Origin of the sequence: Shewanella sp. ZOR0012 (assembly GCF_000798835.1) — a bacterium.
In the GTDB taxonomy this organism is placed as follows: Bacteria; Pseudomonadota; Gammaproteobacteria; order Enterobacterales; family Shewanellaceae; genus Shewanella; species Shewanella xiamenensis.
This window is the reverse complement of sequence record NZ_JTLE01000094.1, coordinates 380,996-434,001: the sequence shown is the minus strand read 5'-3', so window position 1 is coordinate 434,001 and position 53,006 is coordinate 380,996. Positions and strand designations below refer to the sequence as shown.

51 protein-coding genes (1 of these 51 cut by a window edge) are annotated in these 53,006 nt (G+C 46.3%); 29 read left to right on the top strand and 22 right to left on the bottom strand.

Features of this window, described 5'->3' with window-relative positions:
• Positions 1-50: 50 nt before the first annotated feature.
• Complete coding sequence (locus L976_RS23465) at positions 51-890, bottom strand: O-antigen ligase family protein (RefSeq protein ID WP_173944719.1); 840 nt, start codon at positions 888-890, stop codon at positions 51-53.
• 916 nt (positions 891-1,806) lie between these two features.
• Between L976_RS23465 and pilB the strand changes: the two genes are divergently transcribed.
• The 8 genes from pilB (at position 1,807) to L976_RS03755 (ending at position 8,921) form a co-directional block, all read left to right on the top strand.
• Positions 1,807-3,516, top strand: coding sequence for a type IV-A pilus assembly ATPase PilB (gene pilB / locus L976_RS03790; protein WP_047534379.1), 1,710 nt, complete (start codon positions 1,807-1,809; stop codon positions 3,514-3,516).
• A 112-nt stretch (positions 3,517-3,628) separates the two neighbouring features.
• A complete protein-coding gene (locus L976_RS03785; protein WP_047534376.1) occupies positions 3,629-4,900 on the top strand; it encodes a type II secretion system F family protein in 1,272 nt (423 codons plus the stop codon).
• A gap of 129 nt (positions 4,901-5,029) precedes the next feature.
• Positions 5,030-5,956: a prepilin peptidase gene (locus tag L976_RS03780; protein ID WP_047534372.1), complete on the top strand. Its 927-nt coding sequence runs from the start codon at positions 5,030-5,032 to the stop codon at positions 5,954-5,956.
• Between the two features lie 149 nt (positions 5,957-6,105).
• Positions 6,106-6,723, top strand: coding sequence for a dephospho-CoA kinase (gene coaE, locus L976_RS03775; protein WP_047534370.1), 618 nt, complete (start codon positions 6,106-6,108; stop codon positions 6,721-6,723).
• Positions 6,716-7,450, top strand: a complete 735-nt coding sequence (zapD, locus tag L976_RS03770) for a cell division protein ZapD (RefSeq protein WP_037413632.1) — start codon at positions 6,716-6,718, stop codon at positions 7,448-7,450. The genes coaE and zapD overlap by 8 nt, the downstream gene beginning before the upstream one ends.
• A gap of 102 nt (positions 7,451-7,552) precedes the next feature.
• The gene (gene yacG / locus L976_RS03765) at positions 7,553-7,762 is read left to right on the top strand and encodes a DNA gyrase inhibitor YacG (protein ID WP_037413634.1); all 210 of its coding nucleotides are present in this window, start codon (positions 7,553-7,555) and stop codon (positions 7,760-7,762) included.
• A gap of 83 nt (positions 7,763-7,845) precedes the next feature.
• Positions 7,846-8,241, top strand: coding sequence for an 8-oxo-dGTP diphosphatase MutT (mutT, locus tag L976_RS03760; protein WP_037413635.1), 396 nt, complete (start codon positions 7,846-7,848; stop codon positions 8,239-8,241).
• A 143-nt stretch (positions 8,242-8,384) separates the two neighbouring features.
• Positions 8,385-8,921, top strand: a complete 537-nt coding sequence (locus L976_RS03755) for a thioredoxin family protein (RefSeq protein ID WP_011070769.1) — start codon at positions 8,385-8,387, stop codon at positions 8,919-8,921.
• 73 nt (positions 8,922-8,994) lie between these two features.
• Here the strand turns inward: L976_RS03755 and L976_RS03750 are convergent, their stop codons facing one another.
• Both L976_RS03750 and rhlB read right to left on the bottom strand, forming a co-directional pair.
• Complete coding sequence (locus L976_RS03750; RefSeq protein WP_037413637.1) at positions 8,995-9,921, bottom strand: Ppx/GppA phosphatase family protein; 927 nt, start codon at positions 9,919-9,921, stop codon at positions 8,995-8,997.
• A complete protein-coding gene (gene rhlB, locus L976_RS03745; RefSeq protein ID WP_037413639.1) occupies positions 9,922-11,241 on the bottom strand; it encodes an ATP-dependent RNA helicase RhlB in 1,320 nt (439 codons plus the stop codon).
• Positions 11,242-11,392: 151 nt separating this feature from the next.
• Here rhlB and trxA point away from each other — a divergent pair, with 151 nt between their 5' ends.
• Together trxA and rho are read left to right on the top strand one after the other, a co-directional pair.
• Complete coding sequence (gene trxA / locus L976_RS03740; protein WP_011070766.1) at positions 11,393-11,719, top strand: thioredoxin TrxA; 327 nt, start codon at positions 11,393-11,395, stop codon at positions 11,717-11,719.
• Between the two features lie 212 nt (positions 11,720-11,931).
• Positions 11,932-13,197, top strand: coding sequence for a transcription termination factor Rho (gene rho, locus L976_RS03735; RefSeq protein ID WP_037413641.1), 1,266 nt, complete (start codon positions 11,932-11,934; stop codon positions 13,195-13,197).
• 112 nt (positions 13,198-13,309) lie between these two features.
• On the opposite strand, the gene L976_RS03730 is transcribed toward rho, so the two are convergent.
• The 4 genes from L976_RS03730 to L976_RS03715 form a co-directional block, all read right to left on the bottom strand.
• Positions 13,310-16,768, bottom strand: coding sequence for a zinc-dependent metalloprotease (locus L976_RS03730; protein ID WP_037426369.1), 3,459 nt, complete (start codon positions 16,766-16,768; stop codon positions 13,310-13,312).
• Between the two features lie 22 nt (positions 16,769-16,790).
• Positions 16,791-17,660, bottom strand: coding sequence for a hypothetical protein (locus L976_RS03725; RefSeq protein ID WP_047534358.1), 870 nt, complete (start codon positions 17,658-17,660; stop codon positions 16,791-16,793).
• A 62-nt stretch (positions 17,661-17,722) separates the two neighbouring features.
• Positions 17,723-18,142 carry a hypothetical protein gene (locus L976_RS03720; protein WP_047534356.1) on the bottom strand — a complete coding sequence of 140 codons (420 nt, stop codon included), beginning with the start codon at positions 18,140-18,142 and terminating at the stop codon, positions 17,723-17,725.
• A 301-nt stretch (positions 18,143-18,443) separates the two neighbouring features.
• Complete coding sequence (locus tag L976_RS03715; RefSeq protein ID WP_037426378.1) at positions 18,444-19,373, bottom strand: LysR family transcriptional regulator; 930 nt, start codon at positions 19,371-19,373, stop codon at positions 18,444-18,446.
• Between the two features lie 119 nt (positions 19,374-19,492).
• Here L976_RS03715 and L976_RS03710 point away from each other — a divergent pair, with 119 nt between their 5' ends.
• Both L976_RS03710 and L976_RS03705 read left to right on the top strand, forming a co-directional pair.
• Positions 19,493-20,515 carry a zinc-binding alcohol dehydrogenase family protein gene (locus L976_RS03710; RefSeq protein WP_037426381.1) on the top strand — a complete coding sequence of 341 codons (1,023 nt, stop codon included), beginning with the start codon at positions 19,493-19,495 and terminating at the stop codon, positions 20,513-20,515.
• Complete coding sequence (locus L976_RS03705) at positions 20,512-20,796, top strand: putative quinol monooxygenase (RefSeq protein WP_047534353.1); 285 nt, start codon at positions 20,512-20,514, stop codon at positions 20,794-20,796. Before L976_RS03710 ends, L976_RS03705 begins: the two co-directional genes overlap by 4 nt.
• Positions 20,797-20,860: 64 nt before the next feature.
• Here L976_RS03705 and L976_RS03700 read toward each other — a convergent pair whose 3' ends face one another.
• The 4 genes from L976_RS03700 to L976_RS03685 form a co-directional block, all read right to left on the bottom strand.
• Positions 20,861-21,592 carry a fumarate reductase iron-sulfur subunit gene (locus L976_RS03700; RefSeq protein ID WP_047534351.1) on the bottom strand — a complete coding sequence of 244 codons (732 nt, stop codon included), beginning with the start codon at positions 21,590-21,592 and terminating at the stop codon, positions 20,861-20,863.
• On the bottom strand, positions 21,592-23,598 hold the full coding sequence (locus L976_RS03695) for a fumarate reductase flavoprotein subunit (protein WP_047534350.1): 2,007 nt from the start codon (positions 23,596-23,598) through the stop codon (positions 21,592-21,594). The genes L976_RS03700 and L976_RS03695 overlap by 1 nt, the downstream gene beginning before the upstream one ends.
• 63 nt (positions 23,599-23,661) lie before the next feature.
• Positions 23,662-24,333, bottom strand: a complete 672-nt coding sequence (locus L976_RS03690; protein WP_047534347.1) for a fumarate reductase cytochrome b subunit — start codon at positions 24,331-24,333, stop codon at positions 23,662-23,664.
• A 233-nt stretch (positions 24,334-24,566) separates the two neighbouring features.
• Positions 24,567-25,292, bottom strand: a complete 726-nt coding sequence (locus L976_RS03685) for a fumarate reductase cytochrome b subunit (protein ID WP_047534338.1) — start codon at positions 25,290-25,292, stop codon at positions 24,567-24,569.
• Between the two features lie 440 nt (positions 25,293-25,732).
• Here L976_RS03685 and prmA point away from each other — a divergent pair, with 440 nt between their 5' ends.
• From prmA to L976_RS22665, 5 genes are all read left to right on the top strand, one after another.
• Complete coding sequence (gene prmA / locus L976_RS03680; RefSeq protein ID WP_047534330.1) at positions 25,733-26,614, top strand: 50S ribosomal protein L11 methyltransferase; 882 nt, start codon at positions 25,733-25,735, stop codon at positions 26,612-26,614.
• Between the two features lie 174 nt (positions 26,615-26,788).
• Entirely contained in the window at positions 26,789-27,757 is a 969-nt protein-coding gene (dusB, locus tag L976_RS03675) for a tRNA dihydrouridine synthase DusB (protein WP_047534321.1), read from the top strand.
• Positions 27,758-27,773: 16 nt separating this feature from the next.
• Positions 27,774-28,079 carry a DNA-binding transcriptional regulator Fis gene (fis, locus tag L976_RS03670; RefSeq protein WP_006083371.1) on the top strand — a complete coding sequence of 102 codons (306 nt, stop codon included), beginning with the start codon at positions 27,774-27,776 and terminating at the stop codon, positions 28,077-28,079.
• 455 nt (positions 28,080-28,534) lie between these two features.
• Complete coding sequence (gene fic / locus L976_RS03665; protein WP_047534293.1) at positions 28,535-29,680, top strand: protein adenylyltransferase Fic; 1,146 nt, start codon at positions 28,535-28,537, stop codon at positions 29,678-29,680.
• Complete coding sequence (locus tag L976_RS22665; protein ID WP_156143228.1) at positions 29,670-29,870, top strand: helix-hairpin-helix domain-containing protein; 201 nt, start codon at positions 29,670-29,672, stop codon at positions 29,868-29,870. The genes fic and L976_RS22665 overlap by 11 nt, the downstream gene beginning before the upstream one ends.
• Before the next feature lie 17 nt (positions 29,871-29,887).
• On the opposite strand, the gene yjjG is transcribed toward L976_RS22665, so the two are convergent.
• The 3 genes from yjjG to L976_RS03650 form a co-directional block, all read right to left on the bottom strand.
• Complete coding sequence (gene yjjG / locus L976_RS03660) at positions 29,888-30,592, bottom strand: pyrimidine 5'-nucleotidase (protein ID WP_047534290.1); 705 nt, start codon at positions 30,590-30,592, stop codon at positions 29,888-29,890.
• Between the two features lie 179 nt (positions 30,593-30,771).
• Entirely contained in the window at positions 30,772-31,233 is a 462-nt protein-coding gene (locus L976_RS03655; RefSeq protein WP_047534287.1) for a DMT family transporter, read from the bottom strand.
• A gap of 22 nt (positions 31,234-31,255) precedes the next feature.
• Positions 31,256-31,747 (bottom strand): DMT family transporter, encoded by a 492-nt coding sequence (locus L976_RS03650; RefSeq protein WP_052183961.1) that lies wholly within the window; start codon positions 31,745-31,747, stop codon positions 31,256-31,258.
• Between the two features lie 283 nt (positions 31,748-32,030).
• Between L976_RS03650 and L976_RS03645 the strand changes: the two genes are divergently transcribed.
• Entirely contained in the window at positions 32,031-32,927 is an 897-nt protein-coding gene (locus L976_RS03645; RefSeq protein ID WP_047534284.1) for a LysR family transcriptional regulator, read from the top strand.
• 103 nt (positions 32,928-33,030) lie between these two features.
• Positions 33,031-33,507: a PD-(D/E)XK nuclease superfamily protein gene (locus L976_RS03640; RefSeq protein WP_047534281.1), complete on the top strand. Its 477-nt coding sequence runs from the start codon at positions 33,031-33,033 to the stop codon at positions 33,505-33,507.
• Positions 33,508-33,542: 35 nt separating this feature from the next.
• On the opposite strand, the gene L976_RS03635 is transcribed toward L976_RS03640, so the two are convergent.
• The 3 genes from L976_RS03635 to L976_RS03625 all read right to left on the bottom strand — a co-directional run bounded on the left by L976_RS03635 (position 33,543) and on the right by L976_RS03625 (position 37,001).
• Complete coding sequence (locus tag L976_RS03635; protein ID WP_047534279.1) at positions 33,543-35,498, bottom strand: DUF2075 domain-containing protein; 1,956 nt, start codon at positions 35,496-35,498, stop codon at positions 33,543-33,545.
• A complete protein-coding gene (locus tag L976_RS03630; protein ID WP_011624886.1) occupies positions 35,495-35,725 on the bottom strand; it encodes a helix-turn-helix domain-containing protein in 231 nt (76 codons plus the stop codon). The genes L976_RS03635 and L976_RS03630 overlap by 4 nt, the downstream gene beginning before the upstream one ends.
• 160 nt (positions 35,726-35,885) lie before the next feature.
• Positions 35,886-37,001 (bottom strand): Fic family protein, encoded by a 1,116-nt coding sequence (locus tag L976_RS03625; RefSeq protein WP_047534267.1) that lies wholly within the window; start codon positions 36,999-37,001, stop codon positions 35,886-35,888.
• A 304-nt stretch (positions 37,002-37,305) separates the two neighbouring features.
• On the opposite strand from L976_RS03625, the gene L976_RS03620 reads away from it, so the two are divergent.
• A complete protein-coding gene (locus tag L976_RS03620) occupies positions 37,306-38,124 on the top strand; it encodes a sulfotransferase family protein (RefSeq protein WP_047534264.1) in 819 nt (272 codons plus the stop codon).
• A gap of 15 nt (positions 38,125-38,139) precedes the next feature.
• Here the strand turns inward: L976_RS03620 and L976_RS03615 are convergent, their stop codons facing one another.
• From L976_RS03615 to L976_RS03600, 4 genes are all read right to left on the bottom strand, one after another.
• Complete coding sequence (locus L976_RS03615; protein ID WP_047534263.1) at positions 38,140-39,564, bottom strand: MFS transporter; 1,425 nt, start codon at positions 39,562-39,564, stop codon at positions 38,140-38,142.
• Between the two features lie 105 nt (positions 39,565-39,669).
• Entirely contained in the window at positions 39,670-40,734 is a 1,065-nt protein-coding gene (locus L976_RS03610) for a phosphotransferase enzyme family protein (RefSeq protein ID WP_047534261.1), read from the bottom strand.
• Positions 40,718-41,599, bottom strand: coding sequence for a nucleotidyltransferase family protein (locus L976_RS03605; RefSeq protein ID WP_047534259.1), 882 nt, complete (start codon positions 41,597-41,599; stop codon positions 40,718-40,720). Before L976_RS03605 ends, L976_RS03610 begins: the two co-directional genes overlap by 17 nt.
• Positions 41,600-41,757: 158 nt before the next feature.
• Complete coding sequence (locus L976_RS03600) at positions 41,758-43,248, bottom strand: hypothetical protein (RefSeq protein WP_047534257.1); 1,491 nt, start codon at positions 43,246-43,248, stop codon at positions 41,758-41,760.
• A gap of 364 nt (positions 43,249-43,612) precedes the next feature.
• On the opposite strand from L976_RS03600, the gene gmk reads away from it, so the two are divergent.
• The 9 genes from gmk (at position 43,613) to L976_RS03555 (ending at position 52,783) form a co-directional block, all read left to right on the top strand.
• Positions 43,613-44,236 carry a guanylate kinase gene (gene gmk, locus L976_RS03595; RefSeq protein ID WP_047534254.1) on the top strand — a complete coding sequence of 208 codons (624 nt, stop codon included), beginning with the start codon at positions 43,613-43,615 and terminating at the stop codon, positions 44,234-44,236.
• Between the two features lie 58 nt (positions 44,237-44,294).
• On the top strand, positions 44,295-44,573 hold the full coding sequence (gene rpoZ / locus L976_RS03590) for a DNA-directed RNA polymerase subunit omega (RefSeq protein WP_007651394.1): 279 nt from the start codon (positions 44,295-44,297) through the stop codon (positions 44,571-44,573).
• Positions 44,574-44,616: 43 nt separating this feature from the next.
• Positions 44,617-46,719, top strand: a complete 2,103-nt coding sequence (spoT, locus tag L976_RS03585; protein ID WP_047534247.1) for a bifunctional GTP diphosphokinase/guanosine-3',5'-bis pyrophosphate 3'-pyrophosphohydrolase — start codon at positions 44,617-44,619, stop codon at positions 46,717-46,719.
• Positions 46,720-46,743: 24 nt separating this feature from the next.
• Entirely contained in the window at positions 46,744-47,127 is a 384-nt protein-coding gene (locus L976_RS03580; protein ID WP_047534241.1) for a RidA family protein, read from the top strand.
• A 232-nt stretch (positions 47,128-47,359) separates the two neighbouring features.
• Positions 47,360-49,024 carry an AMP-binding protein gene (locus L976_RS03575; RefSeq protein ID WP_047534239.1) on the top strand — a complete coding sequence of 555 codons (1,665 nt, stop codon included), beginning with the start codon at positions 47,360-47,362 and terminating at the stop codon, positions 49,022-49,024.
• A 158-nt stretch (positions 49,025-49,182) separates the two neighbouring features.
• On the top strand, positions 49,183-50,133 hold the full coding sequence (locus L976_RS03570) for a calcium/sodium antiporter (protein ID WP_037426425.1): 951 nt from the start codon (positions 49,183-49,185) through the stop codon (positions 50,131-50,133).
• A gap of 185 nt (positions 50,134-50,318) precedes the next feature.
• Positions 50,319-51,023: a hypothetical protein gene (locus L976_RS03565; RefSeq protein WP_047534236.1), complete on the top strand. Its 705-nt coding sequence runs from the start codon at positions 50,319-50,321 to the stop codon at positions 51,021-51,023.
• Positions 51,024-51,107: 84 nt separating this feature from the next.
• Entirely contained in the window at positions 51,108-52,187 is a 1,080-nt protein-coding gene (locus tag L976_RS03560) for a sensor histidine kinase (RefSeq protein ID WP_047540113.1), read from the top strand.
• Positions 52,187-52,783, top strand: a complete 597-nt coding sequence (locus L976_RS03555; RefSeq protein WP_037413708.1) for a response regulator transcription factor — start codon at positions 52,187-52,189, stop codon at positions 52,781-52,783. Before L976_RS03560 ends, L976_RS03555 begins: the two co-directional genes overlap by 1 nt.
• A gap of 5 nt (positions 52,784-52,788) precedes the next feature.
• Here L976_RS03555 and L976_RS03550 read toward each other — a convergent pair whose 3' ends face one another.
• Positions 52,789-53,006, bottom strand: the end of a protein-coding gene (locus tag L976_RS03550; RefSeq protein WP_047534233.1) for a DUF1963 domain-containing protein. The gene runs 898 nt beyond the window's last position; the window shows 218 of its 1,116 coding nt (coding positions 899-1,116); its start codon lies beyond the right edge, outside the window; its stop codon occupies positions 52,789-52,791.

The window sequence follows — 53,006 nt, the reverse complement described above, 5'->3', positions numbered from 1 at the left end:
TAATAACCAAAATTTTTCTAAAGCCCCTTTTCGGGGCTTTTTTATTTTTATCAATTTATTATCCCGGTTAACCATAATCTTGGATACATTTGCGGATTAAGCGCGGTATCACCAAGGCTAGCGATTAACAATGCACCACAGGTTATTAATATTGCCACTAACGCAACTTTTAATGACAATGTTATTACTCGCGGTTGATAGTGGCGGCAATTAACTGCCAATAATGCTACCAATAATGCTTGGGATAATGGCATCACAATCACCCCGTCAAACATGGCATAAATCCATAGTGCACATAGGGCAAATGCCAGCACAATATCGGTTGTGTCCGTCTCTATGCCTTTATGCGAGTCTGTGTCGAGGCTACTTTGTGGTTTTTTAGCTAAATGCTCACTCGGTTTTTCCCCTAATGTTTCCCCTAATAAAGTCAGCCGCTTTAATTTTGACCATAATATTATCAGCGACCAACTTGCCAGTAAGATAAACGCAACCACACCAAACTCATATAAAAACTGTAGTAGGGCATTATGCGGGTGAGCATTAGGTAAAGGTCTTGCCTCTGCCCAAGCAAAACTCATTGGCCCGTAACCTAAACCAATACGCTCGGGGATCATCTGTAATATATAAATCCACATATCAATGCGGCCTGAGCTATTGGTTCTTAATTGCCAAATTGGGCTATCAAAAATAAACAGTGGAATAATAATGATCAGCACTAGCCATAAAAGCGTGCCAAAAACTACAGCCTTCAGCATTGGGAGAACAAATGTTTTACCCAAGTTGGCGGGCAAAAATCGATACACCACAACAGCCGCTAAAACTATTGCCAATAATGCGCCGCGAGCCTCTGATTGCAGCAGGATTAACCACTGCACACTAAAAGCCAACATAGCTGTCCGTTTATATTTTTTAAGTGGTTCGATATAAAATGATAAACACAAAAACGGTAGCAGCATAACTTGCAATTGATTGAAAAACCTTACATTCATAAAGCCTGCCACTAAAGAATGCACATCAGGCCGATTAGCATCGAGTGCATGAAAAAACAGCAGCAAAAAAAACTTAACCGCAATACAAATCGAGAAAAATAATGCAAATCCAAAAAAATATTGCAGCGTCAGATTTCTGCCAATGTCAGTTATGAGTACACCTAAGATATAAAACAAACAGAGCAGCAAAAAAAAGTTGGCTAATTCAAGTAATGACCAAAATGGATGCTGGCTAAAAAAGGTTGATAACAAACCGAGTATAAATAGGCTTACCACCACCCAAAGTGTCAAAGGCGATGGTAGGATTATTGGAATACTCGAGCGCCACAAAAGGCCAACCGCTGAACACACGATAAATATAATTACTAGGATTCGCTTAAGATCGTAAGCGTTATCCACCCCCAGATATCCTGTGATATAACCTGATAATACCGAGCCAAGGAAAAATAGCGCGAAGAAAGTGAGCAGGAAAATCCGGCTAAAAATCGGGATTGATTGCAATATATGTTTCCTTAATTGAGCATTCCATCACGTATTTATCCCACAATATTGGCGTTAAAGTGCCTCACCAAATCACCGATTATTTACGCGTTTTAGTCAAGTAAATCAAAGTGACTTGATTATAAGGCATTGTTATTTATCGACCATTAATCCACAGTACAGTTTATGGTAAAATATAGCCACTTTTGAAAGCTGTACATAAATTCGCATCCTTATGATGATACTCATTTTTTTGTGATTATTTGAGCTTTTTTATATATGACAAATAACCATTTTGCCGCTATGATGGAAAAACTAATGGAGATAGGAGTTTTTCATGCCATCCGCTGGCCTTCACCTGGGATTATCCACCCTTTTCATCCGTAAAGGTCTGCTTAATGAAGAGCAGATGGCGAGTGCCATCACCAAATCCCGCCAAAACAAACAAACCTTAGTCACCACCTTAGTGCAAACTAAGCTCGTGTCGGCCCGCAGTATTGCCGAGCTTTGCTATGAGGAATATGGCACCCCGCTGTTGGATTTAGCCGAATTTGATGTTAGCGCCATCCCTGAAGAGTTTCTTAATAAAAAACTGATTGAAAAACACCGCTGCTTACCGCTATTTAAGCGCGGCAATCGCCTCTATATCGCCACTTCAGATCCTACCAATATTGCCGCCCTTGAGGAATTCCAATTTAGTGCTGGCCTACATGCCGAAGCTATTTTGGTGGAAGAAGATAAGCTCGCTAAGGCCCTTGAGAAGGTACTAGAAGAAGATATTACTGGCCTTGATTTAAGCGGTATGGATGAAGCAGCGCTTGCTGGTATTGAAGTTACCGATACCGATAAGCGCAATGAAGACAATGCAGGCGAAGCCAGCGACGATGCCCCTATCGTCATATATATCAATAAGATATTAACCGATGCTATTCGTAAGGGCGCTTCAGACTTACATTTTGAGCCCTATGAAAAACGCTACCGTATCCGTTTTCGTATCGATGGTATTTTGCATGAAGTCTCCGAGCCGCCCATTAGCTTAGCAGGACGACTCTCTGCGCGCTTAAAGGTAATGTCAAAACTCGATATTGCCGAGCGCCGCGTCCCCCAGGATGGCCGGATTAAAATGAAGCTATCCCGCACTAAGTCTATCGACTTTCGGGTAAGTACCCTGCCGACCCTGTGGGGCGAAAAAATTGTAATGCGGATATTGGATTCCTCCTCCGCACAGCTCGGTATCGAAAAGCTCGGTTACGAACCGGATCAAGAAAAGCTCTACCTTGAGATGCTAGCCAAACCTCAAGGCATGATATTAGTGACCGGCCCAACGGGTTCGGGTAAAACAGTTTCGCTCTACACAGGCTTAAATATCCTCAATACCGCCGAGCGTAATATCTCCACCGCCGAAGACCCGGTGGAAATTAACCTTGAGGGCGTAAACCAAGTTCATATTAATTTAAAAGCGGGTTTAACCTTCGCCTCGGCACTGCGCTCCTTTTTGCGCCAAGACCCCGATGTGGTGATGGTGGGCGAAATACGTGACCTTGAAACCGCCGAAATTGCCATTAAAGCCGCGCAAACTGGCCACTTAGTTCTATCAACCCTGCATACCAACTCTGCGGCAGAAACGCTCACCCGTTTAATTAATATGGGCGTACCCGGCTATAATATTGCCAGCTCAGTCAATTTAATTATTGCTCAGCGACTTGCACGGCGACTTTGCCCTGAATGCAAGCAACCCGAACAAATACCTGAACATGAGCTACAACGCTTAGGCTTTAGTGATGCACAAATCGCCCAAGGGTTTATCACCTATAAACCCGTGGGTTGTGAGCATTGTTCTGGTGGCTATAAAGGACGGGTAGGTATTTACGAAGTGATGAAGATGTCAGATGAAATTGCCCGTACTATTATGGAAGGGGGCAATTCATTACAGATAGCAGATCAAGCCAAGGCTCAAGGGATGCGCGATCTGCGTCAATCAGGGCTACTAAAAGTGCTCCAAGGCGTGACCAGTATCGCCGAAGTGAATCGGGTAACCAGTTTTTAATAGTAGGACGGGCTGCGCACTTTTAGGTGCTAGATTCTAGAGCGAGCATGTGAGCGTTCTAACAGTTGTGCAGCAGCGGCCTTCTTAGCTTTACAACCAACAGGGATAATTTATGGCTACGGCAACCACAGTAAAAAAGCCTCGCCCAAAAAAGATTGAGCAAAAAAGCCAACCTAAAATTTATACCTTTGAATGGAAAGGAGTTAACCGCGACGGCCAAAAAACCAGTGGCGAACTGAGGGGGGCCTCTGCTGCTGAGGTTCGTAGCAAGTTAAAATCTCAAGGGGTAAATCCTAAAACCGTTCGCAAACAATCGGCCGCCTTATTTAAATTAGGCGATGCCAAAATTACCCCTATGGATATTGCTATGGTGACTCGGCAAATTGCCACCATGCTTGCCGCTGGGGTGCCATTAGTGACTACCATTGAATTACTGGGTCGCGGCCATGAAAAAGCAAAAATGCGTGAACTGTTAGCGACAATTCTATCGGAGATCCAATCAGGTATTCCGTTATCTGATGCTTTGCGTCCCCACCGACGCTATTTTGATGATCTTTATGTCGATTTAGTTGCTGCGGGTGAACATTCAGGCTCACTCGATGTAGTGTTTGATCGTATTGCGACCTACCGTGAAAAATCTGAAGCATTAAAATCTAAGATTAAAAAAGCCATGTTTTATCCGGCAGCAGTAGTAATAGTCGCTATTTTAGTAACAGCACTATTATTACTGTTTGTGGTGCCACAATTTGAAGATATTTTTAAGGGCTTTGGCGCCGAGTTGCCTGCTTTTACCCAATTAGTGCTGCAAATCTCCCGGGGCTTACAATCCTCTTGGTATATCTTTTTGGGCGCCATAGTGGCTGGCGTATTTTTATTTGTCCGCGCCCACCGAAACTCGCAAATAGTGAGGGATAGAGTGGACGAAGTCATCTTAAAAATTCCAGCTATTGGTCCCATTCTACACAAAGGCGCTATGGCGCGTTTTGCCCGTACCTTAGCCACCACCTTTGCCGCTGGTGTCCCCTTAATCGACGGCTTAGAATCCGCGGCCGGAGCATCGGGCAATGCGGTATACCGTAAAGCCATCTTAAAAATCCGCCAGGAAGTGATGGCGGGGATGCAAATGAACGTGGCAATGCGAACCACAGGGCTGTTCCCCGATATGCTGATCCAAATGGTGATGATTGGCGAAGAATCAGGCTCACTTGATAATATGCTTAATAAAGTTTCAACTATCTATGAGATGCAAGTCGATGATGCTGTTGATGGTTTATCCAGCCTAATTGAACCTATCATGATGGTGGTCATTGGCACTGTTGTTGGTGGTCTTATTGTCGCTATGTATTTACCCATCTTCCAAATGGGTAAAGTGGTTGGCGGTTAAAACGCTGCAAAAACTGCAGCAGCTAGAAAAAGCGGGCTGCCCCCTTATAAATTCTAGGTTCTAGAGCAGCGAAGCGTCCTAGAGGCCTAAAATCCGTTTTACATTGAACAATATAATTAAGTAAGAATAATGACTGAATTTTTCACTTTATTGGGTCACACTTTTGACCAAGCACCATGGCTTTTTATCTGCTTAAGTTTTGTGTTTGCCGCAACTATTGGCAGTTTTTTAAATGTGGTTATCCATCGTTTTCCGGTGATGATGAAGCGCGAATGGCAACAGGAATGTAATCAGTATCTGCAGGAATATCATGCAGATGTAGTCAAACAAGTCGGTTTAGAAAAGCTTAACAAGCCTATAGATAACTATCCTGAAAAATACAATCTAGTGGTACCAGGTTCTGCCTGCCCTAAATGCAAAACCGCCATCCAGCCTTGGCATAATTTACCCGTTTTAGGTTGGTTAATGTTGAGGGGAAAATGCGCTGCCTGTCATGCCCCCATTTCCTCACGCTATCCGATTATTGAGCTAATAACAGGGTTACTCGTTGCAACACTCGCCTGGCATTTTGGGCCAAGCTGGCAATTTGTGTTTGCTGCAATACTCACTTTTGTGTTGATTGCGCTCACCGGAATCGATCTGGATGAAATGCTGCTTCCCGATCAAATGACCCTTCCCCTGCTATGGTTAGGACTACTGATTAACCTCAACCATACCTTTACCAACCCAACCGATGCGATTATTGGTGCCGCTGTAGGCTATTTAAGTTTATGGTCGATTTTTTGGCTATTTAAGCTGTTAACCGGTAAAGAAGGTATGGGCTATGGTGACTTTAAACTGCTTGCCGTATTTGGGGCTTGGCTTGGTTGGCAAATGTTGCCACTGGTGATTTTACTTTCATCCTTAGTGGGTGCCCTCGTTGGCATCACGCTGATCGTGACCAAACGTAATCAACTGGCAAATCCGATTCCCTTTGGTCCTTACATTGCCGCCGCAGGTTGGATCGCCCTAATATGGGGTCAACCTATAGTGGATTGGTATTTAAGTACGTTATAGAACTGGCTTCGGCCTTATAGATTCTAGGCTTTAGGTTCTAGGCTTTAGGTTCTAGAAGGAGCGCAGCGACGCCCTAGTAGGACGAAGTCCAGTCCGTTCTAGGTCCTAGGTCCTATAAGCACGTCCTTCATCGCTTTTAAGAGAGTTTTATGTCCAAATTTGTTGTCGGTTTAACGGGCGGGATTGGCAGTGGTAAAACGACCGTGGCGAATCTGTTTGCGGCAGAAGGTGTTTGCCTAGTCGATGCCGATGTCGTTGCCCGAGAAGTCGTCGCACCAGGCACCTACGGATTAAACGCCATTATTGACCATTTTGGGACAGAAATCTTAACGGCCTCGGGTGAGCTTGACCGCGCAAAACTTAGGCAACGAGTGTTTAGCGATGAACAAGCGCGTCAGTGGTTAAATCAACTGCTGCACCCCATGATCCGCCAAGAAATGCTTTTGCAAGTCAAAAATGCCACCTCAGACTATGTAATTATGGTTGTACCCTTGCTATTTGAGAACGGGTTAGATAGGTTAGTCAATCGGACTTTAGTGGTGGATATTTCGCCAGAATTACAAATAAGCCGTACCGTAAAGCGGGACAATGTCGATGCAACTCAAGTAAATAACATCATTGAGAGCCAGTGTAGCCGCAGTGAAAAACTCGCTAGAGCCGATGACATTATTGATAATCAGGGAGAGATATCAACTCTAAAACAAGAGGTGCAAGCATTGCATCAGCGCTATTTACAATTATCTGGTAATCACAACGCCCATGACTGACTTAGTTTATGAACAGCCTTTAAATGAGAAGATCCGCAGCTACTTGCGGCTCGAATACCTCAACAAGCAGCTCTGTAATAACCTAAATCACGACCACCAGCATAGATGTTTCTACCCTCTGTTTTCCCTGTGTGAGCTCTCGGAGCGATGCGACTACCGCAATGAGGTCCTCAAAGATATCGAGCGAAATCTACTGCAACTGAGCAAATGGCAAGAACTCGAGCATGTCGATAGCGAACAAATCCGCTTTTATATTCAAGCCTTAACCCAAGCCAGAGAACCATTACAACGCCCCGAACGCTGTGGGAGCCAGCTAAAGCAAGACAGATTCTTATCTGCTCTCAGGCAACGCTTTGGTATGCCAGGTGCCTGCTGTAACTTCGACCTTCCCCAACTGCATTTTTGGCTCGCCAAACCCTGGGAGGAAAGACGCCAGGATTATCAAGCTTGGATAAGTCATTTCGATCCCCTACTCACACCCATCACGCTTTTGCTTCAACTGACCCGCAGTACCGCTGATTTCGATAATGCCACCGCTCATGCCGGTTTTTATCAAGGGGATAGCACTCAAGCCCTGTCATTAGTTCGAGTCAAAGTCGATGCTTCCCACGGTTGTTATCCCACGATCAGTGGCCATAAAAATCGTTACGCCATTCATTTTGTACAATTCGATCAACAACGCCACTCAGACCGTAGCATCGAATTCTTACTAGCGACCTGCGCGTGAAGCCTTTACACTAACGCCATTGATAACCGTTATTCGTTATTCGTTATTCGTTATTCGTTATTCGTTATTCGTTATTCAGCAGTAAATCAAGAGATCCCCATTATGCCGTTAACCGTCAACTGCCCAATTTGTAAAACCCCAGTACAATGGAGCCCTCAGTCAGAGTTCAAACCTTTTTGCAGTGAGCGCTGTAAGATGATCGATCTCGGTGATTGGGCATCTGAGAAACACGCCATTCCAGTCAAATCTGAGTTTGATGTCGACGCTTTAGACGAACTTGGTTACGACGAAGAAAGCTTCTTTAAAGAATAAGCCTCATACAACTCCGTATATTTACCAACGACCAGAACCGACGAGTCTCGGATTGTTGTTCATACAGTGATAAGTAGAAATTTATGACAAAACGTATTCATGTTGCCGTGGGCATTATTCTTAATACTGACGGACAAATCCTACTCGCCAAGCGCCCAGAGCATTTACATCAAGGCGGCAAATGGGAATTTCCCGGTGGAAAAGTGGAGCAAAACGAAACCGTTACCCAAGCCTTAATTCGTGAGTTAAAAGAAGAAGTGGCGCTTAACGTCCATTCGAGCGAACCTTTTATGGCCTTAAGCTACGACTACCCAGATAAACAGGTACTACTCGATATTCACACTGTGAGTGACTTTACGGGCGAGGCGCAAGGGCTTGAAGGACAACAAATCGTCTGGGTCGATAAGCACGAGCTCACCCATTATGACTTCCCTGATGCTAATAAACCTATCCTCGCCAAGCTATTAGCACAAAACTAATCACATCTTTTTATGGGTAATAGCCAGATTTACATTAGCGATACGTGATCTGGCTTGCAGCAAATTCATTCACAACTTTTACAAAACGTAAATTAGTGCTTGAATGCAAATTCATTATTCTTCTTCGATTTTGAGGGCATATCATGCACAATAACGTTAAAGCATTACTCGCCACGACCGCGTTATTTTTTAGTTGCCAAGTACTAGCAAATGGCGGCTGTGGCTTTGAAGAGCAAAAACAGGGCTTGATTGCCACCTGCAGCGAGGAGAAACAAGAAGTGATTTTAACCGGTGTAGTTGAAGCGCAACATTTAGTAAAAGATCTCAATGAGTTTGCTGAGGGCTACAAAAGCTACCAAGTCGATACCGACGCCTTAGCACCACTCAAAAAAGTCACTGAACCAACAGAAATCGTCGTGATTATTGGTACTTGGTGCCCAGACTGTCATCGCGAAACGCCACGTTTTATCCGTATTATCGAAGAAGTGGCGAACCCCAATATTAAAGTGACTTATATTGGTGTCGATCGCAGCAAGCAAGACCCTGAAGGACTGGCGGCAAAATACGAATTCAAACGTATTCCCACCTTTATCGTGCAACAACAAGGTAAAGAAATTGGCCGTATCGTAGAGCGTCCAACCGTCTCGCTCGAAAAAGATTTAGCCGAGATCTTAAAGTAATCGTACCCGAATAATAACAAAGGCCGCCAAGAGTAAACTTGGCGGCCTTTGTCTTTTAATAATAGATGTGAGGTTAAATCGCTTCTTCTAAAATCCGCTGCGCCAGCATCACTAACACACCCTCACGCAATGCTCCACCTGATAGCGCCAACTGCTCAATTCCTAAGAGTTCAAAGAGCGCAAGTAAAATCGCCACCCCTGCGGCAAATGTCGGCGCACGTTCGGCGCTTAAGCCAATAATCCCCTCAAGACTCACATCTTCCTCGGCGAGGATTTCCGCTTTCAGCTGTGTCAGCACAGCCAAAGTGATGATTTCAGACTGCTTACGGTGCATTAACACTTCGACCACAGATTGCACTGCGCCAGAAGCCCCCACTACACAGTGCCATCCTAAGTCTTTTAGCCTTTGCCTATGTTCACCTAAGACTGCTAGCACTTCCTGTTTAGCATCGTCAAAATCGAGCTCTTGCAACGGCGCGTTGTTGAAGAAACGGCGGTTAAAGGTCACGCTGCCCATAGGCAAGCTAGTCTTAAACTGAACCTGATGACCATCCCCGATAATAAATTCGGTACTTGCTCCACCAATATCAATCACTAAGCGTCGACCTTGGCCACAGGTTGTTGCCACCATACCTTGATAAATCAGCTCAGCTTCACGCATGCCCGAAATAATCTCAATCGGGTGACCGAGAAGGGGAATTGCCCTCTGGTTAAACTCGTCGGCGTTATTGATAGTACGCAGTGTTGCTGTGGCAATCACAGCAACATGATTAGGATGGACTTTATGCAGTGCTAACATTTGGGCAAACATGGCGAGGCAATCTAAACCTCGTTGCATCACTTCCTGTGATAAATAGCCGTCTTCGCCAATCCCTTCGGCTAACCTTACTTTACGTTTGTACTTAGCAATAATATGTGGCTGACCACCTTTTGTTTTAGCGATCAGCATATTAAAACTGTTAGAGCCTAAAGTAATGGCAGCATAAGCGGGTGTTGGCATTTACGGCTGTCTACGCGTCCTGTCATGGCGAGGTGGACGACCACCACTACGATGTGCACCTTGAGTACGACTCACCCCAGAGCGCTCACGTAAATTACGAGCTCCCGCTGGATGTTTGCGATGAATCTTAGCTGGCTGTGGAATATCATCTAGTAACGCATCGCGGTCATAATTACTCACTGGGATTGAGTGATTAATATAAGTCTCAATCGCTGGCAAGTTTAGTGCGTATTCTTCACAGGCAAAACTAACTGATACCCCTTTGTTACCCGCTCGCCCAGTACGACCAATACGGTGGACGTAATCTTCACAATCATCAGGTAAATCATAATTGTAAACATGGGAAACATCGGAGATATGCAGGCCGCGTGCAGCCACGTCAGTCGCAACCAAGATATCTAATTGACCTTGCGTAAATTGCTCTAGGATTCGAATACGTTTCTTCTGTGGCACATCCCCAGTGAGCAAACCCACACGGTGACCATCACCCTCAAGCCAAGCCCATAAGTTCTCACAGCTATGCTTAGTGTTTGAAAAAACAATGGCTTTCTCAGGCCAATCTTCTTCAATCAGCGTTAGCAATAAACGCATCTTATCTTCTTGGGAAGGATAGAAAATTTCTTCTTTGATATTCTTTGAGGTTTTTTCTTCGGGGGCAATTTCGACTTTCACCGGATCATTCATATGATCATAAGCCAACTCTTGCACCTTCATTGAAAGCGTCGCTGAAAACAACATGTTCAGGCGCTGATCGGCATTAGGCATGCGTCGGAATAAGAAACGAATATCCTTGATAAAACCGAGGTCGAACATACGATCGGCTTCATCTAACACCACGGCTTGAATCGCATTTAAGCTAATAATGCCCTGACGCACATAATCGATAATCCGTCCGGTTGTACCGATTAAGATGTCAACACCTTGGTCAAGCACTTTACGTTGGACGTCATAACTCTCACCACCGTAAACAATCCCCACCTTTAAGCGAGTATGTTTCGCGAGTAAAATCGCGTCCTTAGCAATTTGAATGGCTAATTCACGGGTGGGCGCCATGATAATGGCACGCGGTTGATTTAATTGACGCCCTTCAGGAACAGGGGTCGACAATAAATGGTTAAATGTGGCAACCAAAAACGCCATTGTCTTGCCAGTGCCCGTCTGAGCTTGGCCAGCGATATCTTTTGATTGAAGTAATACGGGTAATGATAACGCCTGAATCGGCGTACAAAATTCAAAGCCGTTCTCGGCAAGGGCCTGTTTAACCTCAGGATGCAGAGGTAAGTCGGCAAATTTTTGATTTGATAAATGTGTTTGGCTCATAGCGCAAGCATACCATTTGGGGTTGCAATAAGATACTCGATCGTTTGAAATAGCCACATTGTAAAAGGTAACTTGAAAAGCTATTTTTCAACCCCAATATACATGGTAAGCCATTAACAAACCAGCAATGGCAACCAAACTGGAGAACATCATGAGCGATAAAATTATATACCTGAGCGACGACAGCTTCGAAAACGACGTATTAAAGGCCGATTTACCAGTATTGGTAGACTTTTGGGCTGAATGGTGTGGTCCATGTAAAATGATCGCGCCAATCCTTGACGACGTTGCCGAAGAGTATGCCGGTCGCGTAACTATCGCTAAATTAAACGTTGACCAGAACAACGTTTCGCCAGCGAAATACGGCGTTCGCGGCATTCCAACATTGCTGTTATTCAAAAACGGTGAATTGGCAGCGACCAAAGTTGGCGCGCTCTCTAAAACTCAGTTAAAAGAGTTTATCGACGCACAAATCTAATTTGTTGTCGTTATGAGTGACCTCCGGCACAAGCTGAAATTAAATTGTGCCGGAATGCCCCTAAATTTCTGGACGCCCCGCTTTGTTAGTGCTACTTTAATAACCAGATTCTTTCTAACTAAACCACTTCTCGCTCGTCAATCACTATCCTGAATCACAAACTTTACTGATTGATCGCGGTAAGCTTTGTCGCGTAACACAAGATCCCCAACATGAACTTAACTGAATTAAAAGACACGCCGATATCCGACCTAGTTTCGCTAGCCGAAAACATGAAACTCGAAAATATGGCCCGTGCTCGCAAGCAGGACATTATTTTCTCCATCCTTAAAGCCCACGCCAAAAGTGGCGAAGACATTTTCGGTGGCGGCGTATTAGAGATACTCCAAGACGGATTCGGTTTCTTACGAAGTGCAGATGGATCTTACTTAGCTGGCCCTGATGATATTTACGTGTCACCAAGCCAAATTCGCCGTTTCAACATGCGAACGGGTGACACCATTTTTGGTAAGATTCGTCCACCAAAAGAAGGTGAACGTTATTTTGCCCTGTTAAAAGTTAACGAAGTTAACTTTGATAAACCTGAAAACTCTCGCAATAAAATCCTCTTTGAAAACTTAACGCCACTCCACGCAGAAGAACGTATGCGTATGGAGCGTGGTAATGGCTCAACTGAAGACATCACTGCCCGTATTCTGGATTTATGCTCACCTATCGGTAAAGGTCAACGTGGTCTGATCGTTGCGCCACCAAAAGCGGGTAAAACGCTATTACTGCAAAACATTGCGCAATCCATTACCTACAACAACCCTGAAGTAGTATTGATGGTTCTGCTGATCGATGAACGCCCAGAAGAAGTAACCGAGATGCAACGCCTCGTTAAAGGTGAAGTTATTGCATCTACCTTCGACGAACCAGCAAGCCGTCACGTACAAGTGGCTGAAATGGTTATTGAAAAGGCTAAGCGTTTAGTCGAACACAAAAAAGACGTGGTGATTCTGCTCGACTCTATCACCCGTTTAGCGCGTGCTTACAACACTGTTATCCCTTCATCAGGCAAAGTGTTAACCGGTGGTGTGGATGCAAACGCCCTGCACCGTCCAAAACGCTTCTTCGGTGCAGCACGTAACATCGAACACGGCGGCAGCTTAACCATTATCGCTACTGCGTTAGTCGATACCGGTTCTAAGATGGACGAAGTGATTTACGAAGAGTTTAAAGGTACTGGTAACCAAGAGCTGCATCTGTCACGTAAAGCCGCTGAAAAACGCGTCTTCCCTGCGATTGACTTTAACCGCAGCGGTACTCGTCGTGAAGAGAAGCTGACAAATCCTGACGAACTGCAAAAAATGTGGATCCTGCGTAAGATCCTCAATCCAATGGATGAAGTCAGTGCAATGGAATTCCTCATTGATAAGCTGGCGATGACTAAGACTAACGAAGAATTCTTCACCGCGATGAAACGCGCAAAGTCTTAAGCCATATAAGATTGTATGAATAATAAGGCCGCTCACTGAGCGGCCTTTTTTACGTTTTACACATGGTGATGGATTGCAAAGCCGCGGGTGCGGCTCACTCGATTCAAGTGACTTAATCAAGCACAGGCAAATAACTGAGAACTAACTGATCTCGGCTTAGTTGCCCATCAATGATCTCACCTACTGTACCGTTGTTTAACTTGATGGCAAGCGTGGCCTCGCCGACCTGCGCCTTAAAGGTTTCCATTTCTTTAATTCGGTTGATCAGCGCCAATGCTAAAGTGTTTTCTGCGGTCGCAGCATACACACGGCCATTTACTGTCACTTCCGCTTGTGTGGCTAATGCAGGGCCGGCTAGATGAATACCGACGTATTCACGCCATACTCTGGCTTTTTGCTCGCCTTGATAATCACTGTCAACCGATGCAAGTACCACTTGCCGTAATATCATCTGCAGTAAATTGCTCTTACCTTTTGGTTGGCCGTTAACAGTATCAAATTGGAAGTAACGTGAAACTGAACGATCGTAATTAGGTAATGGCTCAATACTTTGTTGGGCAAAATCAGTGTAATAAGGCAGATAGCTATCGAGCTTACCACTCACGCCACAGCTTTCGGTAAAGAGCGGTGCATTACCACGAGTCAGCCCAGGGCCTTCACCCATGGTCATCTTACACAACATATCTTGGAACACTGGACCCACATTCGGTAAATCAACCAATGCTTTGTAACCACGACTCGATGTGCTGCGGGGCGTTGTACGTGATACTAAGGCTCGCACGGCTAACAATTTATCAGGCCATACACCTAACACGTCGCGCTCATTCACATACGGATGGTTAGGTGAGGATGCAGGCGTTTTAATACCATTGAGTAAGCGGCCCGAAAAGCTAACATCAGCCGTTAATAAATCCTGAAATTGAGGATTTATTTGCGATTTAATGATCAACTCTTTCAAGGCTTCTGGGGAATCAGAGAACTGACTGATCACCTCACCCGGCTCAAATTGCGCCTTCATATCGCCGCTTTTAAAACGATATTGCTCAAGTACCTTAGCAAAATTGTACTGCTGTCTTAACGCTACGCTGCCATCAGCTTGCTTGTATGTGACGTCCAATGTGGCGTCGTTTTCTCCCACTAGCTTAAGGAAGAAGTCGGCCGACTGATTCATCGCCCGCTGATTCGCACAATACCAAGCCTCGCTACCTGCCGCAGCCAGTCGGTCGCACTCACCAGCAAAAAAGTTTTCTGATAGACCAAATAATTGCTCTAAAAAGCTCACATCTTCAATGAATTGACGTATCTCATCAAACTGCACTTTACGATTGATGGTGTAACTTAGACTATGATCCTCAAACAAAGATTGACGATTATGGCGTAGGTTCATGGTCTCGTAGCTATCAAAATACTTATCGATATAGAACTGGTTAATATCATCTAAGTTTTTACCCGCATCACCACGATTACAGTTGCTGTTAAGGGACACATGTTCATCTGTGCAATAAGAATACTGACGTAGGCTATTGTTTTGCTCAATATTGTAAAGCGCGCCAAATCGGGTATCCCCGTTAACAATGCCTTTGGCAAGTTCGTCGCGACGCTTAGCATCTTCCGCTTTGAGCGATACAAATTCGTTAGCCTTTGTTTCCACTTCGCGGGCATAGCCAAAACGTAACGCCGCTAAGTCATAGGGTTCAAACGTGGTTGCAAACCGATTCACGTTGTAGTCCATTTGGCTCGAAAACTCGGCATTAACAGTAATATCTGGGTAACCTGCATCGCTAAAGGCGGCTTTTAACTCCGTCAGTTGTGCTTGGTTAAAGGTATTGTCGTGGTCGCGACTCCCAGCAAAGTTATGTCTTAAGCCAAATGTATGCCCTAATTCATGGGTCAAGGTGCCGGCAAATGCTTGTGCAGCAAGGGCTGTAGTTAATGAGTCTTGTAAACTTATCGGCAAATCTTCAAATGCCGCTAATTTACCGCCCACTTTGCCATCAACCCACATTTCGGCTTTTTTCCAATCAATTTCATGCCCTTTGATGCCGCGAGGTAATTCACGATTACTACCACCTGTAGCAAACACGGTATCCACATGCATCATTGAATTTTCAGACCAAAACGCTTGTGTTTTTTCATCAAAATCCGCCAAAGCATCGAGACTATTATCCTTAGGCGTTAATAACATTGATTTGGGTGCTGCAATAAGCTGCTGAGTAGGTTGTTCAAATGCCGCCGCCTCAACTGGCACAGTATCAACGCTGACATCTGGCTTGTTCAGATTCGACACATAAGGCTCGCCCGTTAACGATGTGACTGAATTCGCGTCCAATTTGCCTCTGTTATAATCTAAACGCACTTGGCGATAGTAACGTACTGCGCCTTGTTTTAGATTCGAGCTGTATTGATTGACTCGCGCACTCACAATTTCGCCTGTAAGCGGGTTTGCCGCGGATGGGCCATAACCCGCCAAACCATTATCCAGCGGTTCATCAAATAAAGTGATGTTGCTATAGCGCAGGTCGCCATGGCGTTTATCGTGGGCTTGCTCAAGTTTTATCTGTGGAAAACCCGTTTTATACAACTTGTTTTGAATGTTAATTGCCGTCACGGACTCGATAGCAGCATCCAAAAAGGGTTTATTTTTCGCATCGTAGAAATTATTACTCAAGTAATAAGTCAGTTCCGATTTGGCCGGATTGAAGCGATTCATGTAGGTACGCACATACCCGTCAACGCCCTCTGAATCAGTCGCATCACGGTAAGTATGGGAAGAGGTAAAGAAACCAAATGCGCCCTTTTCATTTTCGGCATAGGGAATCGCTTGATAGTCTTTACTGGCTAACTGATCCACCGCCACAATCGAAATAAACTCAGTCGTCGTAAAGGATAGATTGTCGAGGTTGCCACCGTAAAATTGGTTAAAGCAACTTGGTGAAGCCTGATAGGTATGCTCAATTTCAAAGTTAACCACGCCCTTAGCTAAATCCATCTCATAGCCTTTTTGGCCTTGAGTATTCACTAGACGCGGGGCCTCTGTTTCAGTCACACATTCACCAAAGGTAAATATGTCATTAATGCCCAACTCGGCAATTTTAGCTTTGGCAAAATCGGGGACAAAGTAGCGCTTATCCTGCCATGTTAAATTAGCATCGGTGTTAACTTGCTCTACGTTAATACACTCACGCCATTTATCTTCGGTACATTTAAAGTCGATATATTCACCAGGAATGGTTAACACTGGCGCTTGGTTATATTCATTAGGATAACGGCTGTCATGACCTAATCCGATATTATCTCGGTCAATTTGACGTACTTGGATACCATTCTCTGTTTTATGCAAGGTTACCAACTTAGGATCACCTTGGGTAAAACCTCGCACCTCGGCGGCATAACGCGGAGCCTTACCCACGCTGCGAATGTAGAGATATTGCCGCTCAGTGGCTTTATCGATGTCGGCAGTGGTGACTTGCTTTTCATCTTTGGGGAGTTCTTTATAAGGCTCATCACCGGCACCACACCCCACAAGGGTCAGTGCGCTGGTTATCGCCAGACATACCATGGACTTCTTCATAGATTCCTCTTAACTACTGTTTTTATAGATATTTAGTAACTGACAAATAAAAGGTTGAACTCTTTTTGTCATAAATCTCAAATCCCTGAGATGTCCCCACTTCTGGGTTATAGAAACGACCACTATTGTTATGACCAACAGCCAACACCCAGTCAGGCTTAAACGACCAACCGAGTTCTTGGGCAAAGGTAAATTGATCATCGAGTCGACGACCGTAATAGTTTTTGGAGACTCGATAACGACCACTCACGTCCAAATACCAATTAGCCGTAATTTGCCAATAAGCATCGAGTAATCCATCAAGTTGCTGTTCAACTAACACGCGCTCACCAGCGGTTTTGTATTGGTAAGCGTTGTAGCGATAGCGCGGTGAAAAATAAAAACTTAGGTTATCTAGCGGGCTCCAAAATAAGTACGCAGCAATACGCGGTGCATATTGCAACCTATCCAATTTTGATTCGCGCTCTGCGGGCAAATACACACCTAAACTGCCTTTGAATGAGACGGTATCGCTTAAGGCATACAGTGGTGTGCGGTATTCCAGCAAAGGGTCATAAAAACTGGACTCTTTGCCATGCAATGTTTGCTTTTCGCCCCCAAGGGTAAACAGCACATTGCCCCAATTTGCCTTGTAATCGATCCGGCTATCGATGTTGTAGGCTTGATAGGCGTAATAACTATCCGAGTCATAAATGTTTCGGGTAAACCCAACATTAACGTAGCCAGACCATTTTGCAGCTTGTGCATCCGTGGCTAACTCAAATTCATTGACAGCCAATACTTGGCCGACAAATGAAAAACTCGCCAGCATCACCTGCAAGCAGAAAAGCACAGACCATTTATTTCGTCGACGAGAAATCGACGAATAATATTGATTATTCGTTGGTTGCATAATAAAACCTTGATTTATATTTTTATGAAAATATTGATAGTTAGGATGCGCTCTATGTAGCGCTAGGATGTACTTGCTTGAATAGACTTTATCCAATTAAGTAAAATGGAATAACAATGTTCCAAATTAAGAATGTAACTACGCAGAAAAATAGCTGAAATGAAATAAATAACACTAAATAAAACAAAAAAAGACAGTCCAATAAATATGCTTTCAAAATTAGTTTCACAAAACCAATTCCAAAGTGTAACGCTATATTCATTCAGTACGATTGTCGATTTATGGCCCACAAACTCACTCTGCGCCACAAGTGTCGAAGCCATTAAAAAATCATTCTTTTCAACAGAATAAATTTCATTTTTAGCAGAAACACTTAGCGATAAGCTCAACCATAATATTCCGAGCACCAGTAATCCACCGACTATGGGATGAAGATGTTTCGGTATTTTTGAGTAATTTTTTGTGGCTAATTTAGTTAACATTTTCAGTCAATACGTCATACTATAAATAATCTCCACTGTGACCCACAGTTAAAGATACAAAACGATACATTTATCGCATCATACGCACGAAAAAAAATGCTTTTCAACTCAAGCCAGCGACAACTCATATGCAATTAAAATAAATATGAGTTAGATCAGAAAAAATTAGCGACATTAAACATAAACAACACAATTCATAACAGAAAAAACCGCCATAAAACACAATTTAAAAACAGATTAAAAACAATAAATAACAACATGCAGTGCGATTATTTACATATGCCACCATAATGCAAATAGCTTAACGGTAGTTTGGGATAATATGATGAGCAGCCAGTTGAGTTTGCAATTCTTTACAACGGCGACGTAACATTTCGCGAAGCAGTAACACCACGGGGGTGACATGTTCGCGTCCTGGGCACACTAAGTATAAATTGACCGACTCGCCGCGATATTCTGGTAACAAGGGCACTAAACGCCCAGCCATAATATCCTCTGCCAAATCTAAGCTCGACTTAAACACTAACCCCTTTCCTGCTACCGCCCAGCGGCGCGCAATTTCAGCATCATTCGCACTACGATTCCCCGTGACGCGGACTTTACATTCCTGGCCATCACGCTCAAATTGCCATTGATCGTGAGTTCTCTCATCTAACTTATAAAACAAGCAATTATGTTGTGTTAGCTGCTCTAAGGTTTCGGGTTGACCAAATTTAGCAAGATAGTCCGGCGATGCACATAACACTCTGTCGGCACTGCAAATTGGAAAGGCAACTTGATTAGAATCCTGCGGCTTACCATAACGCACCGCCACATCAATTTTATCGTGGTAAAAACTGCTGATATTGTCGCCCAAATGCAGACGCACTTGCAGCTGTGGAAAATCCAAGAGAAAGTCATCGAGCCAAGGGACAAATAAGTTTCGCCCAAAGTCAGATGAAACCGACAGGCTTAAGGTGCCAGAGACCTTACCTTTATCGCTGGCAATCGCCTGCTCTCCAAGGGCGAGATCACTTAAGGCGCGGCGGCAATGGATCAGGTAACGCTCCCCTTGAGCGGTTAATCTAAGGCTGCGAGTCGTGCGCACAAACAAACTCGTATCAAGTTGTTTTTCAAGACGTTTAATCGCTGCGCTCGCTGAAGCAGCAGAGAGGTCCATTTCGGCCGCTGCGGCCGAAATACTGCCGCAATCGGCAACGCGAACAAATAAGGCGAGATCATTAAGCAACATGATTATCAAATTTCCTTTGAAAAAATTACAAACTTTACCCCGTTTATCTAAAGGTTAATATTTCACACAATGGTGCTCAATGACAAGTGACAGACATGAGTCGCCAGTGAGGAATGATTATGAGAGCCGTAGGTTACCAAACAGCAGGCGCAGTCGATGCGCATAATGCATTAGAAAACATAACATTAGCCAAACCAACTCCAACGGGTTTTGATTTGTTAGTCGAGGTTAAGGCCATATCGGTTAACCCCGTCGATACCAAGATCCGCGCATCAAGCTCAGCGCCTGCTGGGGAGTATAAAATCCTCGGTTGGGATGCCGTTGGCGTTGTAAAAGCTATCGGGGACAAAGTCAGCCTATTTAAGGTAGGCGATGAAGTTTGGTATGCCGGCGATATTAGCCGCAGTGGTAGTTATGCCGAATATCAGTTAGTGGATGAGCGCATTGTCGGCCATAAACCGCAAACCTTAAGCAACGCACAGGCGGCAGCCTTACCCTTAACCAGTATCACGGCTTGGGAATTGCTGTTTGACCGTTTAGGTCTACCACAAGATGGCTCCGCCACGGATGCACGTATTTTAATTATCGGTGCCGCAGGTGGTGTGGGTTCGATTATCACTCAACTGGCGGTCAAATTGACTGGAGCAGAGGTTATCGGTACCGCATCACGGCCAGAATCAGCAACTTGGGTGCAAACCTTAGGTGCCGATGCAGTGATTAATCACAATAAACCCCTCTCGGAAGAGCTGGCTAAGCTAGATATTGCCGATGTCACCCATGTGATTAGCCTGACTCAAACCGATAAGCACTTTGACGAAATTGTAAAAGTGCTCAAACCACAAGGAAAACTGGCACTGATTGATGATCCGGTAGCCCCGTTAGATGTGATGAAGCTTAAGCGTAAAAGCCTGTCGCTGCATTGGGAGCTGATGTTTACCCGCAGCCTGTATCAAACCGAGGATATGATTGCCCAGCACCATCTACTCAATCGCATTGCAGAGCTTATCGATACCGGTAAAGTAAAAAGCACCTTTGGTGAGCATTACGGCACGATTAATGCGCAAAACTTGCTAAAGGCCCATGCACAAATTGAGTCGGGCAAAGCGATTGGTAAAATTGTGCTTGAGGGATTTAGCCAATGAAAATCACGGTTTTTGCGCAAATCCAAGCGCATTCAGGCCAGAGTGATTCACTCTTTAAAGTCCTCAAACAACTGGTAAGTGACACCCACACCGAGGCAGGTTGTTTTGAGTATACGCTGCATCATTCTTTAGATAATGCTAATCAGTTCTGGATGTATGAAGTGTGGCAATCCCAAGCAGCACTGGATGCGCATATGGCAAGCCCACACTTTAATACCTTTGTCGCCACCTCCGAGCAGTTAGTAGAGAAAGTCGAGATCCATAAGAGTTATGCTTGCTAGCATCACCAACAAGAAAGCGCCAAATTTGGCGCTTTCTATTTTTAAATCAACTGCGTAAATAAAGCTAAACCAACGTCATCGCCATTTTTCGGCGTAGATAAGCAATCTGTTGCATATGGGGTAAATCCTTCGGACAGTTGTCTTGGCAGCCGAGCAAGGTCATGCACCCAAACACACCATCCTGATTACCGATCACATGGTAAAAATCCTCCGCAGTGCGGGCATCACGGCTATCGAGTTCAAAGCGGGCAATTTTCATCATGCCAACTGCACCGACAAAGGTCTCGCGCATTTGCTTGGTCGCGCAGGCTGATACGCAAACGCCACACTCGACGCAGCGCTCCAACTCATACAGGCGAGCAGCTTCTTCAGGAGCCATAGGATCTTCGAGGCGATGGATGCTGATATCATTCGCCTTAGGATGTAACCATAGCTTTAACCGCTCAGCGAGTTCACGCATAAATTTACCCGTGTTAACCGATAAATCACCGATCAATTCAAAGCCAGGTAACGGCATCAGGGTAATCTCACTTTTGGGATATTTAGCGGTTAAGGTACGGCAAGCTAATGTCGGAAAACCATTGATCACCATGGCACAACTGCCACAAATCCCTGCCCGACAGACAAAGTCAAACTGCAACGACGTATCTTGCTCTTCTCTCAGCTTATTGAGGGCAATAAATACTGTCATCCCCGGCGTTTCGGTGAGCTGATAACGCACCATTTTCGGCTTATCGTTTGGCTCCTGTGGATCATAACGAAAAATATTAAAGGTTAACTGGCGACCTTGGGTCATTATGATTTTTCTCCTAACACATTGGCAGAGGGTTTTTGTAAGGTATCACTTAAACGTTCATTTTTAGCTTGCAGGCTGGGCGGCAGCTCGAAAGGCATCAGCGCCGCTTGGCGTTGATAGCGATCGGCATCCTCCCCGAGCCCAGCCAAAATTTCAGCAATTTGTTGCTCACGTTTAGCGGTATCGGGGTGAGCAATCGCATTGTCGATACCATAACCCCGGTATCCCGGTGGCAGTTCCATCTTCATCACATCTAGCGGCTCGTAGCTCAACACGGGTTCCAACGCATTGGCATCGGGCCAACTGGCGAGGGTACGATTAAGCCAATCGCGGTCATTACGCTGCGGATAATCCTCACGGGCATGGGCACCGCGGCTTTCGGTGCGAGCTGCCGCGCCACAGGCCACGGTCAGCGCGACTTTGAGCATACGCTTAACCCTTAGAGCTTCTACCAGCTCAGGATTGGCGTGGCGTTTTTTACACTTAATGCCGAGTTTGCGTGAACGTTCAAGCAGGGCTTTTAGCTCATTCACCGCTTTATCAAGCTCTGGGCCGTTACGGAAAATCCCAACGTAATCCATCATAATTCGCTGCATTGCGTGCTTAAGTTCGAAGGGATTTTCTTGACCATCGCCATCGACTAAGGTGTCGATCTCAGTCTGTACCTGCCGCATAAATTTTTCGGCAAGCTGGGTATTGATTTCAAGGCTATTATTCTCACAAAAATCAGCGACATATTTACCAATAATCATACCGCCCACTACGGTTTCAGCGAGCGAGTTACCGCCCAAGCGGTTAAAGCCATGCATATCCCAACAGGCCGCTTCACCGACGCTGAATAAGCCCTTAAGCTGCGGACTTTCACCGGTGGCTTTGGTGCGAATGCCACCCATGGAGTAATGCTGAGTCGGACGCACGGGTATCCAATCCTTTGCAGGGTCGATCCCAAGGAAATTCTCGCAAATCTCCTGCACTTCACGCAGGTTGGTTTCGATATGTTTGCGCCCAAGCAGGGTAATATCGAGCCATAAATGCGGGCCATAGGGGCTATCGACGCCCTTACCTTTACGCATATGTTCAGTCATACGGCGAGACACTACGTCCCGCGATGCCAGTTCTTTTTTCTCTGGCTCATAGTCCGGCATAAAACGATAACCGTCTTTATCCCGCAATAAACCACCATCACCACGGCAACCCTCTGTGGTTAAAATCCCCACGGGCACAATTGCTGTGGGATGGAACTGGACCGCTTCCATATTGCCAAGGGTCGCCACGCCCGTTTCGAGCGCCAGCGCCTGACCTATACCCTCGCAGATAATCGCATTGGTTGAGACTTCATAAATCCGGCCATAGCCACCAGTGGCAATCGTGGTCGATTTCGCGACATAGGCACGCAACTCGCCCGTGATTAAACAGCGGGCAATCACCCCGTGACAACGCTCTCCATCGTGGATAATCGCCAGCGCTTCGACGCGCTCATGGACCGGAATATCCATCGAAATGGCTTTGTTATCCATGGCATAGAGTAAGGAGTGACCCGTACCATCGGCGGTGTAGCAGGTGCGCCACTTTTTGGTGCCACCAAAGTCGCGGGCATTAATTAACCCATGGGCTTCTTCGGCTTCCTGTAGAGTAACTTTTTGTGCGTTAACAATGACTTCCCGTGGACCAGCACTAACACGTGACCAAGGCACCCCCCAGTTGGCTAACTCACGTACTGCCTTGGGCGCACAATGGGCAAACATTCTCGCGACCTCTTGATCACAGCCCCAGTCAGAACCTTTCACAGTGTCTTGAAAGTGCACATCTTCATCATCACCCATGCCTTTAACTGCGTTGCCAAGGCTTGCCTGCATTCCCCCCTGCGCTGCGGCGGAGTGAGAACGTTTGGCAGGAATAAGCGATAGCACTAAGGTATCCAGCCCACGCTCTTTAGAGGCAATGGCAACCCTTAGCCCTGCCAATCCGGCACCAACCACTAATGAATCGGTATAAATCAGTTTCACGCCTGCTCCTTAACGGGTACTGCTGTTATTGTTTTAGGACAACACTCTTTTGTTATATTTCGCTCAACTCGCATGGGGTAAAAATGCCAATAAAGAGGCAAGCCCTACGGTGACAAAAGCCACACTCACAATCGTTTTGATCTTACGTAAACGGCTGCGGCTATTAAGATCCCGCGCCCCGCCCCACTTAAGTGTCACACGGTAAATACCAATTGCTGCATGTAACTCCACTGTGAGCAGCAAAGGCAGATAAACCATCCACACACCTTGATTCCAAATACGATCGGCACTACCTTGCGGACCTATGGTTTCGGGGGCTGAACCGATAAGCCACAGATGCACAGGCAATAACAACAAAATCACCACCCCTGTAATGGCTTGCCAGCGCCATAGGCGAGTATCACCGTGGTTAATCACTTGCATCTGCTGTTGCAGCGCCCTTTGCTGGCGCAAACTCATTGGCAGCTTCTGCAATGCCACTAACACATGCACTAACGCTAAAGCGGCGATGCCGATAGCAATACAGGTCACAACCCAAGGGTAGCCATGGCCATCACTGGAGAGAAAACTCAGTTCCATAGTACGAGCCACCCAGTGCATGGCATCGCCACCCAATAAAATAGACGACACCAACACTAAGTGACTCCATAAAAACACCGCCAAAATGACACCCGACACACTCTGGCTTAAATCCAGCCACGCACTCCATTTTTTTATACTTAGTTTGATTGCCATTGCTTTCGCCTCGCGCCACCAGCTTCATCAAGCCAGAGTGATTAAGTCCTATCCTCGAAAATTAATATCGCTCACAAATCCAACAACAAACCTGAGTTAGATCAACTAGGAGGCGAATAATTAATCGAATGCTTAACTATTAGCGATAGAACCAATAAAAACGAGTGGCAGCGACACAAAATCCTGCGGCGAATTATCTCAGTGCAACGCGCGCAGCAGGATTGGCATTCAAATTACTGGGGCACATAGGGCTGCACAGGAACACTCAACTCGCTGCCGATCAACATATAAGTAACTAAGCTAGCGCTACCTAGGCACAACAAATAGATAATCAATACCTTAGCGAGTTTACGTAAGCCGGAGCGTTGAGTGGTAATGCCCCACTTAACTGCCACACGGTACAAACCAATCATGGCGTGGATCACCACTGCGGGCAGCAATAAGGCATAAAGCAGCCAAGCATTATCGTGATAAACACGCTCGGCGGATAAATGTGGGCCAATCTCAGGATTTAAGATCATGGTAAACAGATGTACAGGCACCAAGAAAAACAGAATAAAGCCAGTAATGAGCTGCCAAAACCATGCATGGGTATCACGGTGATTAATGCCACCTAAATGCGAGCGCAATGCCCGCCACTGACCCAGTTGTGCCGGAAACCGCCTAAGCGCAACTGCGGCATGCAATATCACCACTAACAGCATAAAAACCGAGAAGACTTTAGTAACCATCGGAAAGCCATGGCCTGTACTACTAAACATACCGCCTTCAAGCAGTTGTACAACTTGGTAAAATGCCTCTTTGCCCAGCAAAATGCTCGACTCGAAGTGCATATGTAACAACAGAAAGCATCCCAGCATAATGCCTGTCGCGCTCTGTAATCTATCGGCCTTCGCCGACCAAGGGTGACCTATCCCCTGTGTTTTCACCCTAGTGTGAACGCGCGTTACGCTTATCATCCTGCTTTTACCCTTTGATGGTTTGTTGACACCTCTTTGCAAACTACACGATAGCAGTAACAAAATACCCGACTGAGCGTCACAGATTTAAAGCGTGAGATAACTCACGGGGTGAACATCAACTCTTAGAAGATGATCACAAAAACAAGGTAAAAAACCAAACAAAGGTAAAACCAATTAACCATTATATTTCATAGCTTTATACTAAATATCGAAACGAGTGGTTTGCATTTGCGTACAACAAAATGCTGACCCAATAACACCTTGTCAAAGCAGGAATAAAAGCCATTTTTATCTAAACGTGACGATAGAAACCCAATTACACAACCAGAGTTAAAAACGGCTTTGTTATGGTAATTTCTCGCCAAATCCTGCCGCTTAAGATGGTTTGGGTATACAATAGCGCGATATTTTTTAACCCTAGCCACAGGATTTACCCCATGCCTTGGATCCAACTCCGCATTAACACTAACAGTGATGATGCTGAAACCATCAGCGACTTACTCATGGAAGAAGGCGCAGTCTCTATTACTTTTGAAGATGGTAAAGACACCCCGATCTTTGAACCTAAACTGGGCGAAACCCCGCTGTGGCGTGATACCGTGGTTGTCGCGCTATTTGAGGCCGATACCGATCTAACGCCAACCATTGAAATGTTGAAAACACTGCCATTTTTAGGTGAACACTTCAGCCATAAAATCGAGCAGATTGAAGACAAAGACTGGGTTCGCGAATGGATGGATAACTACCACCCGATCCAATTTGGTAAACGCCTGTGGATTTGCCCAAGCTGGCGTGAAGTGCCCGATCCAAGCGCAGTCAATGTGATCTTAGATCCGGGTCTGGCCTTCGGCACAGGTACTCACCCAACCACCGCACTCTGTTTAGAGTGGTTAGATAGCTTAGATCTAAGCAACGAAGAAGTGATCGACTTTGGTTGTGGTTCAGGCATTCTCGCCGTTGCCGCCCTAAAACTGGGCGCGAAAAAAGTCACCGGTATCGACATCGACTATCAAGCCATTGACGCCTCAAAAGCCAATGCCGAACGTAACGATGTTGCCGACCAACTCGAACTCTACCTGCCTGAAGATCAACCCGCCGATCTTAAGGCCGATGTATTAGTTGCCAATATTCTCGCAGGCCCACTGCGCGAACTTGCCCCCCTTATCGCCGACCGAGTCAAAACCGGTGGTAAATTAGCCCTCTCTGGACTCCTAAAAGAGCAAGCGCAAGAAATCTCTGACTTTTATAGCCAATGGTTCGACATGGACGAAGCGGCTCACAAAGAAGATTGGAGCCGCTTGACAGGTACGCGCAAATAACGCTAAAGGGTGGCGCAACATGCGCCACCACTGGCTTAGGCTTATTTTTCCGATTACTTCTCAAGGCTAAAAAGTCAAGAAAAAAAATTGCTCCTAGGTCATTTATTGACCTTTTCATGGCCAATAAAAAGGGCTACTATAGCGCCCCTTTGAAGAGCTAAGGTGAAACAGTAAATGCAGATTGGACCCTATCAACTGAAGAATCAGCTGATCGTGGCACCAATGGCAGGTGTCACCGATCAAGCTTTCCGTAATCTCTGTCTTCGTTATGGCGCAGCCTTAGCGGTGTCGGAGATGCTTTCATCCAATCCTGAGGTTTGGGATACGGATAAGAGCCGCCAGCGTATGACACATTCTGGTGAGGAAGGTATTCGCTCAGTGCAAATTGCAGGTGCAGATCCAGAGTTAATGGCGCAGGCCGCCCAGTTCAACGTTGAACAAGGTGCCCATATCATTGATATCAACATGGGATGTCCTGCAAAAAAAGTGAATAAAAAGCTGGCTGGCTCAGCCCTAATGCAAAATCCGCCCCTCGTAAAAGACATTTTACAAGCCGTGGTAGCTGCAGTAGATGTGCCCGTTACGTTAAAAATTCGCACAGGCTGGGAGCCTGAACACAGGAACGGTGTTCAAATCGCCCAGATTGCCGAGGATTGTGGCATCGCCTCGTTGGCCGTTCATGGCCGCACGAGACAATGCATGTACAAAGGCGACGCCGAGTACGACACCATTAAAGCAATTAAACAGAATGTCTCGATTCCTGTTGTCGCAAACGGGGATATCGACAGTCCGGAGAAAGCCCGCTTTGTGCTGGATTACACCGGTGTCGATGCTCTGATGATAGGACGGGGTGCTCAAGGACGACCTTGGATTTTCAGAGAAATCCAGCACTACTTGGAGACGGGTAATAAGCTAGCGCCCATTGAGGTGGCAGAACAGCGTCAAGTGATGCTGGAACACCTCACCAAACTTTATGATTTGTATGGTGAATATAAGGGTATTTGCTTCGCCAGAAAACATATTGGATGGTACCTAGACCAGGAGGATCAGCGCCAGTTCCGGGCTGACTTTAATCAGCTGGAAACCGCTGCAGAACAGTATTCCCTCGTGGAATATTATTTTGATGAATTAGTAAAGAATTAATAAAGAGCAGAATAGAATGTTTGATCAGACAACTAACACAGAAGTTCACCAGCTTACCGTTGGCAAAATCGAAACCGCAAACGGCACTATCAAGCCCCAGTTATTACGTGACGCTGTTAAGCGTGCCGTAACTAACTTCTTCGCACAGTTGGACGGTCAGGAAGCACAAGAAGTGTATGAAATGGTGCTAAGTGAAGTTGAAGCACCTCTGCTTGACATCATCATGCAACACACTCGCGGCAACCAAACCCGCGCAGCAAACATGCTAGGTATCAACCGCGGTACTCTGCGTAAGAAATTAAAGAAATACGGCATGAACTAATCTTTTCGATTAAGTGATTGTTAGGAAAGGGGTTAACCTGCAAGGGTTAGCCCCTTTTCGCATTATATATACCCCCATATGTACCCCGAGATAATTCCTTGCCGAGTTTATATCGATGAAAACATCCACAGCTAACTCAAGACGAATTAAGACATCAGACCATCCCAAATGGCCTAATTGGTTTTCAATTAAGAGTCGTTTAATGAGGTCATCTGCCAAGAGTTAATCAAAGAAATAGACCCTTTTGCCGATGGTTACAATCAAGCGCCAATGGCTAAAATCACCAGTCATAGTGACAAAGTCAGCCAGTTGATACTATCGACATGAGTCTCAAAAATAACCCAAACATGTCGATTAAACTCAGTTTTGTAAACATGTTTTCTTTACATGTCGATTGAATCGACATAAGCTCAGCGAAATCTCTATTTATGTCGATAAAAGAAGGTTTTTTAAACATGGAATGGCAAGCTGAACAAGCATACAACCATTTACCGCCACTACCGCTAGACAGCGCACTCGCGGAGTTGGCCGAAACCTTACCTATACTCAAAGCCTGTATTCCAGCCCGCGCCGCCCTTGCAGAGCTAAAGCAAGCGGGTGAGCTGCTACCTAATCAGGGTCTGCTCATCAACTTACTGCCACTGCTCGAAGCCCAAGGCAGTAGCGAGATTGAAAATATCGTTACCACCACCGACAAGCTGTTTCAGTATGCCCAAGAAGATAGCCAAGCGGACCCGATGACCAAAGAGGCGCTGCGTTATCGCACTGCGCTTTACCAAGGCTTTACTCAACTAAGCAACCGCCCCCTGTGTGTCACTACCGCATTAGAAATTTGCAGCACGATTAAGTCCGTGCAAATGGACGTGCGTAAAGTGCCTGGTACTAGCTTAACAAATCAGGCCACAGGTGAGGTTATTTATACGCCACCAGCAGGCGAGAGTGTCATTCGTGACTTACTCAGTAACTGGGAAGCCTTTTTGCATAATCAAGATGATGTTGATCCACTGATCAAAATGGCCATGGCCCATTACCAGTTTGAAGCTATCCATCCTTTTATCGATGGTAATGGCCGTACAGGCCGTGTACTCAATATTCTTTACCTTATCGACCAACAATTACTGAGCGCACCTATCTTGTATTTGAGCCGCTATATCGTCGCGCATAAACAAGACTATTACCGTTTATTACTTAACGTGACGACTCAGCAACAGTGGCAACCGTGGATCATCTTTATCCTCAATGCGGTCGAGCAAACAGCGAAGTGGACAACCCACAAAATTGCCGCCGCGCGCGAACTCATCGCCCATACCACAGAATATGTACGTCAGCAGCTACCCAAAATTTACAGCCATGAGTTGGTACAAGTGATTTTTGAGCAACCTTATTGCCGTATTCAAAACCTCGTTGAAAGTGGCTTAGCCAAACGTCAAACCGCTTCCGTTTACTTAAAGCAGTTATGCGACATCGGCGTGCTTAAAGAGGTGCAATCGGGTAAAGAGAAGCTCTTTGTCCACCCTAAATTTGTCACTTTGATGACCAAAGACAGTAACCAGTTCAGCCGTTATACACTTTCAACAGGGTCATTAAACGATAGGTCATGACAGCCACTTACACAGAAAACTTCATAGTCACCTACCTGAGGTAAGCCCTAAACTCACTAATAAATTTTTATGCCATTTCACCAATGTCCAGTCAGTCATGGCGGCATCTGAAGAAGCATTAATGCAAGTGGATAGCATAGGCAAAGAGAAGGCAAAGAAGATCCGCGAAATGCTGGCCTTCACAGAATAAGCGGAGCGCCTGCTGACTCAGCCGAACAACAAACTTTGCAGCTCTTGGTGCGAGCTCACTTGATAATGTGGGGTGATCCCCGCTGGCGCAGCATGGCCATGGACGTTGTACCAGCAAGTATGAATACCGGCATTGATACCCCCTTGGATATCGGAATAGGGGTTATCACCCACCATTAATACTTGCTCACGCGCTGGGTGCCCCATTAACTCAAGCGCATGCTCAAAAATACCCACATCGGGTTTGGCGATGCCGACTTTTTCTGAAATCACTAAAATATCAAAATGATGCTGCAAGCCTGTTCGCTGTAAGCGCACCGTCTGCAACTCAGTAAAGCCATTAGTGATAATCCCCAGTTTAGCCTTACCTTGCAGCGCCGATAGCAATTCGCGCGCACCAGGCAATGGCGCACAAATCTGAGCCATAGCCGTTAAAAACGCACTGTTTAAGGTTTGTGGCGACACGTTAAGCTTTGCCGCCCAAGGCTCAAAACGGATAGTTTGCAGCTCGGCGGCGCTGATATTGCCATCCTGATAAGCAACCCAAAGCGGTTTATTTACCCTTTGGTATTCCTCAAAATCGGCCTGAGTAAACTCAACACCAAAGCCTGCAAACATCAAGGTGAGTCCTTCAAAGGCATCGAAACAAAATAGCGTTTCATCGGCGTCGAAAAGCACCCAAGCATAGGGCGTGGCCGAGGAATAGGTTTGATTTGAGGACAAAATAACACTCCAAATAACAAACGAAATCAATTAATAAGCACGAAAATAACTATACTACAAATCCCAAAATGAATAACACAACAGCCAATCGCAACCTAGACTAAGTTCTCACGTATCGTAGATAACTAAGCAACCAGCTCGATACAAGATGATGAGATTGAACGGCAATTAACGCCATATCACAACGAGCAATTCACGTGCTTTACCTGCGGCGTAGGTTGCTTCAACCGATTAAGGAACACGACACCCACTAACATCAAACATACTCCAACGAGCGACGCCCAATGAATGCCGTTGGCGCTAGATATTATATCCAGCACAACGCCTGTCAGCATCTGCCCACATATCACGAGTAAAGTACAACGCATCACCCCTAACGATGGCAATGCCCAACTATTTAGTACGACAAATAAAGCACCAATGACTCCACCAAGGTACAAATACACTGGCGGCTGCCCATGTAACTGATTTGCACCACTCTCTAGGCAAATTATCCACGCACTCAACAATACAAATCCCACAATATGATTACAGCAAGATGCGACTAACGCATGGCTATGTTTTGCCAAGGCACCATTAAAGGTTCGGCTTAAAGCAATTAAACCGCCATTAAGCAGTGCGATAAGTACCATCAATTCCATTCAATTTCCCCGACTACGCCAGCTAATGTGAATAAATCACTAACATGGCTCCCAACAAAATCATTACCATAGCAATGACTTCTGTGAATCGAATGCGCCGCTTAACGACACCGAAATAACCACAACTGTCGAATATACAGCTCAAGATTAACTGCCCCACAAGCATCAATGCTAACGTGCCAGCTAAGGCTAATTCACTGTTGACTGTGACAGCTGCCAACACAACCGTCGCAGCACCAGGAACACCACCTAAATACGCCCACCAAGGTAACCCTGATAGATTCGCATCGGCATTCAAAGCCGACTTGGCTTCTTTACCCATCAGCATTTTTCTCAGTAAAAACAGCATCAACAATACCGTTAATGCTCCAATACCGTGGGCAATCCAAGATGCCCAAAATGGCGAGCTATATAAGGCAAGTTGGCTATTGAGTTTAATCATTAATGCCAGTAAAACGCCGGAACAGAGCGCCACAAAGGACATCAATAAGGTCAGTTTGTTTGACTCTTGCATCAAAACAGTCCATCCACTTTTGTTGCAAAAGAGTCTACAGTGATAGTTTAGGCTTTATAATCCACCGTAATAGAAACTTATTGTTGAGTTATAGCTAACAATTAACATTGATGATTTCCGCTTTAAGCAAGAAGCAAGATGCAAGATGCAAGATGCAAGATGCAAGATGCAAGATGCAAGATGCAAGTGAGGCTCTAAATCCCCACATACTCAACTTAAAGTTATGTGATACCTACAGCCGAGTCTCGGCTGTTACTACATCGTTTTATAAAGGAAGCCCTGCATGGAACATTTTTCCGCTCTACCCATTTTTGTCACTGTAGTCGAATGCGGTAGTTTTTCTGCGGCGGGACAAAAGCTTGGACTGAGTAAATCGGCGATCAGCAAACGAATCACACTGTTGGAGCAGCACTTAGGGATTCAACTATTACAACGCACCACCCGCAGTTTGAGCCTAACCGATGCTGGCGCGCGCTATTTCGAATATATTCGCCCAGCAGTGCAGCTCACCCAAGAAGGATTAGATGCTATCTCCGAATTGCAGCAAACACCTAGAGGCAATTTGCGGATTTCAGTACCTATGGTGTTTGGACGCAGGTATATTTCGCCATTAATAGCTGAATTTTTAAGGTGTTACCCCGATATCCAGCTGCAAATGCAGATGGATGACAAGACCACAGATTTAATCGCAGGCGGCTTTGATTTAGCCATTCGTATCGGCGAACTGCCCGACTCCAGCCTTATCGCCCGCAAAATTGCCCCTTGTTTGAGCGTGATTTGCGCGTCCCCCGCGTATCTAGCTCAGCACGGTTCACCCATGACTCCTAGCGAGTTAACTCAGCACAACTGCTTGTTTTACTCTTATTTTCAAGATGGTGTGGAATGGAGTTTCCACAGTCCCGATGGCGTTCAACGTGTTCAACCCAAAGGCAACTATCAGGTCAATAATAGTGATGCCATCCATCAGGCCTGTCTCGATGGTCTCGGCATCGCCAACCTACCACGTTTTATTATTGAGCCGGATCTGCAAGCCGGACGTTTACAGGCGTTACTTACAGACTATCCGCTACCAGAACATGGCATTTACGCCGTGTACCCACAACGAAAATACCAACCGACCAAAGTGACGGTATTAATTGAGTTTTTGATGGAGAGGTTGGCGAGTGACAAGGTTGGATAAATTTCAAAGTGATAGAACAATTTTGAGTAGTGGCTCTAACTGATTGAAAATCAGCCACTCTCAATGCTACATTAAAGGGCGATTTAACAACCAAGGATGGAGAATGAACCAAGAATCACTTTTTGAAGATTTACCTGAAGTAGACACAGGTAAATATGAAGCAAGCATGTTATCCAATCAGAAATTTTGTGATCAAGTAGAACAATCCCTTGTAGCGCTAGGCTTTTGTGAAGCACAAGGTGTTCCATCTCAAAACGAGTTCCTTAAAAATGTGCCTTATACAGATATGTATGGTGGAATTCGAAAGGCAGCCTTCTTAGTACAACATCAAACACTAGGAGCAGTCCGAATTGAAGCTCACAAGCAAGAGCAAAGCGGCTCTGTCGATCAAAAATTTCCTTTTTTCCTAGAGTCTCTCCGCCTCGCACCAGAGCAAAATTTAGTCATTTTACTCGGTGGGAAAGGCTATAAACAAAAAGCTTTTGACTGGATAAAAACTGCTGCAAGTAATATTCAAGACAAACAAATCAAAGTCTTTAGTGACCTTGATGAATTTATTAATTTTTTCGTTTCAAAATAACCAAAAGGGTCGAACAATTTCGACCCTTGCTTTTATTAAATCACACCAATCCCACAATCTATCAAGTACTTATAGGTATGATCATAAAACTTGGGATCTCGAGTCTCATCTGATTTATCGCCTTTAGGAACAAATATCACCATGCCCTGACGAGCCCGCGTCAACAATACGCGATAAGCATTTTCAAGATATCTCTTACGTACAGCTTGATGCCGCATTTCCCATTTAGTTCCTCTAAATTCCCAATGCTCAAACACTTGGCCGTTGAAACGATAATCAGCATCCCAAGCAACGACACACCAGTCTAGCTCTAATCCTTGTACGTCAAACTCGGTGGCTACATCCTCTAAAAACTCAGCAGAACGAATATCTCCAACTCCACTTAAAAACCACTTTGCAGGATCTATCTCATTTTTAACGAAAATCCCTTCAGCTTTAAGCCTAATGCCGTTAGAAGAAGCAAGAACTCCCATAGATTCATTAGCTCTTCTGTGCTGCCGAACCCAAGATTTAGCCTTAGCTAAATCGCGAGTGACTTTGATTGGGTAGACATGCTCTAGATCTTTATAAATGCTAACAGCAAGCCCGCATTGCCCAGCTACCAAGTAATGAATAAAACTGGACAACTTTTCAGCACGGAAAGATCGCATGGATGTGGCAAGATGTAAGTTAGGTAAGACATTCGCCCTTGAAACCGCATTCAGATCAACCCCTAGCGAAACATACTCACCTGACAATAAAGCTGTGGAAAAATAGACATCCCAATCTAAGAACTTAGCCTTAAGCGCATCCAACCAACCAGCTAGTCCTGCCTCACCTTTATTAATCTCCTGTCCACCACCAACTAGCGCAATAATAAACGCCCAGTCTTGACGACGGTCCATTACTTCGATGAGAAATTCAGGCTCTGATTTATCAAAGTCGACAATACCTCGCTTACGACGCATAAAATCGCTTGCCTGCTCTTTATCCCACGCCCGTTGAGCCTCATCAAATATGGCCACTTTTTCAGGCGGCACGCCACCATGCAAATATTCATCCCTAAAGCGATGGATATTTTGAATAAATGATTCAGTCTCCTTTCTAGTTGCACTGATAGAATCACCAGTTCTAGAAGATCGATCCCTAGCTAAGGCTTCCTGTAATACCGCCACCAAGGGGCCATTACCACTGAGGAAAACAGAATACTCATTCTCTTCCCTGTTTGCGTGAATACTCGCAATATTAAGCCCTACAAGGGTTTTGCCCGCACCCGGAACGCCGGTAACGAAACAAATTATTTTTCGCTTATTGATACGAGCATCGTGAATCAACTGAAGTAATTGCTGGCTCGTTTGCCCAAGATTTTGTGTATCCGCTTCACTACGAGCAATATCTTCGACATTGTGCGACGCATACAGAGCTTGTGCCGCTTCGATAATGGTTGGCGTCGGCAAATAACCAGAATCAGCCCACAAGTTTGGATCAAAAGTAGGTTGATTCAACCGCTCAGCAATTAGGCGCATTCTTGAAAACAATTCACCGGGCGAAATACACAAAGTCGAAGCAACATTATCGCCTGCGAATACTGGATTTTCCGATTGGCTGGTCGCGTTGGTGGCGACAAGCAGAGGGACTAGATATTTATCATGACTACCGCGATGAAAGTTCTTTAAGTCTAAGGCATATCCATGAGCCTGCCTCATATCGGCAGCAGTAAATACTGTTGCGCCAACTTTAAACTCTACTACAAAAACAATCCCTTTAAGTATCATCACGACATCGGCACGTCGCCCCATTCGTGGGATCATAAACTCAATGAAAATATGCCCTTCTCGCTCAACACTCTCGACCAAGGAGCGTTTGAGAACTTCAATTTCAGTCAACCAAGCGCGAGTTTGTGAATGCAATAAATGCTGAGTATGGAAACGTGATATCTGCCCGGTAATCGCATGGGCCTCTGCCGACAAAAAATCTTTAAAACTCGCCGAATAAAATGCTCGTTGAGTCATAATGATCCCTCAACGGTAAAATCTAGAAGTTGTTTCGCGGGAATATCTAAGGCTTTAGCGAGCTTGAATATATTAATCAAACTCACATTACGCTGACCACGTTCAATGCCGCTGACATAGGTTCTGTCCATGTCAGCTTTTAATGCAAGCTGCTCCTGCGAAAACGATCTCTCGAGTCGCAAACTTTTTAGATGAGTACCAAATGAGGTAAGCAAATGATCTTCCATGAATAATCCTGTGAAGAGTTTTCATGATGATCTTTACTTGTAGACAATACGTCTACGGACTATGAGTCACATTCAATATCAAACACATAATGATTTGGGCATAAGATCACACAGGGTAATCACTAACAAAATGCAAAATGATTATTGGCGCGGAATCCATCTACTGTCCACTCGGCAATAAGTACTTCGTACTTCGGCCGCCGGCGTCAGCTTTCACTAAAAAGCCTTGCTCGACCATTTGCGCAAGGTGACGGGTGGCGGTGGCGCGGCTCACCTTAGCGACTTTTTGGTACTGGCTACTATTCATCCCTAATTCAAAATCGCCATCTAACATCCGATTGAGCACTTTGGCTTGCTCTTGACTCAATAAGGATTGATCGAGATTTTGCCAATACTGCGTTTTCCGCAGAGTTTTGTTCACATCAGCCATCGCATTGAGCAAACAATCATTGAGGGTTTTAAAAAACCATACTAACCAAGGAGTAATATCGACATTGCCCCTTTGGGTGGACTCTAAAATGTCATAGTAGGCTTGGCGACGGGCCAGAATACTGACCGACATAGCGTAAAAACGAATTGAGCGTTTTTCCGCTTGCGCCAAAGCTAAATCGGTCAATAAACGCGTGATGCGCCCATTACCATCATCAAGTGGATGCAGAGTCACGAACCAAAGGTGAGTTATCGCCGCACGGATAAGCGGATCTAAGCCCAGATCTTGCCTTGATGCATTAAACCATTCAATAAACTGTGAGAGTTCAGCATCCAAAGTCGCTCGGGAGGGGGCCTCAAAATGCACCGTTGGTTTATCAATGCGGCCTGAGACAACTTGCATAGGCGTATCGCCACGTAGCGCTCCACCAATAACGGGGTTAAACAGTGTATAACCCTGGGGAAATAACTGTTTATGCCAACCTAATATCCGCTCAAGGGTTAACTCTGTATCTAAATTTTTTAAGGCATCGAGCATAATGTCAGCCAAACCATCGGTTTGTGCCGTGGTCGGATACGGTTTGTCTTCGGACACACCGAGTTTTTTAGCCAAGGATGAGCGCACCGAAGCCGCATTGAGCTTTTCACCTTCAATGGCACTGGAGTGGATAATGTTAGCAAGTAAGGTGTCGAGTGCCGCCGCTGAGGTTAACTGGCTGTCGTCGTGACTTAGCATTTGCTTGCCAAGCAGTTGGCCCTGATTGAAATAAACCTGACGCAGCAAGGCATCAATGCTGCTAGCATTCCAATGAAACTTAGGCCAATCGGCTTGCTGCCAAATCCACATATCTTACCCCATGAGTCAAATAACAAGCCTATTCTACTCACACAATGAGTCAATTAACAAACCTATTCACCTCACAAAATGAGGCAAATAATACAAGTAATCGCCTCATCTTGCCCAAATGCTTCTAGCATAAAGGGATTTATGCTGTTGATCGCCTCTACAACGCAATACCTACGCAACGCCAGCTTTGCGCTGCCAAAACCGACTCACTGCGATATACTGCCAACGTTGATAAAACGCTAATGTTAAACCCCAATTTACACACTAATCGCGACCACGCTGACAAAAATGCTGAGCCCAATCCATGCCTGATAACCCAACTATTGCCACCCTTCCCGATTCTCAAGGGCATAACCATAGTGCAGATGTGCAGCTCAATCAGCCACAGTGCGATTCAACTAAACCCAATGACATCAGGCCAAATGCAATTAAGCCAAGCGCAATCGAGCCAAATGCAATTAAGCATGAGTCGGTGATTACCACGCAAAAACAGAAGGTTATTTTTATCGGCTTACCCAGAACAGGGACGACGAGCGTAAGCGTGGCGCTATTGGAGCAAGGTTTAAAAGTGGCACATATGGCGTTTACTAAAGCAGCCTTTATGCAGGCTGATGCGATTTCCGATGCGCCTTGTTTTAGCGATTTCAAGCAGTTAGATAAACTCTTCCCCGAGGCCAAGTTTGTCTATATTGAGCGCGAGTTAGACTCTTGGGTGCCGTCGATGCAGATGTTACTCAGCCGAATGCTGCCACATTTGGATGCCAAAACTGGCCGATTCCACCCAATCATGAAGCGCAGCTTTCGCCATAGCTTTGGCGTAGGTGTAGTCGAAAATCCACAGGATGAACAACATCTTATCGATTGTTATCAACGCCATAAAGCTGAGGTGGTTAACTACTTTGCGGGCAGACACGACTTACTCAGTATCGATGTGAGCCAACAAGGTGCTCTCGGTCAGCTATTGGCTTTTATGGGCCTAGCCGCTATCGAAAATCAGCAGAACTTTCCTAAGCTCAATGTCGGCCGCAATGTGGCCAGTTGGGATGAATATAAACACCCGAATAAGATCAGCGCCAATGCCTCGGGGCCAGATAAACGTAAGTTCTTTGATTATAAAATCTAGGGCCAAGGTTCTAGATTAATCATTATTTTTCCGACGCTTAACCACAGTTAGCCAGTCGAGACTCACGCCCGAAATCGCATTAAAACCGCGGATACGAAAGATAAGTTGCAGTAACTGCGGCCTTGGCCTGACTTTAGGTTCGACCGAGCGCGGAATAAACCACAGTGTCACAAATGCGCGCAGTATGGTCGACACTAAAAACACCACAAAAATCGGGCTACTGAGCCAAGTATTCCAACCCGACCACACTAAAAAATCCGCCGCATGGGAGGCAATCGTGCCGCCAACCATCGCCCCCACAAATACGAATCCCGCACTGAGTGACGCTTGCAGCGCTGCATAGGTCGCAAAGTCACTGCGAAAGGGACGAATATCATAAAGGTAATTGGCGGTACTTAAGGTAAAGCCGCTCCACGCCAGCCCAGAAAATGCCTGTATAACGAGAATATACAGATAGTTATCGGAAAACAGCCATAACAACGGCAAGCTTGGGATCATGCTACTGGTAATAATCATCACCAAACGATTGCCGAATTGATCGCTAAATCGTCCCCAAAATTTCAACGTCACAAACTGAGTCGCTATCGAGGCCACGCTCGCGAGCACAAATTCGATGTAGCTAAAGTGCAGGTCTTCCAGCATATACACGGCGAAAAACGGCGCCGATATGGCGACCATCGCCTGCATACTGGCCACAAACAAGCTGTACTGGCGAAAGGTTTTATCCTTCCATGCGCCGCGAAAATTGCGAATGGTTTGGATAAACACGCCGCGCTGCTTGGCTTCGCGCGGATCGGGATCGTGCATTTGCAGTAATAACCAAGCCGAGACAAAACGCCCCATGGCGGCAATCGAAAACAGCAGCGTAAAACCTAACCACGCCATTTGCAGCGAATCGGTCAAGGTAAGAATGCCGCCACCAATAAAGAACACGCTTAAGGATGCGCCCATAGTGAGTCGGGTGCGCGCCGCAAAAAAAGTACCACGGCGACGTTCAGGTACAATCGACCCCATCCACGCACGCCAATGGGGTTGGATAAGATTAATAAAACCGTGATACCCCACGGCAAGTGCAATAAATATCCACACAGCGTGATCGGGGCGAAAGGCCGCCAACGCGCCCATCGCCAATACCACAACAGCTTGTAAAGCTGCACAGTAAACGATAAACCCGCGACGGGAAAAATGGCTCGCCAACCAAACAGACACCAACTGTGAGAGCGCACCAAATAACTGCGGCAATCCGGTCACAAAGCCCATTTGCGCAAGACTGGCACCGAGAAAAATCGCGTAAGCGTTAAAAAAGTTATCGCTGGTTGCCGTCATCATCGATGAGGCAACGGCTTCCTGCTGCGAGCGGCGCAGAGTACATCTTAACCAAAGATTTCTGGCGCTACGGCGCGCGCAAGTTAACGCAGTGGGTGCAACATGGGAGCCCATTCCAAACCAAATCCCTATGAAATTTGAAAACTTATCGGGCGATTATGTCGTATATAGGCGAAAAACAAAACGCCCCATTCGGGGCGTTTGCTAAAAGAAAGCAGTCTAGAAACAGGCTTTAAGTTCAGCCTCTTGGTCGAGCAGGCTTTGATACAAGGTAAACTGATTCGCCGCTCTATCCAGATTATGGCCCTCACGGTGCACGTGGAAATACACGTCGCCATTGAGATAATCCGTTAAAAAACGCACGCCAATCATCAAGCAAATGACTCGCGCCCCAAGCCAAAGGCTGCGTTTTTCGACCTCAGTGAGTACCTCGGCAAGTTCACTTAAATAGCCACGACAAATGGCGGCAAAGATCGACTGGCGCACTTTAACATTTTCAAGGGCGATAGAATCTTCCTCCTCGGGCGAGCAGAAGGTACGCACCATATCGCCAAAGTCATACATCAGATGACCCTTCATGCAGGTGTCTAAATCGATAATCGCCATACTGGACATATCACGCTTATCAAACAGCATATTGTTGATTTTAGTGTCATTATGGCAGATCCGCAGCGGCAACTGTGGCGAGATTTCGGCCAGTTCATCCAATAAACTCTGCTGTGACAGCGCGTAATCAACCCATTGACGGCACGAATCTAAACGCTTGGCTTTATCCTGCTGCACCGCTTGGCGCAGCATTTCCATACGCCCAGGCAAGTGATGGAACTGCGGGATCACATCTTCAAGCTCAGTGGCGTCAAAATCACTTAATGCACAGGCAAAGTGACCAAAGGCCTTGGCGGCCATTTCAGCTTGCGCTTCGGACTTCACCACTTCGATACTTAAACTATGGGGTAAATAACTGATTGCACGCCAAAATCCCTGCTCACCTAAGTCGATGGCAAGTTCACCCTCTTGGGTAAGACAAGGGCTGACCACTTGCAGACCATATTGCTGTTGCAAAGCCTTGGTGCATAAATGATGGCTGATCTTATCAGCATTGCTCACCAGCGCCTGCGGCGTCTTAAACACTTGAGTATTAATACGTTGTAAAACCAACTCGCCCGTAGGCCAACGCACCAATAAAGTATCGTTAATATGACCATTCCCTAACGCTGAGATTTTTGCCTCGTCGGCTTCAATTCCAAAATGAGGCAACACTGACTGCCTAATGAGTTTTATCACCCAATAACTCCATTAATTTTTGCTTTACCCAGACAGTATCCTGCGGATAGGTCACACCGAGCCAAGGTTCGCTGGCCACATCAACATTGACAGGCACACCTTGCTCAATCCCCGCCTGAACCACAGCAGGCAAATAACATTCCGATTTCGGCAATTGGCCCTGTTGTTCAATAAATGCGGTTAATTGCTGTTTAATAACATTAAATATGCTTGGCGAGAAGCCCCAACAGGTCATCGACACCAGCGACTGTGGAGGAAGCTTTGCCAATCCCATTGGTCCTTCGCCCACAAAACCATCATCTTGCGCTTGAATATTTAACCACTCGGCGACAGAGCGTAACTGCCCCTGTGCAACTTGGCATAAGCCACGATTTACTCCGCCATGCTCAGATAACGTCAGCTCGATAGGATAAGCCACCATCATCCAATCGTTAGGTCTGGCGGTTAATCCCTTCGCGAGTGAGGCAAAGGCGCTGTCACCGTAAAAATCATCGGCGTTGATCACCGCCATTGGCCCAGTTACCCAATCGCGGGCACACCAAAGCGCATGTGCTGTCCCCCAAGGTTTTAAACGATGGCTGAGATCGGCAAGCTTTGCGTCTTGTGGCAAATCACTTAATGACTGGTAACAAAAGTGATATTCAAAGTTTGCGGGTAAAAAGTGCGTCAATATTCCAGTGAGTTCCGCCTCAAGCTCTGGGCGGATCACTAAAACAGCGCGCTGAAATCCACTGCGAATAGCCGATAAAATAGATAACACCAACATGGGTTCGCCAGAAGGCCCGAGGGAGGCTAATTGCTTGTCGCCACCAAAACGGCTTCCTAGCCCCGCCGCCATAATGACTAAGGTCAAATCTGTATTCATGTGGGATTGAGTTTTCAGTTCGTATTAAAGAAATTTTCCCGAACCTCGCCGTCATCGGCTATGCGAGCGCATGTAACACAAGATTGGAGAAAAAGAGGAGCAAAAGTGTAATCTACCCCTCTAATCCTGACTAGCATTTAAGCTGATTTTTTATCTATTTAACGGGCTAAATAAGTTCCAAAGGCACGATTTGGCTCTAAAACCGCTTGGCTCCCCTTTAAACTGAACTTGTAGCCACACAAACCAATGCTGCCACGGCGGGCTAAATCAGTAATGATACTGGCGGTATCCAGCGGCGTGAAACGCGCCTCAGTTGCAGAATCAGCCAGCAAATCCACTGTGATAGTGCGATATTCGGTGCCATTATTAAACACTAATGCACTACAACTCTTATCGCCCTTTGCCGTGGCAATAGACCAAAGGTTTTGCGGCTTGTCGCGTTCACCCAACCAGCGAATAATTAACACATCTTGCTCTAACGCCACCGAAAAACCATCGGGCAGATCTAAGGTCACACGATCGCTTGCAGCAATAGGTGCTGAAGGCACGGAAGGAACGGCTTCTTCGGCCGGCGACTCATCAGCATTAGGCCATAATCCCCACACCAGCAAGACTAACAGCACAGCGCCCACACCGCCGCCAACGGGTAACCAGTAACGGCGTTCCAACTTAGGTAATTTAGGCAACTTAATATAACGACGATAAGGGGCGAAAAACTCCGCAACGCCCCTAAACAATTCGGTCATAGAACCGGATTCTTTAGCTTCGGCGCGGCGACGACGTACTTCTTCAGCATGCTCGGTATCATTAAATACCTCAGCATCGTCATCGGGATCAAAGCGCCATACCGGCTCATCACGTTGCTCAGCATCAAGCGGCGCTCGTTTAACATCTTCGTCCGGTAAATTGACCTGCACTCGATCCACATCGGCGATGTCGATTCGGGCTTGCTCAACGCGGCCCTTATTCGCGGGATGAAAATCGGCATGACCTTCAATTACGGCATCAGGCACCACAAAATCCGCTGGATTGGCAGTCATCTTGGTTAAGGCGTCAAAGCGCAGCTCATCTTGTCTTAGTACTTCAAGCTCTGGAGCAGTCACCGATGATGCAATGGTTGGCTCTGCGTGGGTATCAGCCACTACCGGAGCAGTAACAGGAACATCCACTGACGCATTAGGCGCCGCATTTTGCGCCGCGGCTGCCTTTGGCGTGATCACAGGTTCAACTCTGCGGCGAGGGATCGCCTGCGAGGTTGGCGTATCGAATGCCGGACCGTAATATCCGAAACGGTAATCCACTAGGGTTGGCGAACTAAAACGAGCGCCCCAAAACGTTGCGCCAGCACCCAACACTAGCCCTAACATTGCCAATACTGGCGGTGCTGCCACGATATGCAGCGCTAATAACACAATAAGCGGCAGAATAAGCACCACCACTAAGGCCTTAGGCTTAGCCGCATCGGTTAAACGACGCAGCGCAGTTAAGCTAAGCAAAGGTAGGCCCACTAGCGCTAAAAGATACATTAAAAAGTTCGCCCCAAATGCGGCGACAGCCAATGAAATGCCTAAATAGACACCAACACTGATAGCAACAAAGCGGGGGCGGGAATCACGCCCGTGAAGGCAGAAAAGAGATTTTAACAGCACGACCCTTCCTTTATAGTGAAATAATCCAAGCGCACACGACCTTAAATGCCGTATAGGCATGAGCGTAACGAATTTAGCTGCAATTGTCAGTGCAATATGGCGCTAGACATATAAAAATGCTGATACTAATAGGCTAAAACTAAATTAGGCTTAAATCCTCAATTAGCGCCGATGCTGATGTGTAGAGATTTTAAACAAGCAAGCTCGAGCTAGCACTTAACCGCTAAAATCGTCCAAGGGAATCCGTGTCGCCCGTAAAAACACCAATAGAGTGCAATTGGTAGCTAGCGTTTTTAAGGTCAAAATCTGTATAATACTCGGCTTTCTGGGCCCTTCTTGCGTTAACCAACTGGATATTTAGCTCATGACCGCACGCGGAAATTTATTTATTGTGTCAGCCCCCAGCGGTGCTGGTAAATCCTCGCTGATTTCAGCGTTGCTGAAGGACAAACCTGCCGATATGCAGGTTTCAGTGTCGCACACCACCCGCGCGCCTCGCCCAGGTGAAGTGAATGGTCAACACTACCATTTTGTTAATGTTGAAGAATTTAAAGCGCTGATCGAGCAGAATGCCTTTTTTGAGTGGGCTGAAGTGTTTGGCAATTACTATGGCACATCGCGCCATGTGATTGAGCACACGTTAACCCAAGGTATCGATGTGTTTCTCGATATCGACTGGCAAGGCGCCCAGCAAGTCAAAGCGGTGATGCCAGAGGCCATTGGCGTATTTATTCTGCCACCCTCACGGTATGAGCTAGAACGTCGCCTTACTGGCCGCGGCCAAGACAGCCAGGATGTGATCGACAGCCGTATGGCACAGGCGGTTTCTGAAATGTCGCACTATAAAGAATATGATTTTATTATCGTCAATGACGATTTTGACACAGCACTGGCGGATCTGCGGGCGATCATTCGCAGCCAACGCTTAACGGGTGCTAGTCAGATCCACGCGCAAAATGATATGCTTAACGATCTGTTGGCAGGCTAACTGCCATAGTGTACAATTTTGCGTCATTTTTTCCCTAGATAAACTGGAGTTTCAACACATGGCTCGCGTAACTGTAGAAGACGCCGTAGAACAAATCGGCAACCGTTTTGATATGATCCTGGTTGCGGCGCGTCGTGCTCGCCAAATCGCCGTGCAGGGTAAAGACCCTATGGTTGAAGAGATGAACGACAAGCCAACGGTTATCGCCCTGCGTGAAATCGAACTAGGTTTAGTGAATGCTCACACTTTAGATGCTGATGAGCGTCAAACCGTGCGTGAGCGGGAAGCGGCTGAAATTGCAGCTGTTGCCGCCATCGCTGAAGGCCGTTCACTATAAGTCTCATTGAGTCACACCTGTTTGGGTAAAGGAGAGCTGCCACTTGTATCTGTTTGAAGGTCTAAAGGAGTCTGCTTCCGGTTACTTAGAACCTGAACAGGTAGAATTGCTCAAGCAGGCGTACCAAGTTGCGCGTGATGCCCATGAAGGGCAAATGCGCACCAGCGGCGAACCTTATATAACCCATCCGGTTGCGGTCGCCCGCATCCTCGCCGAAATGCGTCTCGACCATGAGACGCTGATGGCGGCATTGCTGCACGACACCATCGAAGATACCTATGTCACCAAAGAAGATTTAGCCGAGCGATTTGGTGAATCTGTTGCTGAATTGGTTGAAGGGGTGTCTAAGCTCGACAAGCTGAAATTTCGCGATAAGAAAGAAGCCCAAGCGGAAAACTTTCGCAAAATGATGATGGCAATGACGCAGGATATCCGCGTTATTCTCATCAAGCTTGCCGACCGCACCCACAATATGCGCACCTTAGGCGCACTGCGTCCTGACAAACGCCGTCGTATTGCCCGTGAAACCCTAGAGATTTACGCGCCGATTGCCAACCGACTCGGTATTCACAATATCAAGACTGAGTTAGAGGATTTAGGTTTTCAAGCCTACTATCCCATGCGCTATCGGGTACTAAGGGAAGTGGTAAAAGCGGCTCGAGGCAACCGTAAAGAGCTCATACAAGGTATTGAGGCCGCGGTACTCACCCGCTTAAACGATGCGGGCATTAAGGGCAAAGTCAAAGGGCGCGAGAAAAACCTCTACTCCATCTATAACAAGATGCAGAGTAAAGAGCTGCAATTTCAAGAAGTCATGGATATCTATGCCTTCCGCGTGATTGTCGACTCCATCGATACGTGTTATCGCGTGCTCGGTGCGATGCATGGCCTGTATAAACCACGTCCAGGTCGCTTTAAAGATTATATTGCTATCCCAAAAGCCAACGGCTATCAGTCGCTACATACCTCGTTATTCGGTCCCCACGGCGTACCCGTCGAGATCCAAATTCGGACCGAAGATATGGATCAAATGGCCGACAAAGGGGTTGCGGCCCACTGGGCTTACAAAGGCGGTGCCGATGGCCAAGGCACAACAACACAAGTGCGTGCCCGTAAGTGGATGCAAAGCTTGCTGGAACTGCAACAGAGCGCCAGCACCTCCTTCGAGTTTGTAGAGAACGTGAAAACCGAACTCTTCCCCGAAGAGATTTATGTGTTTACTCCAGAAGGTCGCATTTTAGAATTACCGGTTAACGCCACCGCCGTCGACTTTGCCTATGAAGTCCACACCGATGTGGGTAACACCTGCGTTGGTGCCCGTGTTAACCGCCAAGCTTATCCGTTAAGCCAGCCATTAATCTCCGGTCAAACCGTTGAGATCATTACCGCCAAAGGCGCGCGGCCGAATGCCGCTTGGCTTAACTTTGTGGTGACGGGTAAAGCCCGCGCCAAAATCCGCCAAGTGCTCAAGAGCCTAAAAGCTGACGATGCTATCGCCCTTGGCCGCCGCTTGCTTAACCATGCGTTGGGTAAAACCAAACTCGATAGCATTCCAGCCGAGCAGATTGATAAAGTCGTGCGCGATACCAAGCACGCCAATTTAAATTCCTTACTCGCCGATATCGGCCTTGGCAATGCCATGAGCATTGTGATCGCCCAACGTTTGATTGGCGATAATCTTGAGAATCAAGAAAGCCGCGATTCCCACCAGATGCCGATCCGTGGCGCCGAAGGTATGTTAGTCACCTTCGCCAACTGCTGCCGCCCCATTCCGGGTGATGCGGTGATTGCCCACGTGAGCCAAGGCAAGGGCTTGGTGGTGCACATGGAAAACTGCGCTAACATTCGCGGCTATCAGAGCGAGCCAGATAAATATATTCCCGTCCAGTGGGACAATGTCGAAGGTGTTGAATATCAAGCTAATCTGCGGGTGGAAATTGTTAACCACCAAGGCGCGCTGGCCAAAATCACCTCGATTATCGCCGCCGAAGGCTCAAATATTCACAACCTCAGCACCGAAGAACGCGATGGCCGAGTTTATCTGATTAACCTGCGGATTTCGGTAAAAGACAGGATCCATTTAGCTAACGTGATGCGCCGTATCCGGGTACTGCCCGAAGTGCTCCGCACATCCCGTAATCGTTAATCCACTTATTTTAGAGAGAACGTCATGGCAGAAAAAATCATTATCGCGACTGAAAACGCCCCTGCGGCAATTGGCACTTATTCTCAAGCGATAAAAGTGGGCAACACTGTGTATTTATCAGGCCAAATTCCGCTAGTGCCAAGCACAATGCAAATCGTGAGCGATGATTTTGAAGCGCAAGTCGTGCAAGTATTTGAAAACTTAACCGCTGTTTGTACCGCTGCTGGCGGTACTATCAACGATATCGTTAAGCTCAATATCTTCCTCACCGATTTAAGCCACTTCGCCAAAGTGAATGAAATCATGAGCCGTTACTTCAGCCAACCTTACCCAGCTCGCGCCGCTATCGGTGTGAAGCAGCTGCCTAAGGATGCACAAGTCGAAATGGACGGCGTGATGGAGCTGTAAGCTTCCACCGATATGAAAGGCGCTTAGGCGCCTTTTTTATTGCCTAATGCGCCCCGCGACTCCTGCTCTGACCTGTTATTAAGTTCATTTTCATTTCATACTCGCCCATTAGGCTGTTTTGCAGATTTAGTGATTTTACAATCTTGCAAACTATTTGCGCGGCCTCACAAAACTCGCCATACTGGGCACCTATGTTGGGGTGAAAATAACAATAAAGAACAGGGAATTGCCTATGGATAAAGCGATTAAGACGCCAATTGAAATGCTGGCGCACTGGGCGAATACGCGTGGGGATGAGATTTATTTGCGCCAGCCAATCAAGGGGCAATACCTTGATTTCACTTGGAATGAAGTACAAGAAAAAGTCCAACAACTCGCTGGCGCGTTGCGCCATTTAGGCTTAGAGCCGGGCGATAAGATTGCCGTTCTGTCTAAAAACTGTGCCGAATGGTTTATCACCGACCTCGCCCTGATGCACGGTGGCTATATCAGCGTTCCTATTTATCCGACTGCGAATCCAGATACCATTCGCTATGTATTGCAGCATAGTGGGGCTAAAGCGATTGTCCTCGGTAAGCTCGATCATTGGGCCGATCAAGAAGCCGGTGTCGGCGGCGAATTATTGCGCCTTGCTATGCCCTACGACACCATGCCAGCTCAATATCAATGGGAACAATTGCTCAATATGGGCAACCCGTTGATTGAAGCGCCATTACCCGAACCCGATCAGATAATGACGCTGATTTATACCTCGGGCTCAACGGGTCAACCTAAAGGTGCGATTCAAACCTATGCTAGCTATGGTTGGACTTGCCAAGCGGTGGTGCGCGATCTACGTACAGATGGTAAAGATAGATTATTGTCCTACTTACCGTTAGCCCATATTACCGAGCGCGTGGCGATCGAAGGCTCGTCTTTTTATTCCGGCAGTACCGTCGCCTTCGTCGAAAGCTTAGACTCCTTCGTTGCGGATGTGCAGCGCGCTAAACCAACGGTGTTTTTCTCCGTTCCACGGCTGTGGAGCCTGTTCCAAAAGAACATTATCGACAAGATTGGTGTCGGAAAACTCAATCTGCTGCTAAAAATTCCACTGATTAGCAGCCTAGTAAAGCACAAGATCCATAAGGGCTTAGGACTCAACCATTGCCGTTTACTCGGCTCTGGCTCAGCGCCTATTCCGCCCTCAATCATCCACTGGTATCACAGTATTGGGCTGGATATTTGTGAGGCTTGGGGCATGACAGAAAACTGTGCTTACTCCATCATCAACTACCCTTTTGATGCGCGGAAAATCGGCACTGTGGGTAAGCCAGTACAAGATTGCCAAATCCGCCAAGGTGAAGATGGCGAGCTACTCATTAAGAGCCCAGGCCTAATGACCGCCTATTATCTGCAACCTGAAGCCACCGCGGCAGCTTTCGATGCTGATGGTTTCTTCCATACCGGCGATCTCTGCGCCATTGATACCGATGGTTGTGTGACTATCACCGGCCGGGTGAAGGACAACTTTAAAACCGCCAAAGGTAAATACGTCGCCCCAGTGCCCATTGAGCGTAAGCTCGCGCAGGATCCCCATGTGGAGCTGATTTGTGTTATTGGCTCTGGTTTGCCGCACCCTGTAGCCCTAGTGCAACTCTCTGAGGGAGCTAACCTACAAGCCCGTGAAGAAGTACGCGCTTCCCTTAAAGCGACACTCGATAGTGTGAATCCACATTTAGAATCCCACGAACATGTGGATGCCATTGTGGTGGTGAGTGAACCTTGGACCATCGAAAACGATGTATTAACCCCCACACTGAAGATCAAGCGCCACGTGCTTGAGAAAGCCTTTAGCGAAAGGGTGGACGGGATCCGTGGTGCTCAAGTACGCTGGGAAGATGAGTTAGTCGCAAAATAACGTCAAAGCGCACCGTTATGATTAAAGCACGCTCTTCGGCGTGCTTTTTTATGACATATTCTGTCAAAGCAAATTAAAAACACGTATCATGTGCGCCTATCAGCGTAAGGTGATACACCTTAAATTAATTCACTCAATCAGGTTTAACAGAGTCCAAAATGCTTATTGCACTTTCAATTATCGGCGGCTTTATTATTTTAACCTTAGGCGCAGAGGCCTTAGTCCGTGGCGCAAGCTCCATTGCACTTCGTCTTGGGATTACGCCGCTGGTGATCGGCTTAACGATTGTGGCTTTCGGTACCAGCGCACCAGAGCTTGCGGTAAGCGTAAAGTCAGCCTTGGCAGGCAATAGCGGCATTGCACTGGGTAACGTGATTGGCTCTAACATCGCCAACATTGGCTTAATTTTGGCAATTACTGCGCTTATTCGCCCGATCCAAGTTCAATCGCAGATGGTAAAACGGGATATTCCACTGATGATCCTCGCTTCTATGCTGTTTTGGGGATTATTGCTAGATGGCGAACTCAGCCTGACTGACGGCATCATTTTATTATCACTCCTTGTCGGCTACTTGGTTTTCAGCTATTTCAGCGCCAAAAATACTACTGATGCCGATGGTGAAGTGATTGAAGAAGGTCCTAAAAATCCATTGCTTTCAATCGCGTTTATTATTGTCGGCATCGGAATGTTAGTCGGCGGTGGCATTTTATTTGTGAATGGCGCTGTTGATTTAGCCAAAGTATTTGGTGTTAGTGAAGTCATTATCGGCCTGACTATTGTCGCTATCGGTACCAGCATGCCAGAGCTAGTGACCTCGGTTTTAGCGGCACTCAAAGGCGAAAGCGATATTGCTATTGGTAATATCGTTGGGTCAAATATATTTAATATATTAGGTATTCTTGGCGTGACCGCCGTCGTTTATCCTGTATCTGGGCTTGGTTTCCAACCCTTAGACTTTATTGTCATGCTGGCGTTAGCCGTAATCATTTTACCCTTTGCTTGGTCTGGCCTACGAATTGGTCGCCGCGAAGGTGCCACGCTGCTTATTGCTTACTTAGGCTACATGGTTTACCTCGTTAACCAAGCTAGCAGCCAAGCGGTAGTCTAACGATTTACGCGTTCACCTTAGCTTACTAAAACACCGGAGCCACTCCGGTGTTTTGCTATGTAGCCATTAAAGAATGACATTTGTCATGCCTAATTGATGACCTTTGTGCCTGCAATCGTGTCGAGGGATTTCTGATAATGAAGCCGTACCCAAGCAATGGGCAATCTCTTCAATAAGGAAATACCATGAAAACACTTTTACTGCTATCAAGCCTTGCCCTCGCCTGCGTGCCAGCGTTCGCGGCTTCGAACTCTAGCCCCAATATCGCTGAGGCAGAGAAAGCGGCTAACACACTGAATATTGATAAATTGCAACAGCTCAGCACTGCCACTCAAGATTACGAGGCGGCTTATGCCAACTATCGTTTAGCCATCAGCGCCAATGTGATGGGACAAAAAACAATTGCAGATAATGCCTTAGCTTCGGCTCAAGCGAGCTTAGAAATCTTAACCAACAGTCAAGCCGATGCGGAATCCCTCGCGCTATTATCATCCGTGTATGGTATGCAAATCGCCTTGGATAACAGCAAAGGCGCTGAGCTTGGGATCAAATCCGCTAACGCCATTGCTCAGGCCGAACAGCTGGCACCGCTTAATCCGCGGGTCGCATTAGTGAAAGCGATTGCCGCCTATAATACGCCAGCAATGTTTGGGGGCAGCATGCAAGTTGCCAAGACGCTCGCCAGCAGCGCCATTGAGCGATTTAATCAACCTTGCGAGAACATTTGCTGGGGTGAGGCCGAAGCTTACACTTGGCGCGGACTGGCCAAACAAGAATTGGGGGATATCCAAGGCGCGATGGAAGATTGGCAACAGGCACTGCAAGTGGAAAAAGATTATGGTTGGGCTAAGTTTTTACTTCAGAAAAATCAGCAAATAAGTGCAAAATAACCCCAGAAAAGGCGAAAGGATTGGCTAATGTTTACGGCCAATCCTACTCTCAGCAGCCGCAAAATGGATCTTAGGCGAAGCGATATGACAAATAACCCCCTACAACTTGAACGAAAGCTCGCATGGGTGTACTTAATAAACCTCGCGTTTTATCTGATACCGCTGTTTATTACGCCTTATCCTAGCTGGCAAATTATCTTAATTTTAGCCGTGCTGGTTCCCTTTATTTACTGCTATTTTGGGACCTATCGCAGTAATTTCCGCAGCGCCCATCGGCCTATTATCGGCATGTTAGTACTTGCTATAGCCATTACCCCTATTAATCCCGGGTCCATCTCACTCTTTACCTTTGCCAGTTTCTTTATTGGTTTCTTTTATTCCTTTAGAGTTAGCTTGTTATGCTGGCTCGGGATACTAGTTACACTGTTCTTGCTCAACTACGTTAGTCAATTCAATAGCTACTATTTTCCAATGTACGGCTCAGCCTTAGTATTAGGGGTTGGTATGCTCGGTAAAGCAGAGCGAAGACGTTACCAGCATAGATTGAAGGAGCGACAAAGCGCCAAAGAGATCAGCACCTTAGCCACTATGGTTGAACGGGAGCGTATCGCCAGAGACTTGCACGATATTATGGGGCACAGTTTGTCATCGATTGCGCTAAAGGCTGAATTGGCCGAAAAACTACTGGCGAAACAAGAATATCAACTTGCAACGACTCAACTACAAGAGCTAGGACAAATTGCGCGGGAAAGCTTGAGCCAAATAAGGCATACCGTCTCAGACTATAAACACAAAGGCTTAGCAAGTTGCATCACCCAGCTATGTCATTCACTCAGGGACAAAGGCATCTACGTTGAGTTAATTGGTGAATTACCAAAACTGCCCGCCAGAACAGAAAGCCAACTTGTGCTGATTTTAACTGAACTCGTGAATAATATTTTGCGCCACAGCAACGCGAGCCAATGCAGCATTCAATTTAGTGAGCAGGCAAATACCCTTAATGTCGAGGTTAAAGATAATGCCTTAGCAAGACCTTTTGTCGAAGGAAATGGGCTCACAGGTATCCGTGAACGTCTCGATAGCCTCGGAGGTCATTTCAGTTATAATCTTGAGCAGGGATATGCCTTTAGCGTTACTTTACCTTTGCAGGGAGCAACAGATTAATGAAGATTCTATTGGCAGAAGATCAAGCCATGGTGCGCGGCGCACTAGCGGCACTGCTAACCCTTGCTGGCGGTTTTACCATTACTCAAGCCAGCGATGGCGACGAAGCGTTAACCCTTCTCAAACAACAGCATTTTGACCTGTTACTGACGGATATTGAAATGCCGGGACGAACAGGTTTGGAGCTAGCCGCTTGGCTAAAGGAGCAACATAGCCAAACCAAAGTGGTGGTGATCACAACTTTTGGCCGCGCGGGTTACATTAAACGCGCTATCGAAGCGGGTGTCGGTGGATTTTTGCTAAAAGATGCGCCCTCAGAAACCCTCGTCAGTTCAATTCAACAAGTGATGGCGGGTAAACGCGTTATCGATCCTGAGTTAGCCATGATGGCAATTGGCGATGTCGACCCCCTCAACGATAAAGAACGCCGCGCCCTACGTTTTGCCAGTGAAGGCAAATCCACCGCAGAGATAGCCGAGATGCTGTTTATTGCCGAAGGCACGGTACGTAACTATTTATCCGAAGCCATTGCCAAACTCAATGCGAGCAACCGAATCGATGCCGCCCGCATTGCCAAACAAAAAGGTTGGTTATAGCTCAGCTAGTTGTCATAAATGCAGTAAATGCGCTCGAATTTACCCAATGCGAGATCGTCTCGGTGGATAATAAAATTCAACTGCATTGAGTGCTCACTATAGACGACTTTAAGCAGCACCAGATAATCTTCAGCATTGCCGCCTAATTCAGCCGCGGCGTGGAGTTCGGGGGCTTTATAGCGGCTATCACCATGACCATTAATGCTGGCGATACCATTGTAAT

What these genes read in the sequence shown, in the direction of transcription:
- L976_RS23465 (WP_173944719.1), bottom strand. Translation starts at nt 890, where the DNA reads ATGTTGGCTTTTAGTGTGCAGTGGTTAATCCTGCTGCAATCAGAGGCT.
- pilB (WP_047534379.1), top strand. Translation starts at nt 1,807, where the DNA reads ATGCCATCCGCTGGCCTTCACCTGGGATTATCCACCCTTTTCATCCGT.
- L976_RS03785 (WP_047534376.1), top strand. Translation starts at nt 3,629, where the DNA reads ATGGCTACGGCAACCACAGTAAAAAAGCCTCGCCCAAAAAAGATTGAG.
- L976_RS03780 (WP_047534372.1), top strand. Translation starts at nt 5,030, where the DNA reads ATGACTGAATTTTTCACTTTATTGGGTCACACTTTTGACCAAGCACCA.
- coaE (WP_047534370.1), top strand. Translation starts at nt 6,106, where the DNA reads ATGTCCAAATTTGTTGTCGGTTTAACGGGCGGGATTGGCAGTGGTAAA.
- zapD (WP_037413632.1), top strand. Translation starts at nt 6,716, where the DNA reads ATGACTGACTTAGTTTATGAACAGCCTTTAAATGAGAAGATCCGCAGC.
- yacG (WP_037413634.1), top strand. Translation starts at nt 7,553, where the DNA reads ATGCCGTTAACCGTCAACTGCCCAATTTGTAAAACCCCAGTACAATGG.
- mutT (WP_037413635.1), top strand. Translation starts at nt 7,846, where the DNA reads ATGACAAAACGTATTCATGTTGCCGTGGGCATTATTCTTAATACTGAC.
- L976_RS03755 (WP_011070769.1), top strand. Translation starts at nt 8,385, where the DNA reads ATGCACAATAACGTTAAAGCATTACTCGCCACGACCGCGTTATTTTTT.
- L976_RS03750 (WP_037413637.1), bottom strand. Translation starts at nt 9,921, where the DNA reads ATGCCAACACCCGCTTATGCTGCCATTACTTTAGGCTCTAACAGTTTT.
- rhlB (WP_037413639.1), bottom strand. Translation starts at nt 11,241, where the DNA reads ATGAGCCAAACACATTTATCAAATCAAAAATTTGCCGACTTACCTCTG.
- trxA (WP_011070766.1), top strand. Translation starts at nt 11,393, where the DNA reads ATGAGCGATAAAATTATATACCTGAGCGACGACAGCTTCGAAAACGAC.
- rho (WP_037413641.1), top strand. Translation starts at nt 11,932, where the DNA reads ATGAACTTAACTGAATTAAAAGACACGCCGATATCCGACCTAGTTTCG.
- L976_RS03730 (WP_037426369.1), bottom strand. Translation starts at nt 16,768, where the DNA reads ATGAAGAAGTCCATGGTATGTCTGGCGATAACCAGCGCACTGACCCTT.
- L976_RS03725 (WP_047534358.1), bottom strand. Translation starts at nt 17,660, where the DNA reads ATGCAACCAACGAATAATCAATATTATTCGTCGATTTCTCGTCGACGA.
- L976_RS03720 (WP_047534356.1), bottom strand. Translation starts at nt 18,142, where the DNA reads ATGTTAACTAAATTAGCCACAAAAAATTACTCAAAAATACCGAAACAT.
- L976_RS03715 (WP_037426378.1), bottom strand. Translation starts at nt 19,373, where the DNA reads ATGTTGCTTAATGATCTCGCCTTATTTGTTCGCGTTGCCGATTGCGGC.
- L976_RS03710 (WP_037426381.1), top strand. Translation starts at nt 19,493, where the DNA reads ATGAGAGCCGTAGGTTACCAAACAGCAGGCGCAGTCGATGCGCATAAT.
- L976_RS03705 (WP_047534353.1), top strand. Translation starts at nt 20,512, where the DNA reads ATGAAAATCACGGTTTTTGCGCAAATCCAAGCGCATTCAGGCCAGAGT.
- L976_RS03700 (WP_047534351.1), bottom strand. Translation starts at nt 21,592, where the DNA reads ATGACCCAAGGTCGCCAGTTAACCTTTAATATTTTTCGTTATGATCCA.
- L976_RS03690 (WP_047534347.1), bottom strand. Translation starts at nt 24,333, where the DNA reads ATGGCAATCAAACTAAGTATAAAAAAATGGAGTGCGTGGCTGGATTTA.
- L976_RS03685 (WP_047534338.1), bottom strand. Translation starts at nt 25,292, where the DNA reads ATGATAAGCGTAACGCGCGTTCACACTAGGGTGAAAACACAGGGGATA.
- prmA (WP_047534330.1), top strand. Translation starts at nt 25,733, where the DNA reads ATGCCTTGGATCCAACTCCGCATTAACACTAACAGTGATGATGCTGAA.
- dusB (WP_047534321.1), top strand. Translation starts at nt 26,789, where the DNA reads ATGCAGATTGGACCCTATCAACTGAAGAATCAGCTGATCGTGGCACCA.
- fis (WP_006083371.1), top strand. Translation starts at nt 27,774, where the DNA reads ATGTTTGATCAGACAACTAACACAGAAGTTCACCAGCTTACCGTTGGC.
- fic (WP_047534293.1), top strand. Translation starts at nt 28,535, where the DNA reads ATGGAATGGCAAGCTGAACAAGCATACAACCATTTACCGCCACTACCG.
- L976_RS03655 (WP_047534287.1), bottom strand. Translation starts at nt 31,233, where the DNA reads ATGGAATTGATGGTACTTATCGCACTGCTTAATGGCGGTTTAATTGCT.
- L976_RS03650 (WP_052183961.1), bottom strand. Translation starts at nt 31,747, where the DNA reads ATGCAAGAGTCAAACAAACTGACCTTATTGATGTCCTTTGTGGCGCTC.
- L976_RS03645 (WP_047534284.1), top strand. Translation starts at nt 32,031, where the DNA reads ATGGAACATTTTTCCGCTCTACCCATTTTTGTCACTGTAGTCGAATGC.
- L976_RS03640 (WP_047534281.1), top strand. Translation starts at nt 33,031, where the DNA reads ATGAACCAAGAATCACTTTTTGAAGATTTACCTGAAGTAGACACAGGT.
- L976_RS03635 (WP_047534279.1), bottom strand. Translation starts at nt 35,498, where the DNA reads ATGACTCAACGAGCATTTTATTCGGCGAGTTTTAAAGATTTTTTGTCG.
- L976_RS03630 (WP_011624886.1), bottom strand. Translation starts at nt 35,725, where the DNA reads ATGGAAGATCATTTGCTTACCTCATTTGGTACTCATCTAAAAAGTTTG.
- L976_RS03625 (WP_047534267.1), bottom strand. Translation starts at nt 37,001, where the DNA reads ATGTGGATTTGGCAGCAAGCCGATTGGCCTAAGTTTCATTGGAATGCT.
- L976_RS03620 (WP_047534264.1), top strand. Translation starts at nt 37,306, where the DNA reads ATGCCTGATAACCCAACTATTGCCACCCTTCCCGATTCTCAAGGGCAT.
- L976_RS03615 (WP_047534263.1), bottom strand. Translation starts at nt 39,564, where the DNA reads ATGGGCTCCCATGTTGCACCCACTGCGTTAACTTGCGCGCGCCGTAGC.
- L976_RS03605 (WP_047534259.1), bottom strand. Translation starts at nt 41,599, where the DNA reads ATGAATACAGATTTGACCTTAGTCATTATGGCGGCGGGGCTAGGAAGC.
- gmk (WP_047534254.1), top strand. Translation starts at nt 43,613, where the DNA reads ATGACCGCACGCGGAAATTTATTTATTGTGTCAGCCCCCAGCGGTGCT.
- rpoZ (WP_007651394.1), top strand. Translation starts at nt 44,295, where the DNA reads ATGGCTCGCGTAACTGTAGAAGACGCCGTAGAACAAATCGGCAACCGT.
- L976_RS03580 (WP_047534241.1), top strand. Translation starts at nt 46,744, where the DNA reads ATGGCAGAAAAAATCATTATCGCGACTGAAAACGCCCCTGCGGCAATT.
- L976_RS03575 (WP_047534239.1), top strand. Translation starts at nt 47,360, where the DNA reads ATGGATAAAGCGATTAAGACGCCAATTGAAATGCTGGCGCACTGGGCG.
- L976_RS03570 (WP_037426425.1), top strand. Translation starts at nt 49,183, where the DNA reads ATGCTTATTGCACTTTCAATTATCGGCGGCTTTATTATTTTAACCTTA.
- L976_RS03565 (WP_047534236.1), top strand. Translation starts at nt 50,319, where the DNA reads ATGAAAACACTTTTACTGCTATCAAGCCTTGCCCTCGCCTGCGTGCCA.
- L976_RS03560 (WP_047540113.1), top strand. Translation starts at nt 51,108, where the DNA reads ATGACAAATAACCCCCTACAACTTGAACGAAAGCTCGCATGGGTGTAC.
- L976_RS03555 (WP_037413708.1), top strand. Translation starts at nt 52,187, where the DNA reads ATGAAGATTCTATTGGCAGAAGATCAAGCCATGGTGCGCGGCGCACTA.